The sequence below is a fragment of the Pseudomonas sp. TWP3-1 genome (assembly GCF_049896625.1).
Classification (GTDB): Bacteria; Pseudomonadota; Gammaproteobacteria; order Pseudomonadales; family Pseudomonadaceae; genus Aquipseudomonas.
Genome location: NZ_JAFCUQ010000007.1, coordinates 56,423 through 110,267, shown reverse-complemented (window position 1 = coordinate 110,267; position 53,845 = coordinate 56,423). Strand labels below are relative to the sequence as shown.

Sequence of the window (53,845 nt, the reverse complement as noted above, 5' to 3'; positions counted from 1 at the left end):
ATCGGCACTCTGCTCGGTTCAGGTTTTTATTTGATTGATTCGGTAACACCGTCGGCCTGGCCGTTATTTCTGCCGTGCGCGCTTTTCGCGCAGGCACTCTTTTCAAGTGTGGGGATGTTTCTTTGGCAGTCAGTAACCTCGATATGCATGCTTTGTTCGTGCTGGGTGATTTGCGTGCAAAGCTGGTCAAGCTGTTCCAGTCGCGTTTTGTTTACATCACCGAGCAAAACGCCGAAGGCATTTACGTTGCCGAGATCGACACTGAGTCGGCGTTGGTGGTCGACGACAAGCCGGGTCTCAAGCTCAAGGTCGGTGATCACTTCAGCGCTGCAGTCCTGCCCAGCCGTGAAGGCGGCAAGCTGGATCTGCGCTTTCGCGAGATCAAACTGACGGTTTATGGTCTGGGCGATTACGCCTTTGTCACGACTGCCGATGGTCAAGCGATCCTGTTCAAGGAAGGCCACAGCGTGGTCACCGTGTTCGCTGCAAACGAGCAGTTGCAGGAAGGTCTGACCAAGACTTTGAAAGCCGTGACCGCCAAGGCGGCCAAGTGGCGCAAGGGTGAACTCGTCACGTTCAAGGCCAGCGAGTGAGCCGCGCCGATTTCCATTTGCAGAATCTCGACAGCGCCCGGGTCGAAGCTCAGCGACTGTTTGCTGCCAAGGCCGACATGCAGGGCGCCTGGCTTGGCTGGGTCGCATCGCAGATCTACAGCTTGCAGCCGGCGGAGTACGCCAGCATGGTCAGACGCGAGCTGCAAAGCTTGAAGGAAAAGTCTGAAACGTAACCTCGTCCGCAGCATGCCCCGGAAAAACCAGGAACCTCGTCTACAGTCAGTTGACTGAGTATTCAGAGGCTTGCGGTCTTCTGTCAGGCCATCCTGCTATTGCTGTGAACAGCACGAGGTGCAAAAGCATGAACGGATTTCGACGGTTCCTGGCTGCCTGTCTGGCCACGCTGGGCGTGTTGGCGGTGGTGCCAGCGGCGAATGCTGCGCCGGCGCCCATCCACTTCGCCGACCTGAACTGGGAAAGCGGCAGTCTGATCACCGATGTACTGCGCATCATTGTCGAGAAAGGCTACGGCCTGCCGACCGATACGCTGCCGGGCACCACCATCACCCTGGAAACCGCGCTGGCCAACAATGACATTCAAGTGATTGGCGAGGAGTGGGCGGGGCGCAGTCCGGTATGGGTCAAGGCTGAAGCCGAGGGCAAAGTCATCAGCCTCGGTGATACGGTCAAGGGCGCGACCGAAGGCTGGTGGGTGCCGGAATACGTGATCAAGGGCGATCCGGCCAAGGGCATCAAGCCGCTGGCGCCGGATCTGCGCAGCGTCAGTGATCTTAAGAAGTACAAAGACGTGTTCAAGGATCCGGAGAATCCGAACAAGGGGCGCTTCCTCAACAGCCCGATTGGCTGGACCTCGGAAGTGGTGAACAAGCAAAAGCTGACCGCCTACGGGTTGCAGGACGACTTCACCAATTTCCGCAGTGGTTCCGGCGCGGCGCTGGATGCCGAGATCAGCTCATCGATCCGCCGTGGTAAGCCGGTGCTGTTCTACTATTGGTCACCGACGCCGTTGCTCGGTAAATTCAAACTGATCCAGCTCGAAGAACCGCCGTTCGATGCCGAGGCGTGGAAGACGCTCACCGATGCGGATAACCCGAATCCGAAGCCGACGCGTTCGCTGGCTTCGAAGTTGTCGATTGGTGTGTCTGCGCCGTTTCAGAAGCAGCATCCCGAGATCGCAGAGTTTTTCAGCAAGGTCGATTTTCCGATTGAGCCGTTGAACAAGGCGCTGGCCGAGATGAGCGAGAAGCACACGGCGCCTCGCGAGGCCGCGGTGGCATTCATGAAGGCGCATCCGGATGTGTGGCAGGCGTGGGTGCCGAAGGATGTGGCGGACAAGGTTTCGGCTGATCTGAAATAGCAGGTGAGGCCGCTGGCCTCATCGCCAGCAGGCTGGCTCCCACAATGGAATGTATTTCCCTGTGGGAGCCAGCCTGTTGGCGATGCTTTTTAGAAGCTGGTTTGTACCGCTAGCTCGAAGGTGCGCGGTGTCCCGAGGTAATACGCCGGCGATACGTGCGCAAACTCGGCATACACCTCATTCGTCAGGTTGCGCACCCGGCCAGTCACGGTGGTGTGCGAATCCACCTTGTAGCTCAGGAAGCTGCCAAACAACGTGTAAGACGGCACGGTCATGGTGTTGGCATTGTCAGCAAACACCGACGCCACGTACCGCGCATCAACCCCTCCTTGCCACTTCGGCGAAAAGTCGTAGGTCAGCCACAGATTGCCAACCCGATCCGGCACGTTGGTCGGTGTATTGCCCTTGCGCGAAACCACCACGCCAGCCGCGTTCTTCTCGTTGAATTCGTCGTACTGTGCATTGACCCAGGCGAAATTGCCCTCTGCCAGCAATTTGTCGGTGAGGCGCAGCGAACTGGCGATCTCGATCCCCTTCGAAGTCTGTTGGCCGACCGGAATGCTGCTGGTCGGATCCAGCGGATCAGTCACGGCGAAGTCCTTGCGCTCGATGGCGTAAGCAGCAACCGTCGCCGAACCACGTCCATTCAGGTAGTCGAACTTGCTGCCTATTTCCCATTGTTTGCCGGTCGAAACATCGAAGTCCTGCGTGCCGCTCGGCTGTTCGGCGGCGGTGCTGTATTGCACATACACATTGGCTGAAGGAATGAATTGATACGTCAGACCGACGCGCCCGGTTACCGGCTCCCAGCTGCGTTTCATATGGCGCGGGTTGGCAGCGGTCACCGTGCGGTGGTTAGTCACGTCGAGGTCGATGTCGTCGTAGCGCAGGCCGGTGAGCAGCGCCAGCTTGTCGGTCAATGCCAGGCGGTTTTCGGCGAACAACGCTTTGGTCGTGACCTCGTTGGTCTTGTCGCTGACGAAGCCTGGTTTGGTGCCGGGAATGTCATAGAAATGCCCCGGTCGATAGTTGTTCGGGTCGACACTGTTCGCACCTTTGATGTTGAGTGGCGAGTTGGTGGTCTGGCTGACCTTGTACTCGAAGCCGCCGGACCAAGTGGTATCGAGGCCGAACAGCGTGTTGTCATGGCGCAGTTCGAACTGGTTGCCGTTCTGTTCACCCTGATGCCGAACCTGGTAGGCAGTGGAGCGATTTACCGCGCTGTTGTCGGCGTTGTATTGGTAGGTTTCGAGGTTGCGGTAATCGCGCTGGCTGTCGAGGTGGTACAGGGTGTTGCGCAGGGTGGTGCTGTCGTTGATGCGGTAGTCGATGATCGAGCGCAGCCAGATAGTGCGTTGCTCGTAGCGCCCGTCCTCGACGTTGTAATTGTTGAAGCGGTTGTGCTTGTCGATCTTCAGTTCGCCAGCCTTGGGATTGAGCACTGGCGTGCCCCAGTACGGACTGTCTTCCTGTTCGTCCTGATATTCCACGGCGAGGGTGTGCGACAGGCTCGGCGTCAGGTCGCTGAGCAGTGAGAACGCGACACTCCATGCATCACGCTCCTGCCGATCGATGTAGCCGTTGCTGGTGTTGTGGCTGACGTCGAGGCGCGCGTAGTGCTGTACGTCGGCGCCGGGTTCGGTGAGAGCATGATTCAGGCCGAACGCGGTTTCCGTGGTGTCATAGGTGCCGTAGCTGATTCGGCCTTCGATGGCCTGCTCGTCCCGGGTCGCGAGTTTGGTCACGTAGTTGAGCGAACCACCCACCGAGCCTGCGCCGTTGATCAGCGAGGACGGGCCGCCGACCAGTTCCACCCGGTCATAAATCCACGAATCCACGGGCCGTGCCAGTCCGCCGGAGACGTTGATGCCGTTGAACATCTGCGTGATCTGACTGCTGGTGAAGCCGCGATAGGAAACGAACCCGCCAAACCCCGGCGGGGCGCTGGCGTTGACCCCGGGCAGGGTGTTGGCGGCGTCCTGAAAGTTCTGCGCGCCATGGCGTTCGATGTCGTTGCGGTTGGCGATAGCGACTGAGGCGGGGGTCTCACGAACGCTAAGACCGAGGCGTGAGGCCATGCCGCTGGATTGCTCGAGGCTCAAACCCGGTTCAGCAGCGGATTCGCCATCAATGGTGATTGGCGCCAGATCCACGGTGGATTGCGCCCAGGCGTTGACGGACAGGCAGCCGCACAGGCTCGCCAGCAAGGTAAGTTGTTTCATCGTTTGAATCCTGAATGCTTGTCTAGGAGTCAGGGCACAGGCGAACGCCGCGCGTTGGCGCAGTGGGCTGACAAATCAAAAAGGCAAAGACACTCAGGCGAGCGGCGGGGCGCGCGGGTTGGCCGAAGGCCAGATGAAGCGGGCAGGCAGATCGGGGCTGACAATCAGCGGCAGCGGCGGGCTGTGTTGTTCCGGCAGGATCGCCAAGGTCAGGCTGGAGTTGAATGCCGGGCCCATGCCGCCGGTGGAACACAGCGGACAACCAAAGGCCTTGGCCAGCGTCGGCAATTGTTCTTCAGAAGGATTGCTGGCGAGCGGCGCCTGGGTGCTCGGGTCGACAGCGCAGAACTGGCCGCCGATACCGTTGAGCTGCATGCCGACCATTTGCCCGTGACCGATGCTGCAGGCGAACACGTTGAACAGGACGCAGCAATAAAGCATCCAGGCCAGTAGTGAACGATCGGAACGGGAGAATTTCATGGGGCGGCACTTTACCCCACTGCCGGCCGGTCGTGCACATCAAAAAAAGCCGACTAGGATAGTTTGTTCAAATCCCTTTCAAGGATTCTCGACCATGACCTTTGTGTTGGCTCAATGGCTGGTGACGACTTTCGCGGTAATCAGTCTGGTGCATGTGTACTGGGCGCTGGGTGGGCAGTGGGCGGCGGTGGCCGCGGTGCCGCAAATTCCGGTGGAGGGCGGTGGGCCGAAGTTGCGGCCTGCGTTCAAGCCGCGTGGCTGGATGACGTTTCTGGTGGCGGCAGCGTTATTGGTGATTGCGCTGCTGGTGTGTTTGCGTGTCGGGTGGTGGTTGCCGGCGGTGCATCATTCGGCGCTGCAATGGGTGATCAGCGCGATTGCGCTGTTGATGTTTGCTCGGGCGATTGGTGATTCGAATCTGGTAGGTTTTTTCAAGGAAGTGAAAGGCTCGCGGTTTGCCCGGCTCGACACTTGGGTTTACTCGCCATTGTGTCTGGTGTTGGGAGCCGGGTTGTTGGCGGTGGCTTGGGTTTGACCGGTTAGCTACCGGTTTCAGTGCGCCGGCTACTGACTTCCGCCGGCACGTCGTCGCCGGCCATGCGCTTGCGGAACAACGCCGCCCGCGCCAGCAGCAGCGTGGTCACTGGTACGGTGATCGACAGCAGAATCGGAATCAGCCAGGCGTGAAACACCGGGCCGGACTTCAGCGCGGAAAAACAGATGATCGAGGCCAGCGCCACGCACCAGGCGCCAATCGTTGAAGCCAGCGCCGGCGGATGCATACGCTGGAAATAATCCTTCATGCGCAATAAACCGACCGCACCGAGCAACGCAAAAATACCGCTGAGTACCAGCAGGATCGCCACTGGAATTTCCACCCACAGAGACAGTTCCGCGTTCATTCGATCACCTCGCCACGCAGGAGGAATTTCGCCAGGGCAAACGAGCCGACGAAGCCGAACAGCGCGATCAGCAGCGCCGCTTCGAAGTAGGTGTCACTGGAATACCGAATCCCCAGCGTCAGCATCATCAGCATGGCGACGATGTACAGATAATCCAGCGCCAGTACCCGATCCTGCGCCGACGGGCCTTTGAACAGGCGGATCAGCGTCAGTACCATGGCCAGAGAAAACAGGAACAGCGTCAGCAGGATCGCGTTCGACAGCAGCGGGCTCATTCGAAAATCTCCATCAACGGTCGCTCGTAAGTGACCTTGAAGTGCTGGATGAATAGCGCCTCGTCATCCAGATCGAAAACGTGCAACAGCAAGATGCTGCGATCCAGTGCCAGCTCCGACCACACGGTGCCGGGAATCACTGTGGTGATCATCGACAGCGCCGCCAGACCGTTGGCGTCACGTAAATCCAGCGGTACCTTGATGAAGCGCGAGCGCGGCGGGCGGCGACCAGCATTGAGTACGCCCCAGGCCACGGCAAGGTTGGAAGCGATCACGTCGCGCCCGACCAACAGGAACAGACGCAGGATCACGCCCGGGCGGCGGATGCGCACCCGTTGCGGGCGCAACTTGCGCATCATCAACGGCGCGCAGAAGCCCAGCACGGCACCCAGAAGGATGTTGCCGGGGCTGATCGACACGTTGAGTACCAGCCACAGCAGCCACAGAGCCAGCGACAGCCATGGTGCAGGAAACAGACGCTTCATGGCTGCACCTCGAGCATCGCGGCTTTGGCTTCCGGACTTGGCACCACGCGGGTGCCGAGCACCGCCATCACGTACTGCTGCGGATTATTCAGCGCATCGGCGGCTGCCTGGGTGTAGCGCAACAGCGGCTCGGCCTTGAAGGTAAGAAGGATGCTCAGACCAAGTAGCAGGAAGATCGGCGCGCATTCGAGTTTGCGCAGCAGCGGCGATGGGCGCTCTTCAGGCGTCCAGAAACGCTGGATGCCCAGGCGGGAGAACGCCATCAGCGAACCCAGCCCCGTGAGAATCAACAGCGCCAGCAACGCCCACGCTGCATTCGAGATCGGCTCGTCTGCACCGAGACCCAAAGGATTGAGCAGGGCGCCGATCAAGCTGAGCTTGCCGATAAACCCGGACAGCGGCGGCATGCCGATGATCAGCAGCGCGCAGGCAATGAAGCTCAGGCCGAGGAACGCCATGGTCCACGGGATCACCTGGCCAACCACGGCTTTCTGCTCGTCGTCGAGGTTGATGCCTTTGGGCGGTTGCAACGACTCCTGTGGACGCGGCAGGTAACCGCCTTCATCTTCCAGCGGGATTTCGTTGGCCGAACGCGAACGCTCGATCAACTCGGCCAGCAGGAACAATGCACTCAGTGCCAGAGTCGAGCTGACCAGATAGAACAGCGCCGCGCCGATCAGCTTCGGTTGGGCGAAACCCACTGCCGACAGCAGAATCCCCGCCGACACCAGAATGCTCAGGCTGGCCATGCGTTCCAGTCGCTGCGCGGCAATGATCGCCACGCCCGCGCAAACCATGGTCGCCATACCGCCGTAGATCAGCCATTCACCACCGAAGTACGCCGACGCCCCGGCCTGGCTGGAGAACAGCAGCGTCCACAAACGCAGCAAGGTGTAGACGCCGACTTTGGTCATGATCGCGAACATCGCCGCCACCGGTGCACTCGCCGAAGAATAGGCTGGCACCAGCCAGAAATTCAGCGGCCACATGCCGGCCTTGGCCAGGAACGCTACTGCCAGAATCCCTGCGCCGGCGTGCAACAAGCCACGATCAGCTTCCGGTACCAGCGGAATCTTCAGCGCCAGATCGGCCATGTTCAATGTGCCGGTCACGCCGTAAATCAGCGCCGCGCCGATCAGAAACAGCGACGACGCCAGCAGGTTGATCGAGATGTAATGCAGCCCGGACGACACCCGCGAGCGCCCCGAGCCATGCAGCAACAAGCCGTAAGATGCGGCGAGCAACACTTCAAAGAACACGAACAGGTTGAACAGATCCGCCGTCAGGAACGCGCCGTACAAACCCATCATCTGAATCTGGAACAGCGCGTGGAAACTCGACCCCGCGCCATCCCAGCGTGCCATGGCGAACAGCAGCGCGCTGACGCCGATGATCCCGGTCAGCACCAGCATCAACGCCGACAATCTATCGACTACCAGCACAATGCCGAACGGCACCTGCCAGTTGCCCGGCAGGTACACGCCGATGGAGCCGGGAACGCCTGTGGTCTGGGTCCATTGCAGCAGCAGCACCGAAATGAACAGGCCGAGCAGACTGGAGAACAGATTGATCTTGGCCTTCAGCGGTCGGTGCTTTTCACCAAGCATCAGCATGATCGCGGCAGTCAGCAACGGCAGCAGAATCGGTGCGGCGATCAAGTGGGTCATCGCCATCATTCTTTAGGCTCCCGGCCGTCTACATGGTCGGTGCCGGTCAAGCCACGCGACGCCAGCAGCACCACGAGGAACAGCGCGGTCATGGCGAAGCTGATGACGATCGCGGTGAGTACCAGGGCCTGCGGCAGCGGATCGGTGTAATTGAGCAAATCCTGCGGCACGCCGTCCTTGATGATCGGCTCTTTGCCGATAAACAGGCTGCCCATGCTGAAGATGAACAGGTTGACGCCGTAAGACAGCAGGCACAAGCCCATCACCACCTGGAACGTCCGTGGCCGCAGGATCAGCCACACGCCAGACGCGGCGAGTACGCCGATGGCGATTGCGATGACTTCTTCCATCAGACGGCTCCTTTGGTGGCGACGGATTTGGGCAGGGATGCAGTCTTGTGACCACGCACCGATTGGTGGGCGAGGGCGGTGAGGATCAATAATGTCGAACCGACCACCACGCCATACACGCCGATGTCGAAGAACAGCGCACTGGCGACGTGGATGTCACCCAGAATCGGCAAGCTGAAATGCCAGGTGTGCGTGGTCAGGAATGGATACCCGGCGACCATCGCGCCGAGGCCGGTGGCCGTGGCGAACAGCAGACCGGTGCCCATCCAGCGCAGCGGACGCAGGCTCATTTGCGCCTCGACCCACTGCGTGCCGGCGACCATGTATTGCAGGATGAACGCCACCGACATCACCAGACCGGCAACGAAACCGCCGCCCGGCTGATTGTGCCCGCGCATGAACAGGTAGAACGACACCACCAGTGCAATCGGCAGCAGCAGGCGCACCAGCACTCCCGGCACCATCATGAAACCGAGCGCGGTGTCGCTGGCCGAACGCGGGTTGACCAGGTCGGTGACCACGTCCGGTGCGAGCAGGCGTTGCTGGGCTGGCAGTTGCAGGCTTTCTTTCGGTGGGCGGAAACGCCGGAGCAGGGCGAACACGGTCAGCGCCACCGCCACCAGTACGGTGATTTCGCCGAGGGTGTCGAAACCACGGAAGTCCACCAGCATCACGTTGACCACGTTGCTGCCGCCACCCTCGGGCAGCGCACGGCTGAGGTAGAACGAGGAAATGTCGTTCGGCGTTTGCCGGGTGAGCATCGCGTAAGACAGCAGCGCCATGCCGGCACCGACCGCAATCGACAACAGCAAGTCACGCAGACGTCGGACCTTGGCCCTGCGCACGCTGCTCGGCAATGGCGAGACTTCTTCGATACGTCGCGGCAACCAGCGCAGGCCGAGCAGGATCAACACCGTGGTCACCACCTCGACCACCAGTTGCGTCAAGGCCAGATCCGGCGCGGAGAACCAGACGAAAGTCACGCAAGTCATCAGCCCGCAAACACTGACCATGGTCAGGGCGGCGAGACGGTGGTACTTGGCTTGCCACGCGGCACCGAGGGCGCAGGCAATCGCCAGCAGCCACAAGGTCACGAACACAATGGAGCCGGGAATCTTCGGCCGGTCGCCCCAGCTCAGGCTGCTGTGCAGCATCGGGATCAGCCCGGCGAGCACCGCCGCCAGCACCATCAGGAACAGCTGCGATTGCAGGCGTTTGGTGCCGATCCGCCGTTCCAGACGACGGGCCAGACGCATCATCACTACCAGACTGCGCTCGAACATGCGCTTGCCATTGAGGCGCCCCGCCAGCGGCGGGTACTTGAAGCGCCCGAGTTTGAGCTGTTTGCGCAGCAACAGGTACAGGACGATGCCGCCGGACATGGCGATCAGGCTCATGATCATCGGCGCATTCAAGCCGTGCCAGATCGCCAGACTGTATTCAGGCAGCACGCCGCCAACCACTGGCAGCGCGGCCGCGGCGAGTAGCGGGCCGACGATCTGCGCCGGGAAAATCCCCACCAGCAGGCAGGTGAACACCAGCAGTTCCACCGGCGCACGCATCCAGCGTGGTGGTTCGTGGGGTGTGTGCGGCAGGTCGGTGGCAGTCGGGCCGAAGAACACATCAACAGTGAAGCGCAGCGAGTAGGCAACGCTGAACATGCCGGCGATGGTCGCAACGATAGGCAGGGTCATTTCCACCCACGCCGTGGCGTTGATGAACACGGTCTCGGCGAAGAACATCTCTTTCGACAGGAAACCGTTGAGCAGCGGTACTCCGGCCATCGAGGCGCTGGCGACCATCGCCAGTGTCGCGGTGAACGGAATCAGTTTGAACAGACCGTTAAGCTTGCGGATGTCGCGGGTGCCACTTTCGTGGTCGATGATCCCGGCAGCCATGAACAGCGAGGCCTTGAACGTCGCGTGGTTCAGGATGTGGAACACCGCAGCCACAGCGGCCAACGGGCTGTTCAGACCCAGCAATAAAGTAATCAGGCCGAGATGGCTGATGGTCGAGTAGGCCAGCAAGCCTTTGAGGTCGTTCTGGAACATCGCGCAATACGCGCCGAGCAACAGCGTACAGGCCCCCGCACCACTGACGATGTAGAACCATTCTTCACTGCCCGACAGCGAAGGCCACAAACGCGCAAGCAGGAACACCCCGGCCTTGACCATGGTCGCCGAGTGCAGATAAGCCGAAACCGGAGTTGGCGCCGCCATGGCGTGGGGCAGCCAGAAGTGGAAGGGGAACTGCGCACTTTTGCTCAATGCGCCAATAAGAATCAGAGGTAGGAGAACAGGGTAGAGGGCATGTGCGCGAATCAGATCGCCGGCGGCCAGGACCTTGTCGAGGTCATAGCTGCCAACCACATGGCCGAGAATCATGACCCCCGCCAGCAGGCATAATCCTCCCGCGCCGGTGACCATCAGCGCCATGTACGCGCCACGGCGGGCATCGTGGCGATGGTGCCAGTAACCGATCAACAGGAACGAGAAGAGGCTGGTCAGCTCCCAGAAAAATACGATCTGGATCAGGTTGCCGGAGATCACCAGCCCGAGCATCGCGCCCATGAACGCCAGAAAAAACGCGAAAAAACGCGGCACCGGGTCATCCGGCGACATGTAATAACGCGCATACAAAGAGACGAGAGTGCCGATGCCGAGCACCAGCATCGAGAACAGCCAGGCGAAGCCGTCCATGCGGAGAACGAAGTTCAGGCCGAGGCTGGGAAGCCAGACAAATTCTTCGCGGATCACGCCGCCATCGGCGATTTGCGGGTACATCATTGCAACCGAAACGGTGCCGATCAGGGCGACCAATCCGGCCAACAGGGATTCAGCGTTACGCGCGTTGTGCGGCAGCACGGCTGCCAGACAGCTGCCCACAAAAGGCAGAAGCAGTAGAACTATCAGGGACATAGGCTTCTAATCTGCGGAAGTTTGTGAAGCATCATACGTGCCAGCTCCCGGATCGCCAAACGCGAGGATGTCTCAGAATCCTACAAAGTAGTCTCGAAATGCTTGATTCACACTGTTTCAACGGCGTGTTTATTGCTCGGTTTCACGACTCAGATCTTCTTCGCTGTCCGCGACAACCTTACCCTTGGTCTTCAGCTCACTGACAATCACCGCCGCCACAATCAGCCCCGCACCTACCAGCGCAATTGCCGGCAGCCGTTCCCCGGCAAGCCGTCCGACGATGCCGGCCCACACCGGTTCGCCGGCATAGATCAACGTGGCTCGGGTCGGCGAGACACTTTTCTGCGCCCAGTTCATCGCCACTTGAATCGCCGCACTCGCTGCGCCCAGCCCCAGCGCGCTGCACAACAGCAGCCAGGAGAAATCCGGAAGCACTTCACCAGTCGGCACCACCATCAGAAACGCCAGCACTGCGGTTACGCCCAGTTGCACCACGGTCACCCGGCGCACGTCGACTTGCCCGGCATAGTTGCTGATCAGGATGATTTCGGCGGCAATCGCGATGGCGCTGATCAGCGTGGCGATTTCACCGGGGCTGAAATTCAGCGCAGCACCCGACGGCCCCGACAACAACATCAACCCGGTAAACGCCAGCATGATGCCGATGCTCGGCATCAACCCTGGACGCCGCCCCAGCACCAGCCATTGCAGCAGTGGCACGAACGGCACGTACAGCGCGGTGATGAACGCCGAATGACTGCTCGGGATGGTTTGCAAGCCAACCGTCTGCAAGCCATAACCGAGCATGATTGCCACCCCGATAAAGGCGCCGGCCTTGAATTCGAACAGCGTCAGTTCGCGCAGGTGTTTCCACGAAAACAGCGCGACGATGCTCGCTGCTGCAGCAAAGCGCAGCCCGACAAAAAACATCGGGCCGCTGACGGTCATCGCGTGCTGCACCAGCAAAAAGGTGCCGCCCCAGACCATGGTGATCAACACCAGCACGCACTCGGCTTTGCTGAAACGAGAGAAATGAGAGGAACTGGCTGTCGTCATGAACTTGCGCACTTTTGCAGAGGAGACGCACAATGCGCCAAATGTTGCGCAGTATACTGCCCAACCCCAGCCAGTGAGCAATATAGTGCACAAAGATTCTGTTCAACGCGCCTCGGTCCTGCAACACGTCAGCCACAATGTGCGGCGCCTGCGGCATGCCGCCGACATGAGCCAGACCACTCTCGCGGAAAAATCCGGGGTCAGCCGCCGGATGCTGGTGGCGATTGAGGCCGGTGAGAAAAATGTCAGCCTGACCACCCTCGACCGCGTCGCCGAAGCTCTCGAAGTGGCCTTCAGCGATCTGATTCAGGCTCCGGACAATCGCGATCCCGGGCGTATCAACGAAGTGGCCTGGGCTGGCAGCATCCCCGGCAGCAAAGCCGTTTTGCTGTCCAAAGCCGTCGCCACTCGCGCGGTCGAACAGTGGGAATGGTGCCTGCAACCGGGCGAAATCTATCCCTCACAACCGGACGCCGAAGGCTGGAGCGAGCAGATTTTTGTCTTCGAGGGTTGCTTGACCCTGATGCTCGGCGATCAACCGCAGCACATCGCCGCGGGCGAGTTCTACATGTTCGCCAGCAATCAGCCGCATTCCTATCGCAACGACGGCGAGGTCGCGGCGCGGTTTGTGCGTAATGTAGTGGTCTGATTGATTGAGCCAACACTGAACAGCGAGAAAGGCATGAGCCAAACCGCAGACGCAGTATTTCGCCACGCCGACATCCTGATCATCGGCGGTGGCCTCAGCGGCACCCTGCTTGCGGCGCAGTTGCTGCGTCTGCCCGGTCGGCGGCAAATCCTGATCATCGAACCGCGCGCCGAGCTGGGACGCGGTGAAGCCTACAGCGCCGTGGAGTTGGGCCACACACTGAATGGCAACGCGGCGCGTATGAGCGTCGATCCGGACAACGCCGATGACCTGACCCACTGGCTGACCGCGCACATTGCCGCTGGCGGCTGGCCAGAGTCGGATCAGCAACACGTGCCGATCAGCGAACTGTTCCCGCCGCGTGGCCTGTTCGGCGTTTATGTGCAGCAACGTCTGACCGAGGCGCGGCAGGTTGGCGCTGCAAACGGTTCGACAGTCGAGCACGTACGAGCCGAAGTTGTGGATGTGCAACTCACCGTTGATTCAGTGCTGCTCACTTTGAGTGACGGCCAGCATCTGCAAGGCTCCCAAGCGGTACTCGCCACGGGCATGTTCCCCGCCGCGCGCACGCCGCAGAAACAATCCAGCGGCCTCAACGCCGCCGCCCTCGATCCGTGGGATGTGGCCGCCATGCGCAAGCTCGATCCGCAATCGACGGTGCTGATCATCGGCTCCGGCCTGACCATGGTCGATGCCGTGGTCTCGTTGGAGCAAGCCGGTCATCGCGGGCCAATTGAAGTGTTTTCGCGTCACGGGCTATTGCCGCATGTGCGTCGGCAACCGCCGGCATGGGCGGATTTCCTCGCCGAAGATCACAGCATTCGTTCGCCACGCGAGTTGTTGCGCGAGTTACGCAGGCAGTGCCGGGACGCCAGCGCCCAAGGCGTCGACTGGCAAGCGCCGCTGGACACGGTGCGCGCGCACATCGGCCGCTTGTGGAACCAGGCGACTGACGTGCAGCGTCGCCAATTCGTACGGCATGTGCGGCCGTGGTGGGAAAGTCATCACCATCGGTCGCCGCCGCTGAGTGCCAAGCTGGTCGAGCGTCTGCACGCGCAGGGTCGATTGCGAATTCAGGCTGCGTCCTACAAAGGCCTGGAGCCGCCTTCGATGGACGGTGTGAGTATCCGCATCCGCCGTCGCGGCGAGACTGAAACCTGCGTGGTACAGGGCGCCGCGCTGATCAACTCCAGTGGTATCGAATACGACTGGCGCCGCGTCGCACGACCATTACCGCAGCAATTGCTGGCTCGCGGACTGGTGCAACCGGGGCCATTGGCGCTGGGAATTGCGGCGGCGGTTGATGGCGCGGTTCTCGATACTAACGGACAAGCCGCTAGCCGTTTGTTCGCCATGGGCCCGCCGTTGCGCGGAATGTGGTGGGAAAGCACCGCCGTGACGGATGTGGCAGCACAGGCCAAAGCATTGGCCGCACGCCTGGTTCGCTGAACCGCAAATACAACAAACCCCGCATCGGCGGGGTTGGTTTTTTCTGGCGGTTCAAGCCATTGACTCAGTAGCGCTGATATTTGGAACCGAACTCAGGGCGGTTTTCCGCGACGTACAGTTTGGTTTGCTCGGCGTTCTGTTGCAGATTGACGCTGCCTTTCCGTTCGGTGTCGATGCCGACGGTGTCGACGTTCAAGGTACCGGACTGGCCAATAGTAGCAGCTGCAATCACGGGGGCGCTGGCGTGTGGGGCGGCGATGGCGGAGGTGGCGCCGATCAGCGAAACGATGAAGCCCAGGGCAATGATGTCTTTCATGATGTTGCTCCAAAGAGTGGGGAGAAGATGGAGCCCACTCTATGGCTGGAGCGTCGAGATGAAAAAACACCCTTGCGCATAGTCGTTATCGAAGGCGTTGATGTGCGGTCAACGCCTTGGCCGATCCTGGTCGGAAAAGTTACGCCACCACTTGATAGCACGGCACATACGCCGCGCCGCCCGGCAGTTTCATCCGGTGCTGCGCGACGAAGGCTTTGAGCAGCGCATCCAGCGGCTGCATGATCGCCGCTTCGCCACGGATCTGGTACGGCCCGTGTTGCTCGATCAGGCGGATGCCCATGTCCTTGACGTTGCCGGCCACAATCCCGGAGAAAGCCCGGCGCAGGTTGGCTGCCAGTTCATGCGGTGGCTGGTCGCGGTGCAGTTTGAGGTTGGCCATGTTTTCGTGGGTCGGATCGAACGGGCGCTGGAATCCTTCGTCGATCTTCAACAGCCAGTTGAAGTGGAACGCGTCGTTGCGCTCGCGGCGGAACTGTTTCACTTCTTTCAGGCCTTGCGTCATCTGCCGCGCCACCTGGGCCGGGTCGTCGATGATGATTTCGTAGTGCTTCTTGGCTGACTCGCCCAGTGTCGCGACGACGAATGCGTCGAGCTGCTCCAGATAAGGCGCGGCATGTTTCGGCCCGGTCAGGATCACCGGGAACGGCAGACCGGCGTTGTCCGGGTGCATCAGGATGCCCAGCAGGTACAGGAACTCTTCGGCAGTACCGGCACCGCCCGGGAAGATGATGATGCCGTGACCGACGCGCACGAACGCTTCCAGACGTTTTTCGATGTCCGGCAGGATCACCAGTTCATTGACGATCGGGTTCGGCGCTTCGGCGGCGATGATGCCCGGCTCGGTCAAACCAAGGTAGCGCCCGCCGTGAATGCGCTGTTTGGCGTGGGCGATGGTCGCGCCTTTCATCGGGCCCTTCATCACGCCCGGGCCGCAACCGGTGCAGATGTCGAGGCTGCGCAGGCCCAGCTCGTGGCCGACTTTCTTGGTGTACTTGTATTCTTCAGTGTTGATCGAGTGGCCACCCCAGCACACGACGATTTTCGGCTCGACGCTTGGGCGCAAAGTGCGCGCGTTGCGCAGCAGCTGGAAAACGTAGTCGCTGATGCCCTGTGAGTTGCTCAGGTCGATGCGTTGGCTACCGAGTTCGTTTTCGGTGTAGACGATGTCGCGCAGAGCGCTGAACAGCATCTCGCGGGTGCTGGCAATCATTTCGCCGTCGACGAATGCGTCGGCCGGGGCGTTCAGCAGTTCCAGGCGTACGCCGCGATCCTGCTGGTGAATACGGATTTCGAAGTCCTTGTAGGCTTCCAGAATGGTTTTCGCGTTGTCGACATGCGCGCCAGTGTTGAGGATGGCCAGGGCGCACTGGCGGAAGAGGGTGTAGCTGCTGCCGGATCCGGTTTCGCTCAGTTGCTGAACTTCACGTTGAGACAGGGTTTCGAGGCTGCCCTTCGGGCTGACCGAGGCATTGATTACGTGTCGTTGGGTCATGCAATGATCCTTAAAACGATGTCATTGCCGGCGTGGCCAATGGCATCCGAATAGTGTGTATCCATGAATGAAGATGGCACGATCTGCGCAGTACCGCCATGTCCCCGTTGGACATTGAAAAGATGAAAAGGAGCTCCAGCATAGCTAAATCCGCCTCAGAGGCGATAATGCGCCAGCCTCTTTTTATTTCAAGCCATGGAAGCCTGTCACGATGTTCGAGATTCAGCCGATCGATGCCATCACTTATCGCCAGCAAACCCGGCGCAGCACGCTGATCATTGCAGTGCTGTTCATGGTGCTGGCGATGGCGTTTTCCACGGCGGCGGTTGCGCTGTTCGGCGAGCCGGGCGGGGATAACCTGCGCTTCAATGTCGGCGGGGTGTTTGCGGCGTTTCTGCTAACCGCGGGTCTGTTGCGCGGACGCTTCTGGAACCAGACCTGGATGGCCCCGGCGGTTTATGGCTGGAGGCTCAAACGTAATTTGATGAGCGTGACCAATGTCATGCATCAAGTGACGGCAGCGGTAGAGAAGGGTGATCCGACCGCGATGAAAGTCCTGCGGTTCTACCATCTGGGGCTGACGCAGATGCATGAACTGGACGCCAACTCCAGCGATCACGCGCAGTTGCACCGCGAAGTGGGCGATCACAAGGTGCGGATGGAAGCGATGGGCCTTGATCCAGCACAGACCCGACTGGATCCGGCCTGGCTGGAAGCCTTGAAGGCGAAGTCGGTCTAGAACGGAATCCGCGCGGCGCGCCGCAGTTTCCAGCGGCGGATCAGGCGCCCGTAGACCAGAAGGTTGATCACCAGTACCACGCTCCCCAATGCCAGTTGAATCTGCGGGGTCAGCCCGGCGGGATAGATGATCGGCCACACGTAGTGCTCGATGAACCCGCCGGCGTATTCGGTTTGCCCGGCGGCGTGGCGCATCAGGTTTTCCCAGTAGGTCAGCGGGCAGGTCAGGTGCAACACCTCGACCGCTACACCCCAGGCAGCCGCTGGCAAATGCAGCCAGATCAGCTTCGGCCACTTCAGCACCAGCAGCCCGCCGAACAGTACAAACAGAATGAACAGCAAGTGGAACAGCACCAGCCCGTCGGCGGCAATTCGATAAAGCATGTCGTCTCCCTGACGCGAGTTTGAATGGTTGCAATGTTACTCGCCCGGTCGCCGCATGACTGGGGATTTTTTCTGTGGCTGACCCCGAGTCAGCAAACCGCTCGGCACAAAAAAGCCCTGCTTGTGCAGGGCTTCATTGTTGTATCAGAGACCGTCCAACTGCGTGAAATCGGGGTGCTCAGCCCGATAACCCAAGGTCTTGTCGATCCACGCATTCAGCTCGTTGACCATTACCGGCGGATGGCACGGATAGCTTTCGAGGGTAGTGCGCAGGATGCGGTCGATATCGGGCACGGCACTCAGGTTTCGGGTCTTGATGTAGTGGCGGATAAAACAGTCGAGTTGAAAGCGTTCTGTCGTCGACAGATGGACACACTCCAGGCCGCTGACCTGTTTGATTGCAAAATCGTCGCGCAACTTAGTTCTCTGCAAGGCTTGTACAAGTTGTAGGGAAATTTCCTTGTTTGTTGACTCTTTGGTCAACTGGTATGCCAAATGGAAATGCGGCGCGCATGCTATCCGTAGTGTTTGTAAATGTATGTATGACGATCGAAATGTCAGACGGGCGGTGCATTCAGTCAAACGGCTGTTTTGTTGATCCTGTTTCTTTACTGGAACAGCAGCTGTAACGCGCCTGAATCACCTGTCTGGAGAACGTCTGACGGCGGGTTTTATTTAGGCCACTTGCTCAATCAGATGTGGCCCTTGATTGCGCGTATTGCCAACCGCTTTGCTGACTTTGTACCACTCGAACGTCTCGCTCGGCTCGCTTTCGAACAGCAGCATTTGTTCGGCTCGTGGTGCGGGTGTCGCCGGATCGAGCCACTCGCGCGCGAGGTCGGCAGACAGCACAATTGGCCGCCGATCATGAATGTCGAGCATGCCGCCAGCGCTGTCAGCGGTGATGATCACGCAGCCGTCGTCTTCTCTTGGAGGCTCTCCCGGAGCAGGAAACTGGCCGATACCGGCGCAGAAAACCGGCTGCTGATCCGCCCGACGAATCAGCCACGGTTGCCGGCCATCGTCGGAATCGACCCATTCGAACCAATTGTCGACTGGCACAATCAGTCGCCGTTGCCAGATCGCCCGGAAGAACACGCCATGCGCGACTTTCTCCACCCGCGCGTTGATCGGCGCGGCGCGATCCCTGGCCCAGTGCGGACGCCAGCCCCAGCGCAAATTGTCGGCGTGCAATTGCTGTGCGTGTTGATGCAGCACTGCCAATTGCGTGGTGGGCGCAGCGTTATAGCGCGCCAGCGGCGCATCGCCGACATGGTTGATCAGCGCATCGGGAATGCTCAACACCGCCACAAAATCGTGAATGCCCCGGTACTGCGTGAGTCGTCCGCACATGGCCGAGCCTCTGGCAAAACTGCCTGAAGGTTTGAGCTTAGTTGGCGCTTTCAGTCCTTGCCGACGACGGTGTTGAGTGCCAATGAACGAGCGCCGCATTCAATCCCTGTGTAATCTTGTCCAACCTCAGCGCGCATCAACGGGCCGAGAGAGGCAGCAACGGCGAGGGAGTTTTGCCATTCGACAACATGACTGGAACGGTCGGACTCGAGGCAAACCATGACTCGCGGACTCAAACTTCTCTGTGCAGCCGCCATCGCATCCGGACTGGCCGGCTGCATCGCGGCACCGATCGAACTGACGGCGCCAACCGCAACCCGGCTCAAGACCCAGGCGCCGGTGCGCTTTGTGCTGACATTCGATGACGGCCCCAGTGCTTCGAGCCTGTTCAACCCGACGCTGACGGTGCTCGACAGTCTGAAAACCAATCCGGTGCAAGCGGACATCAAAGCAGTATTTTTCGTCCAGACACGTGCACCGCGCGCCGGCAACAGCGACATCGGTCGCGAAGTCATGCAGCGCGAACATGCTGAAGGGCACATTCTCGGTTTCCACACTGCGACCCACTGGCACACCAATCACCGTTCGCTGAATCCGCAGGCGCTGGAAGAGTCGCTGAGCAATGGCACTGCCGATATCGCGGCGATTACGGGTGCGCCACCGACGCTGCTGCGCCCGCCATTCTGGAATTACGACAAGCGCACCTTCGCCGCTTATCAGCGGCATGGGCTGCGTGTGTTGCTGACCGATGTCAGCGCGAATGACGGCAAAATCTGGGGTTTCAATGCCAGCCCACGGCGTCGGGCGAACATGCTTTTACAGCTGTCGCAAGTGCGCGAGCAGATTGCCAACGGCGAATTGCCGACGGTGGACGGGGCAATTCCGGTGGTGGTGACTTTCCATGATCTGAATCGCTACACCGCACGCCACACCCGCGAGTACCTGCAAATTCTGCTCGACAGCGCGGCGGCTACTGGTGTGCGTCTGGCCGTCAAGCCGTTCTACGATGATCACGCCGCGCTGGAAAAAGCCGCGCTGGCGCGTACGGTGCAGCAGAGTTCCGAGCCGATGCAACTGCCGGGCCTGTGGAACTGGATCTGGGACAGCGACAGTCGCTGAGAGATGTGAAGCGGTTGGCATTTTCCGTCGGGTACGGCAGCAGCGGGGCGACAAAAGCTCATCTATGCTCAATCGGTCAACCGCCCCCATCGCCTGCGAGGCGTCCACCCATGCTTGCCATCGCCGACATCTGCCGCATCGTCCAGTCCGGCTTTTCGCCGCTGAATTGCGACTGCACGGAAACCGCGCAGGGGCTGCTGCAAATCAAGGTTTATGAACCGGACAGCGGGCGGGTCGATTTGCTGCTCAATGGAGTGTCGCCGGAACACTTGGTCACCATTCGTGACATTTCCAACTTCATTGGTGAGTTGCGCACTGAAATGAGTGCCGGGCGCCGGGCGTTCGCCGGTTAGGACTTCAAAGCCTGCGCTGGAAGGCGCGCACGATGCGCAACGTGACTTCGCTGGTTTTCATGTTCTGTACTGCGTCCAGCGGATGCCAGACACAGTCGACAATTTCGTTCTGCGGGCGCATCTCGTCGATGTTCAGCACCGACGCCTCGTAGACGTGATGGCGTGTGTCGCTGCTGTGCACATCCATCAAGTACAGCACTTGCTCGGCGTTGAGTCCGGTTTCTTCCTGCAATTCACGGATGGCGGCTTGTGCGCAGGTTTCTCCAGGCTCGACTTTGCCTCCCGGCAAGGCCCAGCGACATCGGGGTTTGCGCACCAGGAGGATGTGCCGATCCTGTTCGCATATGACCGTGGCTCTCTGTTTCATTGGTTACCCGATTGCTTGTGCCATAAAACGGTCATGAAACTGCAACGTTCGAGCCGTGCGTGGACGCAGAGGTTCCTCAAGATTTCAGAGCGCTGATCAGGCTGAAAAGTGCCAGTCAGCTAACGTTGAGCATAGGGGCCTTTCGATTAAAAGTGCCTGCCATAAAAAAGCCCCGGCAGTCCGGGGCTCTGGCTGTGCGGTCGAGACTCAATGCACCTTGGTGCGGCTGATGGCGCGGGTCTTCACTTCCATGGCATACAGTTGCAAACGTTCCTCATCGCTCTGCAGTATTTCGCAGGATCTGAGCACCGCCTGAGCGTCCGCCTCGTTGCCGGACTTGCGCAACTGGTCAGCGATACGCTTGAGTTCCACCGCTGACCAGCGCAGATCCGATGCAACGCTTTGCAGGTCGCGTTGAAGTTCGTGTTCGTCTTGGTTGAGCCGCATGATCATCTCCAGAACATTCCCGGTAGAAAATACTAGTCGCATTTCCCGGGTTCGGCGCAAGACTCGTCCGTCAGCGCTGCTGAACAGGGATGATTTGCATGCCGCCGGTCGGGGCGAGTGGGCTGCAAGCGCGAATGGGTGTCGTATTGGAGTGACCGACTTGACGAGGCAGCGCCCATGACCACGACGGATGATTTCAGATTCCATGCCCACGAGTTGGTGATTGACATGGATGCAGCGACTACCGAGATGATGAAGCTGATCAGCGCGCATCAATTGAACGGCCCGGAATGGGAGCGCGTGACGCAGTGGCAGCACGACGCGCATGAGCGCTGGGTGACTTTTCTCAACGCAAGGGATGATGCAGGCCAAGTTTCCGAGGGTTAAAGACACTGTGTTCTGATGGATGTCCGATCCGTTACAAGGTACATTCGCGTTTTTTTCAGATGAAGGATTCACCATGCGGATGTTGATCGGGGGAATGCTGCTTGCAGCGTTGGCCGGTTGTTCGTTGCCAGCCTCCCTGGTTCCAGGCGAGCCGAACATTAGCAAAACCAGCGGCAAGGCTCCCAAGGAATACGCCGCATGCCTGTTGCCGTTGTGGCAAAAGGATGTCCCGAAGACCACGCAGATCGGCATTTCCAACGGCTATCGCATCAAGGCGCCGAGCATTATCACGGCTGACGAAATCCTGGATATCGTGAAGTACAAGGATGGCAGCCGGGTCTCGCTGTATCAGGGGCCGCCATGGGCCAAGTCGGCCTCGCTGCGCAAGGCGGTTCGTGATTGCCTGTAACCGCCATGCCGTAGACATTGAAAAAGCAGAAACCGGGTGAGCGGTTTCTGCTTTTTTTGTGCCTGTCAGTCGGAAACATCGGTCAACGGGATACTGCCACCGCCGATTTTCTTCTCGCGTCGATCCTGAATCCAGTCTTCTACCTGACCGTTGAATTCCGGCGGCGCTTTGCGCCCGACCTTGCGCGCGATGTCGAGAATGGTTTGCTGAGCCAGCGCTTCTTCCATGCGTTTTTGCGCGGTCATCATTGCCGCGTGAATCGAGCAAGTGCCGTCCAGCGCCCATTCCGGCGGCGAGCCATCGAACAACGCGCAGCGCCCGCGTATGTCGCGGCACTCGAAAATATTCTTGCGCCCATCGATAGCATTGACGATATCGAGCAGGGTGATTTCATCTGCCGGCCGCGCCAGTGAAAACCCGCCCTTGATGCCGCCAGTGGCCAGCACCAGTTTGGCTTTCGCCAGTTTGGTGAAAATCTTCGCCAGATAATCCAGCGGCACGCCTTGCAGCTCGGCCAAGTCGCGCACGCTGGCTTCACGACTGTCACCGCCATTGCCCACCAGAAAGGTCAGGCAATGAATGCCGTATTCGACGCCTGCACTGTAAAGCGACATGGATATCTCCGACTGTAGTTGTCGCAGATGTTAGCAGGCTTGGCACGCGCGGACAATTGTCCCGCTGAGCGTCCTTGGTGGTTTTTTCGCTGTATCTATGAGGTTTTTCCGATTGGAGCAGGTTTTATAAGTCAGATGGTAAAGCCCGCTAGATATCGAGATATACGATCAAACCTATCGGATTATCTGACTTGTTGAAATTAACGGCGACCAATAGAATCGCCGTTAATTAACTCGGCGACTGGCTTGGAGATAACAATGAAGCAGCACATTCTGGTAATCGGTGCAGGTTTTGGTGGCATGTGGACTGCGCTCAGCGCGACACGTCTGGTCGACATTCACAATCGCGACAACATCCAGGTCAGCGTTCTGGCACCGCAGGCCGAGCTGCGCGTACGTCCACGTTTCTACGAGCCAAATGCGCATCACTTGGCTGCGCCGCTGGGCGAGCTGTTTGATGTGGTCGGCGTCAACTTCATCAAAGGCGCAGCCAACACCATCGACGTGCAGGCGAAAACCGTTGGCTACACCGATGCGGCGGGCGCTGAGCAAGTGGTGCATTTCGACAAACTGGTGCTGGCGTCCGGCAGTGGGCTGGCGCAATCGGACACTCCAGGTGTGACGCAGCATGCTTTCGACGTCGATCAGATCGAAGCGGCAATCCGTCTCGAAACTCATTTGAAAGCTCTGGCCACCCAGCCCGAGAGCCAGGCGCGCAACACCGTGGTGGTCGCTGGCGGTGGCTTCACCGGGATCGAAACGGCAACCGAAATGCCGGCGCGCCTGCGGGCCATCCTCGGTGAGCAAGCCGACATAAAAGTGATCATCGTTGATCGCGGGCAGAAAGTCGGCGCAGCGATGGGCGAAGCCATCAGCGTGTCGATTGCCCAGGCTTGCACCGAGCTGGGTGTTGAATGGCGACTGGGTGTGTCGGTGCAATCAATCGATGCCAACGGCGTGACGCTCTCGGACGGTCAGCACATTGACGCGAAAACCGTGATCTGGACCACCGGCGTGCGCGCCAGCTCGCTGACCGAGCAGATCCCGGCCGAGCGCGATCGCCAGGGTCGTCTGCACGTTGACGCCAACCTCAAAGTCATTGGCCAGGACGACATCTTCGCCACCGGCGACGTGGCTTACGCCGCCAGCGACGAGATCGGCAACTTCGCGCTGATGACCTGCCAGCACGCGATCTCTCTTGGTCGTCACGCCGGCAACAACGTCGCGGCGCAGATTCTCGGCGTTGACCCGACGCCTTACAGCCAGCCGAAGTACGTGACCTGTCTCGATCTGGGTGCGTGGGGCGCGGTGTACACCGAGGGTTGGGATCGTCAGGTGAAACTGGTCAAGGAGGAGGGCAAAGCGCTCAAGACCCAGATCAACACCCAGTGGATTTACCCGCCGGCAGCTGACCGTGTGAGTGCGCTGGCGGCTGCGGATCCGATGATTCCAGTGGTTGCATGAATCCATAGCCTCGAATGAAATCCCGACCGGTGTACGCCGGACGGGATTTTTTTGTTCAGACGCGGCAGACCGCTTCGGTGAAAGCAATCCGCGCGAACTGCGCATGCGCATTCTGCGGGGTGATCGCGAGTAACTGGTCGAGGCGAATGTCCTGCTGCACTCCGGCATGCTCGACCCGCATGAATTCCTCTTTTTCACGCGACGTGCGGGTAGTCAATGCCCGCGCCACCAGCCGCTGGCCGTCGATCAGCTCGATGCCCAGCTGATAGCCGCGCAGGCAGGCGATTTCCAGGTAGTCGTGCAGATCGCAGTTCAACGGCTGATAGCGGGTCATGGCGTTACTCCTCGAAACCTTGCAGGGTGATGATGAAATAGCCGTCCTCGCTGATCGCCTTGGCGACTTGTGGATTGGCCGGCTCGCTGTGGCAAAACAGGCACTGACTCTGGGAAATGTCTTCGTCCTGATAGCCCTTGCCGATCAGGAACTGCCGGGCGAAAGCCTTGGCCGCATCGGCTTCGCGATCGGTCAACACGTCGAAATGCAGGTAGCGGCCATCCTTGGTGCGCACGTGGGTATCGAACACTTTGACGAACATTATTGAGCCTCCTGCATTTTCCAGGTGCCCGGCAACGACAGGTCGCCCGAGGCTATGTCATACACGCTGCTTACACACAACAGCGGATTGTGCAGATCGGCATTGACCTTGAGTGCAGCGGTCACGCCGTCGTAGTTGAAACTCTTCGGAAACCCGACCGCCGCCAGTGGCACGCGGATTTGCGCGGCATCGTTTTTCACGCTCAGGTTGTATCCCGGCGAATCGATGTACAGCGGCGCACCGGGCCAAGTGGCGGGGAGCTTGGGTTTCGCATCCTTGGGAATGTCGCGCACTTTCAAGCCGCCGGGGCCGCAGCTTTCATCTTTGCTCAAGACCACCCAGTGCGAGTGCCAGAGGCCGCCGTCGTTGTCCTTTTTGCCGTCCTTGTTCTCGTCCAACTGCGGGGTGTCGTCAAAGTCCGGGTGCGACGTCAGCGCGAGGGCGAGGATGCCGGAACCTGCTTCAAAGCCGACTGCGCCACTGTCGAGGCTGGTCGGCCAGACGTAGCTGTAAACCTCGGCGCCGGCGAACGAACCCTTGGCGCTCGGCACGCGGCTGCCGGCCTTGCCATCGACCAGTTGCTCGAACACCAGCGTGCTGCCGTCGGTGAAAACACGGGTGTGCACCAGGTCGAACGCCGCGTCGGTCTTGCCGGTTGCACTGTGGATGCCTTGCGGCCCATGGGCCCAGGCCTGGGTGCTCAAGATTGTGCTGATGGTCAGCGCCAGTAGGGTTTTCATTGCGGCTCCTCGGTTGATTAGTTTGTTTCGAATCGACACCGCAATCCTAATCTTCAGCCGTTTTTTGTCAATAATGTTTTTATTCGATACTATTCATCGACCCCATTGAGCCAGGCAATAACCGTGTTATTTGATTTGCTGGAAAGATTATCGAGCCTGACCCGCGTGTGGTTCCGCGAACATCCGCTGCTGGCCGAGTTGCAACCGATTCAACTGAGTGCGCTGCTGTACCTGGCGCGCTGCAATCGCTATTCGAATACGCCGCTGGCAGTTACCGATTACCTCGGGTTGACCAAAGGCACGGTTTCGCAGTCGTTGAAGGCACTGGAACTCAAGGGCTTTGTGAACAAGGTTCCGGACTTGCGCGACAAACGCAGCGTGCACTTGGAATTGACCGCCACGGCACGCACGTTGATCGAAGCGGTCATGCCGCCGGATTTCCTGAGTAGCGCCGCCGAACGCATGGGCGCCAGCGCCGGTGATCTGGAGGGTCTGCTGCTGGAGTTGTTGCGCAATATTCAGCGAGGAGAAAATGTCCCGAGTTTCGGACTTTGCCGGACGTGCCGCTTTCACCAGACCTCGGCAACCGGCGCCGTGTGCGGCTTGACCGGTGAACCGCTGGTGGCCAGGGAGATAGACCTGATTTGCCGAGAGCATCGCTTGCCCCTGGAAACCCCCGGCTGAAACGGCTCCCGCATCGACGCCAAACGATCCCGCTCACTGAGCGGGATTTTTTTCGCCCGTGAAAAGGCTATGACTAAAAGTCATTGCCCCATGATTTTTAATGGTTACGGCCGGCGTCGCGCCCCGTGGGTCGTTTAGCGCGATCTGGACGTTCGGTTACGTCACGGGGATCGGGCTGAGCTCGACCCATGGCGATTCTGGCGCTGGGCGCGCTGCAGTCCTGGGCGCGGGCGCCGGAGAGCAAGTCGCTGACGTTGAGTCAGGCATGCAAGGCGCAGAGCCCGGTTGAGGTCAGTTCGATTGCGGTGACCAAGGCCGCCACCCCGGTCTGACTGTCCGCCCACAATCCCGTGTAGGAGCTGCCGCAGGCTGCGATCTTTTGATTTTGTTTTTATGATCAAAAGATCGCAGCCTGCGGCAGCTCCTACAGAGTTTGTGGGATTGTGGGGTTTCAGGGGTTGCTGACCAGGCTCAGCCACTCGGTAAAGAGGTTTACTTTCGATAAACCTTGCTTGTCATTCGCCACATCCAGCCAATATCCATATGGCCCGATTACCTCAATCGGGGTGATCGGCCGCAGGCTGCCGTTGGCCAGTTCCTTTTCGATCATCTGCCGATCAATCACCGCCAGACCACCCCCCGCCAATGCCGTGTGAATCACCTGATCCAACGTGCTGAATTCCAGCCCGCGACCGGCATCGATGTCGTCCCGGCCCATGGCTGCCAACCAGGTCTCCCAAACCTTTAAACGCTTGCCGTCGTGCAGGATATGCAGCAATGGGATCTGCCACAGATCCGGCGCTTGATCGCCGTTGAACAACTCCGGACTGGCGACCGCGATGTGCCGCTCCATCACCAACAAGCGGCTGACGCAATTCTGCGTCGCCGCGAGACCGAAGCGAATGTGGCAGTCGACTTCCGTGAGGCTGTCGTGGCCGATCTGGCTGGTGATACTCAGGTTGATGTCCGGGTAGCGCTGGCAGAATGCGCGCAAGTGCGGCGACAGCCAGCGCGTGGCCCAGGTCGGCGGGGCGAGCACCCGCAGGCGCTGGCGCAGATTGGGCACGCGCACCGCTTGCAGGGCGCGCTCGATATGGTCGAAGGCCTCGGCCAGATGCGGCGATAAGGCACTGCCGGATTCGGTCAGCGACAGGCCTTGCGGCGTGCGCACGAACAGCGCCACGCCGAGGTAGTCTTCGAGATGTTTAATCTGGCGGCTGACCGCGCCCTGGGTGACGTTCAGCCCGAGTGCGGCCTGACTGAAACTGCGATGCCGCGCGACTTCTTCGAACACGCGCAGGGTGTTGAGCGAGGGCAGTTGACGCATGGAGGCAGAACTCCGGGGCGGGTGGTTTATTGTTGTTTTGAGGTGGGCCTATCTGACTATTGATGGAGGTTTCAGGCAAGTGTCGTTTGGGCGGACGCCATCGCGGGCAAGCCCGCTCCCACAGGATTGAGGTCAGCCACAATATTTGTGACGACCTTGATACCTGTGGGAGCGGGCTTGCCCGCGATGACGAACGACATGACGCTAAAGATTCCCGATCAGAAGTAGTAACCAACATTCACATACATCTGATTTTCCCACTGATCCAGCCCACCGGCGCCCAGACTCTGGGTGTAGCTGCTACCACCAATATAAGGGTCGTTCTTGCCGATCAGCCATTCCGCCGCGACCCACAATTTACTCACCGAAAACGAGCTGCCGAGGATCATCCGCTCCGAGGTCTTGAAGCCGCTGGCGGATTTGTCGAAGGCGCTGTAGTTGGCGTAGAGCTTGACCCCGCTGATCTGGTCGAACAGGTATTTGCCGCCGACGTCATAGCTCAGATCCGCCACGTACAGGTTGCCGCGACTGGCCACGTTGTAAGTGCCGTCATAGCCGCCCAGCGTCACCAGTTCATCGCTGCCCGGATTGCGTGGCGACATCTGCTGGCGCGCCGCCTGCAACTGCACGCCCCATGGGCCGTTCTTGCCCAGATAGTGCACGGCCACGGCGTTGCGTCGACCGTCATTGTGGGTGTCTTTATTTTCGAGGCTTGAGGTCAGGCCGGAGATCCCGACTTCGGATTTCCACGGCCCCAGATCCAGAGCTTTGGCCACCCGCAGCACGACGGTGTTGCGTTCCTGATTGGCGCTGCCGTCGGCCACGTAACTGTCGGCTTCGGAGACGACGCTGGAGTAGGTCACGCCGTTGCTGGTGCCTTTGCCTTGCCAGGCCGGGCGCAGGTAATAACCGGCCTGGATATTCCAGTCGCCGTTTTGCTGGATGTACTTGGCGCCGACCTGTTGCACGTCTTCCAGCCCGATGACGTTGCCGAGGGTTTCGTAGAAAGTGCTGCCGAAGTACGGCTGCAAGCCGAACGGCACGGTGTTCAGGCCCACTTGCACCTGCTGGTCGGGATTGAACTTGTAGCCGGCCCACGCGAACTTGGCGAAGCGGATATCGCCGTAGTCCTTGGTGTACTGATAGGGGTAGGAGCGGCCGTAGAAGCGGTATTGCGCTTCACCGATCCAGGTGTCGGAGTTGTACTTGGCACTGAGGAACACCGTGTCCAGACCAAACTTCTGAATATCGCGGTCAGGGTCGACATCCCACCGGGCGCGAATGGCGCCGCCGAGGTCGAGATTGTCGGTGACTTGCACCGCCATGGCCGGGGCGGCAAAGCTGCAGAACAGAGCGATGGAGGTGCTGCGCAGACGCAAAGATGCTGGGAAGGGCATGGAGCGGCTCTCGATTGTTTTTATTAGAGATGCCGCGCAGTTTTGCCATCCGCCGGAGGTTGAACAAACGATAAAAACGCTGAGCAAACCTGCATCCAATGCATGTTACTCGCAAAGTCCTGTAGGACAATTCGCCAAAGTCGTGGGATGCTTTGCGCCTTGTCAGTGGTTTTCGAGTGCCTTGTATGAAACGCAAAATGCCCGGCCTGAATGCGCTCAAAGCGTTCGAAGTGGCCGGCAGCACCGGCAGCTTCACCCGCGCCGCCGAGTTGCTTAACGTGACCCAGAGCGCGGTCAGTCGCCAGGTGCGCCAGCTCGAGGAGCAGCTCGGCGAGAGCCTGCTCGAACGCCGGCATCACCATCTGGAATTGACCGGCGCCGGCAAGATTCTTTTGCGGGCATTGCACCAGTCATTCGACAAGATCGAGCTGACGGTGCGCAGTATCCAGCAGAAAACCCACGCCAATCGCCTGCACATCAACGCGCCGCCGACCTTCACCAGCCGCTGGTTGATGCCGCGTCTGGGGCGCTTGCGCGAGCAGCATCCGGAACTTGAATTGAGCATCACCACGCGTTTGCAGGACAGCCTTGCCGAAACCAGCACGCTGGATTGCGCGATCCGTTTTGGCGATGGCGAGTGGGACGGCCTCGACAGTTCACTGCTGATTCAGGAACGGCACATCGCCGTGTGCGCGCCGACCCTGTATGCGCGCGAGGGCGGCGAGCAGGGCATCGATCTCAATCGCCTGACGCTGCTGCATGTGCTGGCTAAAGAGGATCAGCGCTACCTGACCTGGAAACACTGGCTGCACGCCGCGCGGATCAACGGCATCGATACCGAAGGCGGTTACGAGTTCGATCTGCTCGATCTGGCGATCCAGGCGGCCATCGACGGTCTCGGCATCAGCATTGCCGACTGGCACATGGTCGCGCCGGAACTGGCCAGCGGGCAGTTGACCCAAGTGCTCAATGTGCATGTGGAAGGGCACCAGTCCTACTGGCTGGTAACCCGGCCGGAGCAGACACAAATGCCGCAATTAGTGGCATTCAGTCAGTGGTTACAGGAAGAAATCTGGCTGGCGCAGCGCCAGCTTGAGCCTTCGACGGCGATTTTTTGAGTAACCTGCATTTTTCGCATGTTTCGCCGCCGGATAAATCGTTTGTTCAACGTCGGCGGGATGACAAGACTGGCCCCATCGATAAAAACAACGATGGGCGATGCACATGCGAGTCGAGCGAAATTTTGTAAACGGCCACTTTGTCGAGCCAGCCAGCGCGGCGCAGATTGCGGTCTATAACCCGGCCACCGAAGCGTTGCTTGGCCAGGTTTCAGCCGCTACTGCCGAAGAAGCCACCGCAGCCGTGGATGCCGCAGCAGCAGCGCAAAAAGTCTGGGGCAAACTCACCAGCATCGAACGCGCCGAACACCTGCGTGCTTTCGCTACCGCACTGGAAGACTGCGCCGAAGCCATCGGCACCGCGTTGGCCGCCGAGTCCGGCAAGAGCGTGGCCGATGCCAGCAATGAAGCCCGCTATGCCGCACAGATCACCCGCTACCACGCCGAGTGGGCGCGGCGTATCGAAGGCGAGATCATTCCCAGCGACAGCCCTGATGAAAACCTGTTCCTGCATCGCGAGCCGATTGGCGTGGTCGCGTGCCTGATTCCGTTCAACTATCCGGTTTACACCCTGCTGCGCAAAATCGCCCCGGCGCTGATTGCCGGCAACACGGTGGTGGTACGCCCGAGCAACAACACCCCGACTTCGGCGTTCGAGATCGCCAAAGCCGTGCAGCAATCGGGCATGCCCGCCGGTGTCATCAACATCCTGGCGATGGATCACGCCACCGCCGCTGCGGTGTGCACGCACAAGGCTGTGGGTCTGATCACCTTGACTGGCAGCGTGAATGCCGGGCGCATCGTCCTCGATTACTGTAAGGCCAACATCGCCAAGCCGTCGCTGGAACTGGGCGGCAAGACCCCGGCGATCATCGAAGCCGATGCCGATCTGGAAGCGGCCGCGTCAGCGATTGTCGCCTCCAAGACCACTCACTGCGGCCAATTGTGCACGGCAGTCGAGCGGGTCTACGTGCAGGAAAGCGTCCACGACCAATTCCTCGCGTTGCTCAAAGCGAAGATCGCCGCTGTGAAGTTTGGCGACCGCGCGACTGACGCCAGTCTGATGGGGCCGCTGGTCAACGCCAGTTCGCAACAGAACATCCACGCGATGGTCGAGCGTGCTGTCGCCGACGGCGCCGTACTCGAAACCGGTGGCGTGCTGCCCGCAGGGCCGGGGCATTTCTACCCGCCAACGCTGCTCAGCGGTTGCCGGCAGGACATGGAAATCATTCAGGAAGAAATCTTCGGCCCGGTGTTGCCGGTGCTCAAGTACCGCGACATCGACGAAGCGCTGGCCATGGCCAACGACCACCAGTTTGGTTTGGCGTCGGTGCTGTACACCGAGAATTACCGCACCGCACACAAAGTCGCCAACGCCATTGAAGCCGGCGAGTTGTATGTCAATCGCACGCCGGCTGATCCGTATCAGGGCTACCACGCCGGGTGGAAACGCTCGGGCCTGGGCGGCGATGACGGCAAGCACGGCATGCTCGAATTCACCCAGACCCGTCTGGTGGTGATGAAGTACTGATCCATCGCACCACGCCTCACGCTGCACCTATAAAAACAATTATCAGGGGCGTCCGGAGCACCGGTCGCCCGAGGTCACTTCAATGTCCAAGCATGCATCCTCTGCTGCCGCTGTTCAGGGTTCCACTTCGGCTGTGAACAGCCACAGCGACAAGGGAAGTCGCTATCTGCAATTGACCCTGCTGGTGCTGGCCGCCGGCGCGATCTATCCGATTCTGTATCTGCGCCAGGTCTATCAAACCACCATGCTCGAGGTGTTCCAGATCAGCCACAGCGAACTGGGCTATCTGTACTCGATGCTCGGCACGATCTTCCTGCTCAGCTACTTGCCCAGCGGTTGGCTGGCCGACCGGATCGCCCCGCGTTTTCTGATTTTCTTTTCGCTGGTCGCCACCGGTGCGCTGGGCCTTTGGTACTCCACCGCGCCGTCGATGACCGGGCTGATGATCATCTTCGGTTGCTGGGGCCTGACCACCGGCCTGACCTTTTGGGCCTCGGTGCTCAAGCGCGTGAAGATGATTGCGCATCACACCGAACAGGGGCGGTTCTTCGGCATTCTCGATGGCGGTCGTGGCCTGGTCGAGGCGCTGCTGGCGACGGTTGCGCTGGGGCTGTTCGCCTACGCCACCGAAACCAACGGTGAGTCCACCGCGCAAGGTTTCAAACATGTGATCTACCTCTACGCCTTCACCTGTATCGCGCTCGGTTGTGTGCTGGTGCTGATCAAGGATCCGAAGTCGATGGAAGACACAGCGGCGGTGGAGAAGGGCAAGTTCAATTTGCTAAGTGACCTGGCGACGCTGGTGAAGATTCCTGAACTGTGGCTGGTCACCGCCATTGTGTTCTGCGGTTATCACATCTTCTGGGCGACCTACAGCTTCTCCGATTACCTGCAAGGCAACGGCATGACCGCCGTGATGGCGGGCACCATCACCACCATCAAGTTGTGGATGCGTCCGGTGGGTGGTATCGGCGGCGGCTGGCTGGGCGACAAATTCTCGAACATCTCGGTGCTGATCGTGGCGCTGTTGCTGGCGACGCTGGCGATGTTCGGTCTGATCGTGTTCCCGGCCATCAACAGCATCGGTCTGCTGATCGCCACGGTGATTTTCATCGGCCTGATGACCTACGCCATTCGTGGCCTGTACTGGGCGATCCTCGATACCTGCAACATTCCGCTGCGCATTACCGGGCTGGCGATCGGCATCGTGTCGGTGGTCGGTTATCTGCCGGACACGTTTATTCCGCTGATCAACGGCTACCTCACCGAGCAATATCCCGGTGCCTTCGGCTACCAGCTGTATTTCGGCTACATCGCCTGCGTCGGCCTGATCGGCACACTCGCCGCGCTGACCCTGCGCGCTCGCATCAACAAAAGATCCTCGATCAAAACCTCTTCGAACAAGACAGGTGCCTGAGATGAAAATCGTCGCCCTTGAAACCCACATTGTTGCCGTACCGCCACCGCACATTGGCGGCATGTACTGGCTGTTCGTCAAGCTCAAGACTGACTGCGGCATCGAAGGCGTCGGCGAGATCTACGCAGCGACCTTCGGCCCGAAAGCCATGCTGCCGATCATCGAAGACGTGTTCGAGCGGCACTTGCTCGATCAGGACCCGCACCACATCGAGCGCTTCTTCCGCCAGGCCTATTCGAGCGGCTTCACCCAGCGTCCTGACCTGACCATGATGGGCGTGGTCAGCGGCCTGGAAATGGCTTGCTGGGACATCATCGGCAAAGCGGCGAACAAGCCGGTTTATGAGTTGCTCGGCGGCAAGGTCAACGAACGCCTGCGTTCCTACACCTACCTGTACCCGGTCAACAGCCGTGGCGAATACGACTACGACGATGGCGATCTGGCCGCCGAGTGCGCGGTCGAGAACATGAACAAAGGCTTCACCGCGCTGAAGTTTGACCCGGCCGGGCCGTACACCGCGTATTCCGGTCACCAGCTCTCGCTGGAAGTGCTGGAGCGCTGCGAAACCTTCTGCCGCAAGATTCGCGAAGCGGTCGGCAACAAGTGCGATCTGTTGTTCGGCACCCACGGGCAAATGGTGCCGTCCTCGGCAATTCGTCTGGCCAAGCGGTTGGAAAAGTACGACCCGCTGTGGTTCGAAGAACCGGTGCCGCCAGGCCAGGAAGAGGCGATGGCGCAGGTCGCGGCCAAGACCAGCATCCCGATTGCCACCGGTGAGCGCCTGACCACCAAGTACGAATTCTTCAAGCTGTTGCAGGCCGGCGGCGCGTCGATTTTGCAGATGAACGTCGCACGCTGTGGCGGACTGCTCGAAGCGAAGAAGATCGCCAGCATGGCCGAAGCCTATTACGCGCAAATCGCCCCGCATTTGTACAACGGGCCGATTGGCGCGGCAGCGAGTTTCCAGCTTGCCACCTGCACGCCGAATTTCCTGATTCAGGAAAGCATCGAGACCTGGGGCGGGTTCCATGCCGAGATCCTCAAGAAGCCGTTGCAGTGGGAGGACGGGTACATCATTCCATCGACCGAGCCGGGCCTTGGCGTCGAGCTGAACATGGACGTGGTGCGCAAGCATTCGCCGTACACCGGCACGCGCCTGCACCTGCAAATGGCGCCGACCCCGGTGGACGTCAAAGACACATCGCCAGCCAAGGGCTGACAGCGGTTTTTTTTGTACAACGACTTACGCGGTAACCGTGCATGACATACGACTACATCATCGCTGGCGCAGGCGCCGCTGGCTGCGTGCTCGCCAATCGCCTGTCGGCCTCGGGCAAGCACTCGGTGCTGCTGCTGGAAGCGGGCGGCAAGGACAGTTCCCTGTGGTTCAAGATCCCGGTTGGCTTCGCCAAAATGTATTACAACCCGACCTTCAACTGGATGTACTACAGCCAGCCACAAAAGCAGTTGGGCAACCGCGAAATCTACGCGCCGCGCGGCAAAGTGCAGGGTGGTTCCGGCTCGATCAACGCGATGATCTACGTGCGTGGTCAGGCCCATGACTTCGACGATTGGGCGGCCAATGGCAACGACGGCTGGGGCTTCAAGGACGTGTTGCCGTACTTTCGCAAACTGGAAAACCACCCGCTGGGTGACAGCGAATACCACGGCGGCAGCGGCCCGATCAGCATCACCCCGATGGCCGGCCAGACCCATCCGATCTGCGACGTGTTTCTCAAGGGGTGTGACGAACTCGGCTACCCGCGCAGCAACGACTTCAACGGGCCGAAATTCGAGGGCGCGGGCCTCTACGACGTCAACACCAAAAACGGTCAGCGCTGCTCCAGCAGTTTTGCGCACCTGCATCCGGCGCTGAACCGGGCGAATCTGACCGTCGAGCATTACGCGCTGGTGGATCGAGTGCTGTTCGATGAAGCGCAGCAGCGCGCGACCGGTATTTCCATCACTCAGCATGGCGTAGTTCGCACCTTTACCGCGCGCAAAGAAGTGATCTTGTGCGCGGGAGCGGTCGATACGCCGAAAATCCTGCAATTGTCCGGCGTGGCTGATCGCGATTTGTTGGCCAAGCATCAGATTCCGCTGGTCAAGCATCTGCCGGCGGTGGGCCAGAACCTGCAGGATCACCTGTGCGCCAGCTATTACTACAAGGCGAATATTCCGACCCTGAACGATGAGCTCAGCTCACTGTTCGGCCAGTTCAAACTCGGCGTCAAATACCTGCTGACGCGTAAGGGCGCGCTGGCGATGAGCGTCAATCAGGCTGGTGGTTTCTTCCGTGGCGATGCGCAGCAGAGCCATCCGAACCTGCAACTTTATTTCAACCCGCTGTCGTATCAGATTCCGAAAAACAACAAGGCCAGCCTCAAGCCCGAGCCGTATTCAGGCTTCCTGCTGTGCTTCAACCCGTGCCGTCCGACCAGTCGCGGGCACATCGAGATTGCTTCGAAAAATCCACGCGACGCGGCGCTGATCGATCCGAACTACCTGAGCACGCAAAAGGACATTGACGAGGTGATTCAGGGCAGCCGGTTGATGCGCAAAATCATGGGGGCGCCGGCCCTCAAAAGCATTACCGTTGACGAGGTGTTGCCTGGCCCGGCAGTCGAGACCGATGAGCAAATGCTCCAGTATTTTCGCGACAACTGCGGCTCGATCTATCACCTGTGTGGTTCGTGCGTGATGGGCGCGGATGAACAGACTTCGGTGGTCGACAAACGCCTCAAGGTGCATGGGCTGGACGGGCTGCGGATTGTCGACGCCTCGATCTTCCCCAACGTGACCTCCGGCAATACCCATGCGGCGGTGCTGATGGTGGCGGAGAAGGGCGCTGATCTGATTTTGCAGGATGCATAAGCTGTTTCTGAGTTAAGGCTTCTGGCCCCATCGCTGGCAAGCCAGCTCCCACAGGGTTCTGTGTGTATGCAGAGCCTGTTGCATGCCAGCACCCAAGTTTCTGGATGTATGCAGGACCTGTTGCAGGCCAGTACCCAGATTTCTGGATGTATGCAGAACCTGTTGCAGGCCAGTACCCAGATTTCTGGTTGTAAGCAGAACCTGTTGCAGGCCAGTACCCAGATTTCTGGATGTATGCAGCACCTGTTGCAGGCCAGCACCCAGATTTCTGGATGTATGCAGAACCTGTTGCAGGCCAGTACCCAGATTTCTGGGTGTAAGCAGAACCTGTGGGAGCTGGCTTGCCAGCGATGGCGGCCAGACTGGCGATAGAGGAATTCAGAGCGTACGCATCAACCAATCCCGAAACGCCTTCAGCGACGGCAACGACTCATTGCGCGCCGGGTACACCAGGTAATAGCTGCGCCGACTGACAATCGCCTCACCCAGTTGCAGCAGTTCACCATTCGCCAACTCGTCCTCCACCAAAATCCGCGGCACCAGCCCGATCCCGATATTCGCCCGCACCGCTTGAATCAAGTGCGACGTCATCTCAAAACTCGGGCCGATGCGCATGCTGCGATGCGGCAGTTGGTGCTGGCTGAACCACTCGGCCCAGGCCTGCGCGTTGCTGCTGACATTCAGCAGCAGTTGCCCGGCGATTTGCTTTTCGGCCACGCATCGTTCGTCCGCAGACAACTGCGCACTGGCGATCACCACCAGTTCTTCAGTGTGCAGTCGATGCGCCGTCAACCCCGGCCAGTCACCGCCACCCACGCAAATCGCCGCATCGATTTCGCTGGTATCAAAGTCGATCGCCTCAATGCGCGAGTGCAGATGCACGGTCATGCCGGGGTGTGCGGTGTAGAAATCCTTGAGTCGCGGCAGCAGCCATTTCGAACCAAACGTCGGCAACGTCGCCAGCCGCAAGCTGTGGATCCCGGAACCAAACGCCATCGCCTGCAACGTCGCGCTGCGAATCTGCCCGAGCGCTTCGGCGAGTTCGCGCTGATACATGCGCCCGACGTCGGTGAGAATCACCCGCCGGCCCTCGCGGCTGAACAGGCGCATGCCGAGCATCTTCTCCAGGATTTGCACCTGACGGCTGACTGCGCTCTGGGTCAGCGACAGCTCGTGGGCGGCGCGGGTGTAGCTTTCGTGGCGTGCAGCCGCTTCAAAAGCCAGCAGCAGCGACATCGAGGGCGTGAGCGTTCGCGGATTCATTCGTTTTAGTCATCAATAGCGGGTCGAATTTACGTTTGTCCCGAGCGGTATATGCAATGAACATGGGCGCCATGAGATGGCGGAGCCTGACGCAATCATTCGTTGCCGACAAGTGTTTACCGCCACAACGCCTTTTTGACCGGGATTGACCGACCGATGATTGCCCTGCTTTCGCCTGCCTCCACGCTGAACAGCGATTACCAACAGTTCCTCAAGGCACTTGCGGCCGGTGGATTCAGAGGCGAAATCAGTGCCGACTACGCCAGCCGCGTGGTATTGGCCACAGACAACTCGATCTATCAGCGCTTGCCGCAAGCGGCGGTGTTTCCGAAGGATGCCGACGACGTAGCGCTGCTCGCGAGGTTGATCGCCGAACCGGCTTATCAAAAAGTGGTGGTTACGCCTCGCGGCGGCGGCACCGGCACCAACGGCCAGTCGCTGACTGACGGCCTGGTCGTCGACCTGTCGCGGCACATGAATCGCATCCTCGAAATCAACGTCGAACAGCGCTGGGTGCGCGTGCAGGCCGGCGTCGTCAAAGATCAGCTCAACGCCGCACTGAAATCCGCCGGGCTGTTTTTCGCCCCGGAACTCTCGACTTCGAACCGCGCCACGGTCGGCGGCATGATCAACACCGACGCCAGTGGCCAAGGCAGTTGCACCTACGGCAAGACCCGCGATCACGTGCTCGAATTGCACATGATCCTGCGCGGTGGCGAACGTCTGCACGGCCAGCCGCTGGAGGAAAACCAACTCGGCGAACAATGCGCGCGCGAGGATCGGGTCGGCGAAGTTTATCGTTGTGCGCGGCAAATCATCGACGAGCAGGGCGAGCTGATCAAACAGACCTTCCCCGATCTCAACCGCTGCCTGACTGGCTACGATCTGGCCCACCTGCGTGAGGACGATCAGCGCTTCAACATCAACAGCGTGCTGTGCGGCGCCGAAGGTTCGCTGGGCTTCGTGGTCGAGGCGAAACTCAACGTGCTGCCGATCCCCAAGCACACGATGCTGGTGAACATCCGCTACGCCGGGTTCATGGATGCGCTGCGCGATGCCCGCGCGCTGATGGCGCTCAAACCGCTGTCGATTGAAACCGTCGATTCGAAAGTGCTGCTGCTGGCGATGCAGGATATCGTCTGGCACGGCGTCGCCGAGTACTTCCCCGAGAGCGGCGAACGGCCGACGCTGGGCATCAATCTGGTGGAGTTCTGTGGTGACGATCCCGAGGAACTGCAACAGCGGGTCGCAGACTTTATCGAGCATTTGAGCAGCGACAATACTGTCGAACGGCTGGGCCATACGCTGGCGGTCGGTCACACGGCGGTGAACAAGGTCTACGGCATGCGCAAACGCGCGGTGGGTCTGCTCGGCAACGTCGCCGGTGAAGCGCGGCCGCAGCCGTTTGTTGAAGACACTGCGGTGCCGCCGCAGCACCTGGCCGAGTACATCGCCGAGCTGCGCGAGCTGCTCGACAGCCACGGTTTGCAGTACGGCATGTTTGGCCACGTCGATGCCGGCGTGTTGCACGTACGGCCGATTCTCGACATGAAAGATCCGCAGCAAGCGGCGCTGGTGCGGCCGGTGTCCGATGGCGTGGCGGCGCTGACTCAACGTTATGGCGGCCTGCTGTGGGGCGAGCATGGCAAAGGTCTGCGCTCGGAATACGTGCCGGCATTCTTCGGTGAACTGTATCCCGCGTTGCAGGCGCTGAAGGCTGCGTTCGACCCGTTCAACCAGTTCAACCCCGGCAAGATCGCCACACCGAATATCCCCGGCGCCGCGCTGCTGAAGATTGATGAAGTAACCCTGCGTGGCGAACTGGATCGGCAGATCGACGAAAAGGTCTGGCAGGACTACGGCGCCGCCATGCACTGCAACGGCAATGGCGCCTGCTACAACTTCGATCCTGACGACGCGATGTGTCCCTCGTGGAAAGCCACTCGCCAGCGCGCGCAATCGCCCAAGGGCCGCGCGTCGTTGATCCGCGAATGGCTGCGCTTGCAGGGTGCGGCGGGGGTGGATGTGTTGTCCGGAGCCGTGCGCCGACCGGCGTTTTTCTCGTCCTTGGTGCAGCGCTGGCGCAACAGCCGTGGGCCAGGCGCTGACTTTTCCCATGAAGTGTATGACGCGATGGCCGGGTGTCTGGCGTGCAAATCCTGCGCTGGGCAATGCCCGGTAAAGGTCAACGTCCCGGATTTTCGTTCGCGCTTTCTAGAGCTGTATCACACACGCTATCTGCGACCGCTGCGCGATTACTTGATCGCCTCGCTGGAGTTCACCATCCCGCACATGGCACGGGTGCCGCTGCTTTATAACGGGTTGATGGGCGCTGCGCTGGTTCGCCGAATGCTTGAACGCGTCGGGGGCATGGTCGATGTGCCGCTGCTCAGCCGTTTCGATTTTCACGCGTCGATGCGCCGCTGGCAGGTGCAGCCAGCTTCAGTGGCGCGGCTGTCGGCGCTGACTCCCGCGCAACGCGAACGCAGCGTGGTGCTGGTGCAGGATGCGTTCACTCGCTACTTCGAAGCGCCGCTACTGGCGGACTTGATCGAGCTGATTTCGCGTCTCGGTTATCAGGTTTATCTGGCGCCGTTCAGCGCCAATGGCAAGCCGCTGCATGTGCAGGGTTTCCTCTCGGCATTCAATCGCGCGGCGTTGCGCAATGCCGGGCAACTGCGGGAACTGGCTGAGATTGGGGTGCCGCTGGTGGGGCTGGATCCGGCGATGACGCTGGTCTATCGCCAGGAATATCTGAAGGTTCCGGGCATGCAGGATTGCCCGGAAGTGGCGCTGGTGCAGGAATGGTTGCTGAAGGTCATGCCTGAGCGCGCGGGCAATCAACAAGCCTTCCGTCTGTTGGCGCACTGCACCGAGAAAACCAACGCCCCGGCCGCAACCCGGCAGTGGGAGCAGGTGTTTGAACGGGTTGGCCTGAAGCTGGCGACTCAGGCGACTGGTTGCTGCGGGATGTCCGGCACTTACGGACATGAAGCACGCAACCGCGAAACCTCGGCGCTGATCTTCGAGCAATCCTGGGCCAAGCATGTCGCGGTGCCGGTGGAGCAGGGTGAGGCATTGGCCACCGGCTATTCGTGCCGCAGTCAGGTCAAGCGCGAGGCGCAGCAAACGCTGCGCCATCCGTTGCAAGTGTTGCTGCAAGTCCTGCGCAGCGCTTGATCAGCGGCGATCCAGCCACACCGTCTGCGCGTTGCAGAATTCGCGCACGCCGAAGTGCGACAGTTCTCGGCCGAAACCGCTTTTCTTCACGCCACCAAAGGTCACGCGCGGATCGCTGGCCGAGTAGCCGTTGATGAACACGCCGCCGGTTTCCAGTTCGCCGGTCAATGACTGCGCCAGTTCGACGTTGGCGGTGTAGATCGTTGCGGTCAGGCCGAAATCGTTGTCGTTGGCCAGGGCCACGGCATGCGCGCAATCGCGGGCGGTGATGATCGAGGCGACCGGGCCGAACAGTTCCTGTTTGAACGAGGTCATCTGATCGGTGACATCGGCCAGCACGGTTGGCTCGTAGTAGTTGCCCGGGCCTTGCGCCTTGCCGCCGCCGAGCAGCAGGGTCGCTCCTTCTTCGAGGGTCGCGCGCACTTGCTGATCGAGTTCATCACGCAGATCGAAACGTGCCATCGGGCCGATGTAGGTGTCAGCGGCGAGTGGATCGCCGACCACCAGTTGGCGCGTGGCTTCGACAAACTTGCGGGTGAATTCTTCGACCACGCTTTGTTCGATGATCAGCCGCTTGGCAGCGGCGCAGACCTGACCGGAGTTCTGATAGCGACCGATCACGGCGGCTTGCACCGCTTCGTCAATGTTGGCGTCATTGAGCACGATAAATGGATCGGAACCACCCAGCTCCAGCACACATTTTTTCAGCGCGGCACCGGCCTGCGAACCGATGGCCATGCCGGCGCGCACGCTGCCGGTCAGGGTCACGGCGGCGATGCGTGGGTCAGCGATGGCGCTGGATACGCCGTCCGGGGTGACGTTGATCACTTCAAATACGCCATCGGCGAAACCGGCGCGCACGAAGGCGTCGCGCAGCAGATAAGCGCTGCCCATCACGTTCGGCGCATGCTTGAGCACATAAGTGTTGCCGGCCAGCAGCGTCGGGACGGCACCGCGCAGCACTTGCCAGATCGGGAAATTCCACGGCATCACCGCCAGGATCGGGCCAAGCGGGCGATACTCGATGCGCGCTTTGCCGCCTTCAACCTGAGTCGGTTCGGCGTCGAGCATGGCCGGGCCGTGTTCGGCGTACCACTCGCAGAGCTTGGCGCATTTCTCGACTTCGCCACGGGCCTGAGCGATCGGCTTGCCCATTTCCTGGGTGATCATGGTTGCCATGGCTTCGGCGCCATCGCGCAACGCGCCGGCGAGGGCGGTCAGCAGGCGCGAGCGGTCTTGCAGCGGTTTGCGTTTCCACTTGTTGAAGCCGTACGCGGCGCGGGTCAGCGCGGCATCCAGCGCTTCGGCAGATTCGAATGCGTAGTGGCCGATCTGCTCGCCGGTTGTTGGATTGATCGAGATAGCGTGGGTCTGGCTGGAGATCGGGCTCATGGCATGGTCCTGCAATGTGAGTTGATGGGCACAGAGTAGGGTGGCGTTTGTTTTCTGGAAACTGAATAATAAAGATCGTTTCTTTCACGTTTGGAGAATGACTGTGGATCTGGTGCAGCTGGAAATCTTCAAAGCCGTTGCCGAACACGGCAGCATCAGCGCGGCGGCGCAGCAGATTCATCGCGTGCCGTCGAACCTGACCACGCGGATCAAACAGCTCGAAGAAGACTTGGGCGTCGATCTGTTCATTCGCGAGAAAAGCCGACTGCGCTTGTCGCCGGCCGGTTGGAGTTTTCTCGAATACACCCGGCGCATTCTCGATCTGGTGCAGGAAGCGCGAGCGACGGTTGCGGGGGAGGAACCGCAGGGCGCTTTCCCACTGGGTTCGCTGGAAAGCACGGCGGCAGTGCGTATCCCTGGCCTGCTCGCGGCGTACAACCAGCAGCATCCGAAAGTCGATCTGGATCTGTCGACCGGACCTTCCGGAACGATGATCGACGGCGTGCTTTCCGGCCGCTTGGCGGCGGCATTCGTCGACGGCCCGGTGCTGCATCCGGCGCTGGAAGGTGTGCCGGCTTTCGAAGAGGAAATGGTCATCATCGCGCCGCTGCATCACGCGTCGGTGCAGCGCGCCAGTGACGTCAACGGCGAGAATATCTACGCCTTCCGCTCCAATTGTTCTTATCGCCATCACTTCGAAAAATGGTTCAGCACCGACGCCGCGGTGCCCGGCAAGATCTTTGAGATGGAGTCCTACCACGGCATGCTCGCCTGCGTCAGCGCCGGTGCCGGTCTGGCACTGATGCCACGCAGCATGCTGCAAAGCATGCCCGGTTGCGCGACGGTCAGCGTCTGGCCGCTGGCGGCAGATTTCCGTTTTCTGACGACCTGGCTGGTGTGGCGCCGGGGCACGGTGTCGCGCAGTCTGAGCAGTTTTGTACGTTTGCTTGAAGAGCGCGGGGTGGTGCGCGAAAAAGCTGATTGACACCTTGTGTCATGGCTCGGTTAGTATCGCCATATACAAACGTATACAGCGTATGAATCGCGCCATTTGATTTCGGGAATCACTCATGACCAACCACACCGTGCTGCTGTTCTCCTACGGCACGCTTCAAGACACCGCTGTGCAACTATCGAACTTCGGACGTGAGTTACACGGCCGCGCCGACAGCCTGCCGGGCTATAAGCAGACCATGGTGGAGATCACCGACCCTGCGGTGCTCGCCACCAGCGGCAAAACCCATCACCCGATTGTGCAGGCCAGTGGCGACATCAAGGACGAGATTGCCGGCACGGTGTTCGAGATCAGCGAACAGGAACTGGCCGCCGCCGATGACTACGAAGTGTCCGACTACAAACGCGTGAGTGTTGTACTGAAGTCCGGCAGCAACGCCTGGGTTTACGTGCAGGCGTGAGGCGCTGTAGTTGTTGCTTCCAGCACCGGTGTACCCACGTATTCAACCGACGAAGAAAAGGGGCGCCGACATCGCAGTCGGCGCCCCTTTTCTTCGTAGCGATCAAGCTCAGATCGAACTCAGCGATTGAGGAACGCCAGCAGGTCTTCGTTCAGTTCCTGAGCATGAGTCACGGCAAAACCGTGCGGTGCGCCGGCATAGACTTTCAGCTCGGCGCCCTGGATCTGTTCAGCGGCCAGTTTGCCGGTGGTGGCGAACGGCACGATCTGGTCGCCGTCACCGTGGATCACCAGCGTCGGCACGTCGATCTTGGCCATGTCCGGACGGAAGTCGGTTTCCGAGAACGCGGTGACGCAATCTACGGTACCTTTCAGGGAGGCTAGCAGGGCGATGTTCAGAGTCTGGGTCAGCACGCCGTCGGAGACTTTCTGGCCCTGGTTAGTGCCATAGAACGGCGCGTTGAAATCGGCGATGAACTGCGCGCGATCCTTGAGCAGGCCAGCCTTGATCCCGTCGAAAACCGCTTTTGGCACACCTTCGGCAAAATCGGCTTTCTGACCGAACAGCGGCGTTACCGCGCCCAGCAACACCAGCCCGGCAACGCGCTCGCTGCCGTGACGTGCGATATAACGGCTGACATCGCCACCGCCCATGGAGAAACCGACCAGCGTCACATCACGCAGATCCAGATGCTCGATCAACTGCGCGATGTCATCGGCAAAGGTGTCGTAATCGTAACCGGTCCACGGCTGCTCGGAACGCCCGAAGCCGCGACGGTCGAAGGCGATCGTGCGAAAGCCGCGGCTACTCAAGTATTCCATCTGGTATTCCCACATGTCGGCATCCAGCGGCCAGCCATGGCTGAACAGGACGGGCTTACCGCTGCCCCAGTCCTTGAAGTAGATTTCGGTGCCGTCTTGGGTCTGGAAGGTGCTCATGGAAACTCCTTGAGTTTGCGGTCAGTCGTGTAGACGCGAGTGGATGCCGCGATGGCAGCGTTCACTATCGACGTAATCTGCATCGGCAACTTGTACGCAAGTGCTAATTTTTCATTGTCTGAAGCGAGCGTTGTCGGCTACACGCCATTTCGCGATACGACGTAATTCTTTTCGACAGGCAGGAGAGGAGCTTGGGCGCTTTTATCCAAGTCATCCTGTCCATCTACAAAGGTGATGACACAAAAGTGCCCAGATGCAGAGCAACACGTCAGGGGCTCTGGTCTCCGGCTTTGAGAGGGTATCGGCTACAGAAAATGCTACAGCGGCCGATGCATGGCGCGAGAGCTACGACATAAGCCTCTCAACTGGATCAAAACCACTATGGGGATAATTAATTGAGGTTCCTGCATGCGTTTCGCCGGTTAGTCATATGTTTGAGTCTTGTCCTTGGCGCCCTGTCGGTGTTTGTCATGATTTCGCTCGTGTTAGTGTCGTTAGTGATGTTTGTTCTGTTTTTGTTTTGTGAACCGGATTTTGTAGTTATTTTCAAGTGGGCGGGCATGCCGTTAGCATGTTTGTTGACGATTCGATGGGTTTGTAAAAGCACAACGATGCTGAAGGCGGTTTTGAGAGGTGATTTTTAGAGCATAGGTGTGTGGGCGTAACATCTAGCCTTATGTTCTTTTTTCAATGAATGAACTGACTTGGTGAGGCGGATGTGAATGTAATGTGTGAGAATAATTTGAGCTCTCGGTAAGTGGGCAAATACTTTATTAGCATGTTAACTCCGTGGAGCAGAATAGAACATGTCGATAGTGTGCAAAGGCACCGTCATGGCCGGAGAGCACCGTGGCTGGACAGTGATTGTCGAAGATGATCGAGATGGGGGTACGGGTGGCTATTACCTTTATTTTGAAAGCAGCGATGGCCGAGGGTTTGATTTTTGGTTCGAATCCGAGGCTGGATTGCGGGCGCAACTAGAGGATTTCGAAATTGACTTCAGGGAGCTTGACTAAAGAGAGCTTTAAATGATGAAGGCTATTTCCTGTTATTGCTCTCTTCCAGACTCAATGTCTGAGAAAGATGTGGCATGCGAATTTCATGATCTACTGCAAGTAGTGCTTGGTTCTGGAAGGTTGAAGTATGAGTTTTTAGAGGCTGCTCTTGAACTCAGTGATCGTCAGTGGCATACCTATAAACCGTTGGACCAGCTACTAAAGGTAAAGGTCGAGCAGGCCCTGATTAGTCGTTGGGATGGCTTTGATTTCGCTTTTGCTGAGGGTTCGATTATTGTTGCTGCAAAGCTTGGGTTAGTGGGTTTTTTCGAATTTATATCAAGCCGAAGTGCTGGTGAGCTTTCACCTGATGTCGCTATGGAGATAAAGGAAGCACTTGCGGAACTGGGTGCCGACATTTCTGATCCTTACAGCGGTATGTGACTTTTGCCGGCAAGCAACCTGGAAAAAAAGGGACGAGACAAAGGGATAGATTTATTTTTCGGGACGAGAGGGGTAAGTTCATTGTTCGTAAATTTTAAAAAAAACTGTCCCCTTCTTTCGTCCCTTTGTTCTTTGTTCTTTGTTCTTTGTTCTTTGTTCTTTGTTTGATTTTTGAAAGGGCAGGATGGCAACTGAATACATCGTGAAAAATAGTGAGTCGTGGTCAGCTTCACGTCGATCGGAACAATTAAAAATTGAGGCTTTGAAATGGATCAGGTTTTGTTAGTAAGAAGCGCGAATAAGCTGGAGGAGCTTCTCTCTCGCCATTCAGTAGCTGATGAAGAGGTGAAGGGGCTATTTGATGCGCTGTCAACATTGATTGCTGATGCGCGCGCAGGGAAAATTTTTTCCCCTGTTGAATGGGGGAGCGTCCCAGGTGCGTATAGTTTTAATGAGGGCGGTCTGCGAAGATATAGCGATCTTGAGACCGCTTATGCGGAATTCAAGATAGAAGTTACCGGTGGTGAGGGTCCGCTGTTGAGACGCCTTCGCTCAGAGTACTGAAGGGGGGCAGATATATTTCTGCGGAAATGGCAAGATTTTTTTGGCGGAGTTAAAAGTGGCGTCCGTGCAGCTTGAAAAAATAATTGAATGTTTTTTTACATACGCAAATGAACAGGGAAAGCCCTATAAGGAATTTCCCTTGGATACCGAAATAGAGGAATTCGGTGCGCCCTATATTGAGATTTCTGCGTCAGGTAAGCTAGCCCTCGTTGCGAGAGATCGCGGTACGGAGCAGCTTAGGAAAGAAACGATGTCGCCAGAGGTTATGGCCAAGTGGGTATTTGAGCTTTTTAGCTACTAGGCTTCGCCGGCGATGGGCGAAAGACGGAGTGCGCGGTAATGAAATTAAATATCGACTTTCCCGATAATATGATTACGGATGACTTGCTAAAACAGCAACGAATCCCGTGCTTTTGTAAAGTTGCTACTCAGTTTGAGATCTTCTTTTCGGATACCGTTCCGGAATCATCTGGCGTTGTATCTGATTGGGATCGCAGAGAATTGGAGTTGCGAGCCATTGCGGGCGCAGGTGGTCATTATACCCATTTCGCTAATGGGTTGATTACATTGAAGAAAATAGGTGATGGCGTTTTCGAAATCGTTGATCTCGAAATATTTTATAGAACTTTCGGTTGGTGCGCGGTATTGCGTAACGGAAACTACGCCCCTCCTGGGAATTTCTGGGATGAAGAATAGGCTTCTCACGGATACTGAAATCCGTAATCAATATTGCGAGAGAAGATGGGGACGTGAAAAGAGTCTAGCCGCGCGGCAGATCCGGACCAGCGCATGGAGGTGGTGGGTGCCGTTGTCGATTCAGGCCGGATCGACGTATTGCGGTAGTAAACGTGCCGCACTGATATTGATTGCCGGGAAACAACAAGCATGAGCATGAACAAAGCAGCCTATCCACGTTTGAAAGTGTTTTTGATCTTCCTTTTCTGCCCTGCGGTTCCGGGCTTTATCGCTGGCATCGTCAAGACATTTGCGACGATCGCTCATATCGCCATGAACCCAAGGCTTATAGGTGAGGTCGCGGGCGCCCAATTGATGTTGATGCCGTTTCTTGCGCCGGTACTCGCCGTTCTGATATTTCTGATCCCGTTTCTGTTTTTCTCGGCGGTGATCGCGTTGACTAAGGTCATGAAGACTCCACGAGCGTGCATGTTGATCGCACTTTCAGGTGCTTCGTTAGCCACATTGTGGGTGATGCCTTTTATCCTGGCAGTGGTACGCGAACACGACGGCGCAGCAGTCTCGGATTATGCCTGGGAAATTGTTGTACTGTTTCTGACATCAATGGCGACCTGTTGGCTTACTGCACGTCTGTCTCTGCCGGAAACGCAAACGCCCCGAACAGATCAGGGCGCTTTGGTTTAACAGGTTCGGTAGCCCTTATCTGAACGCCGGCACCACATGCTTGATAAACAGCTCCAGCGACTTCTTCTTCTCCGCATGCGGCAAGCTGTTGTCACACCAGAAACTGAACTCATCCACCCCCAGTTCCTGGTAGTACTTGATGCGCGGAATGATCTCTTCCGGCGTACCAATCATCGCAGTCTTGTGCAGGCTCTCCAGCTCAAACTCTGGCCTTGCAGCAAACTTTTCTTCCGGGCTCGGCGCGAGGAAGCCGTTGACCGGCACTTCCTTGTTGCCAAACCACGCATCGAACGTGCGGTAAAACCGTGAGATCGCTTTCGCGCCAACCTTCCAGCCTTCCGGATCATCAACCCCGTGCACATGCGTGTGACGCAGCACCATCAATTGCGGGCGCGGCACATCAGGATTGTTGTCCAGCGCGGTCTGGAATTTGTTCTTCAGGTCGAGGACTTCTTCGTCGCCCTTCATCAATGGCGTAACCATCACGTTGCAGCCGTTGGCCACCGCAAAATTGTGCGAGTCCGGGTCGCGGGCGGCGATCCACATGGGTGGATTGGGCTTCTGAATCGGTTTCGGCACGCTGGTGGAAGTGGGGAATTTCCAGATGTCGCCGTCGTGTGCGTAGTCGCCTTGCCACAGGGCGCGTACCACCGGAACCATTTCGCGCAGTGCCTGGCCGCCGCTTGACGCAGGCATGCCGCCGGCCATGCGGTCGAATTCAACCTGATAAGCGCCGCGCGCGAGGCCGACTTCCATCCGGCCGTTGCTGATCACGTCGAGCAACGCACATTCACCGGCGACCCGCAGCGGATGCCAGAACGGCGCGATGATGGTGCCGGCGCCGAGGTGGATGGTGGTGGTCTTGGCGGCGAGGTACGCCAGCAGCGGCATCGGGCTCGGCGAGATGGTGTACTCCATGGCGTGGTGTTCGCCGATCCACACGGTGCTGAAACCGCCGGCCTCGGCCATCAGCGTCAGTTCGGTCAGGTCTTCGAACAGTTGGCGGTGGCTGACGCTTTCGTCCCAGCGTTCCATGTGTACGAACAGGGAAAATTTCATGACGCTACCTCAAATCTTTTGTTATCGGCCGGTCGTGTGCGGGCCTGGTTGTCTGGCAATCGCTTGGATCAGGCAACGAGGGGCAGGGCGCCCATCTTGCCGTGGCAATACACCAGCGGGCCGTGGCTCTGCTGAGGCACGATCAGGTTCTTCACGGCGCCGACCATGATGGCGTGGTCGCCGCCTTCATATTCACGCCACAACTCACACTCGATGATAGCCGTCGCATTGGCGAGGATCGGATTGCCCAGATCGCTCAGCGTCCACTCGATGCCCTGCGCCTTGTCTTTTCCTTTACGCGCGAAGGCATAGGCTTCGCCTTGCTGACTGCCGGACAGCACGTGAATGGCAAAGCGTTTGTTCTTGATCAGGACCGGGTAGGAGTCGGAGCTGTAGTTGGGGCAGAACAGCACCAGCGCCGGGTCCATCGACAGCGAACTGAACGCGCTGGCGGTGAGGCCGACGATCTGACCGTCGTCATCCAGGGTGGTGATGACGGTTACGCCGGACGGGAACGAACCCATGACTTGTTTGTAGACGGCAGCATCGATCATTGAGCAATCCTCGAGTGCGTTGAAACGGGTTTTTATGAGATTTGTAGGTCTGATGGTATACCGTAATACATCGATTGCAAGGGCTTTTTCGAGGAAGCGATCAGCGTTGTTTGCGTATCCCGACGGTCACGCAGATTGGCCATTTCGATCCCCTTTTGGCCAACCAACCACTGTGATCGAACCCCGACGTCGGCAAGAATCGAAACCACCGCAACACACTAAAAATATTTGACGCTTGCGCGCTTTGCCCTTGGCTACCGTTACAGCCACTGCCGTGTACAGAACATAAAAACCATCGAACTCACGTCGCATTCGGGGAAACACCATGGTCACGATGAAACGCATTCTGGGCGCCACTGTCTGTGGGCTGACGCTGCTGGCCAGCGCCGTACAGGCCGAACAGCGCGAGCTGCGGGTGTACAACTGGGCCGATTACATTCTGCCGGCGGTGCCCAAGGACTTCGCGGCGAAAAGCGACATCAAAGTGACTTGGGACACCTTCGACACCAACGAATCGCTGGAAGCGAAGCTGCTGACCGGTAACTCCGGCTACGACTTGGTGGTGCCGTCGAACCAGTTCCTCGACACGCAGATCAAGGCCGGCGTGTTCCAGAAACTCGACAAATCCAAACTGCCGAACTGGAGTCACCAGGATCCGGCGCTGCTCAAACTGCTCGACACCAACGACCCCGGCAACCAGTACGGCGTGCCATACATGTACGGTACTGTGCTGATTGGCTTCAACCCGGCCAAGGTCAAGGCTGTGCTGGGCGAGAATGCGCCGGTGGACAGTTGGGATCTGGTGTTCAAACCGGAAAACATGGAGAAGCTCAAATCCTGCGGTGTGGCGATGCTTGATTCGCCGTCGGAAATCCTGCCGCTGGCCCTGCATTATCTGGGGCTCGACCCGAACAGCCAGAACCCCGCTGACTACGAGAAGGCCAAAGCGCTGATGCTCAAAGTCCGCCCGTACGTGACGTACTTCAACTCGGCCAAGTACATGACCGACATCGCCAACGGCGATATCTGCGTGGCCATCGGTTACTCCGGCAGCTTCTACCAATTCGCCAACCGCGCCAAAGAGGCGGGCAATGGCGTGGTGGTCGACTGGCGTTTGCCGAAAGAAGGCGCGCCGATCTGGTTCGATACGTTCGCCATTCCCAAGAGCGCGAAGAACGTGACCGAGGCGCATGAATTCCTCAACAACCTGCTCGATCCGAAAGTCATCGCTTCGATCAGTGACTTCCTTGGCTACCCGAACGCGAACAAGGATTCGATGGGTCTGATCAACAAGGAAATCACCGGCAACCCGAACCTGACGCCGACCAGTGAGGCGCTGAAAACCTTGTACGTGGTGCAGCCGCTGCCGCAGAAAATGGAGCGCGTCAGGACGCGGGTCTGGACCAGTATCAAGTCCGGGAATTGATCAGTACACCTGGCGGTTTAATGGGGCTGTGTCTGGTCTTTGCGGGTGAGGATCAGGCTCAGCACCACCGACAACAGAATCACCCCGCCGACCACTGCCAGCGACCACTCCACCGGCATGTGAAACCACGGCATCAGCGTCATCTTCCCGCCAATAAATACCAGCACCAGCGCCAGGCCGTATTTGAGCAGATGAAACCTGTCCGCCATGTCCGCGAGCAAAAAGTACAGCGCGCGCAGGCCCATGATCGCGAAGATGTTCGAGGTGAAAATGATGAACGGGTCGGTGGTGACGGCGAAGATCGCCGGGATGCTGTCAACCGCGAACATCAAGTCACTGGCCTCGATCAGCACCAGCACCAGAAACATCGGCGTGGCCCAGCGCGCGCCGTTCTGACGCACAAAAAACCGTTCACCATGAAAGCCCTTGGTGATGCGCAGATGCCCGCGCACCCAGCGCAATAACGGGTTGTTATCCAGATCCGGTTGCTGGTCGGCGAACACCAGCATCTTGATCCCTGTGATGATCAAAAACGCACCGAACACATACAACAGCCACGCAAACTGCGAGACCAGCCAGACCCCGGCGAAGATCATTGCCGCGCGCATCACGATCGCCCCGAGCACGCCGTACAGCAGCACCCGGCGTTGCAGCTCCGGTGGCACGGCAAAGTAGCCGAAGATCATCACGAAGACGAACATGTTGTCGATTGATAGCGATTGCTCGATCAAATATCCGGTGAGGAATTCCAGGGTTTTCTGTTGTGCAATTTCAGGACCGAATTCGCTATTCAGATACCACCAGAGCAACCCGGCGAAGGCCAGCGCAAGCATGCACCATGCGATGACCCAGCTCGACGCTTCGCGCACCGACACGCGGTGGGCTTTGCGCCCGCCGAAGACGAACAAGTCCACGGCGAGCATGGCGAGGATGAAAATGATGAAGGCACACCACATCCATGGTTCGCCGATGTTGATGGGCTGCATGGCGTTCTCCCGGTTTTTGTTTTGGGGTAGACGGGGCCATGCTAGCCGCGAGTTTGCTGCAAGGAAAAATCGTTTATTTTTGCCCGACTCTTCGTAAAAAACGAAGTATCGCCGTCGGGACTTTCTGTAGGTGCTTTACGCTCCCAGCGGTGGTGTACGCGGGGGCACCAAGCGTTTCGAGCCGGTAGATTCGAACGCCGAAGCCAAACGCAGCAACTCCGAATCATCATAAGCGCGCCCGGCAAACGTCAGCCCGACCGGCATGCCGATATCGGCCATCACGCCCATTGGCACGGTCACGGTTGGCACGCCGAGATGGCGAATCGCGAGGTTGCCGTTGGCCACCCACACGCCATTACTCCAGGCGATGTCTGCCGAGGCCGGATTCACATCGGCGTCCGCCGGCCCGACGTCGGCGTTGGTCGGGAACAGCACGGCGTCGAGGCCGAGGCGATCCATCCAGTCTTCGAGGTCGATCTTGCGCGTGTGTTCGAGGCCGCGCAGGCCGTCGGGCAGGGTCGGGATCTGATCCCACGGCGTGATACCGCGCTCGGCCATGCGTACGTACTCGTCCATGCCGGCGGCCAGATCGCCTTCACGGTTGGGCAGGGTGCCCGGGTCGTGCGGGAAGATTTTCGGCCCGTCGACATCCACCAGACGATTGAGCTTCGGATCACCGTTGGCCTGCAGGAACTCATCGAACGCCCACGCCGACAGATCCCAAAGTTCATGGTGCATGAACTCTTTGGAGACGATGCCGCGATTGAACACGGTCGGCGCGCCAGGACGATCACCTTCGCAGTTGGAGACCAGCGGGAAATCCACCTCGATGACTTCGGCGCCGGCAGCTTCCAGTGCTGCGCGGGCCTGTTTCCACAGATCGATCACCGAGGCGCGGGTGTTGATGCGCTGCCCGGTCGGGCCACCAATGCCCGGTTCCTCACTAGTGCCAGCCTCGGGGTCAGCGTTGATGTACATGCGCGGCACGCCCAGGCGCTTGCCGGCCAGAGATTCGCTGCTGACTGCCAGCGCGGCGTATGAAGCCGGGCGCACTGACGCAACGCTCGGGATCGGCACCCATGGTTGCAGGCGCCACAGATCGCCACGGGTGTCGGGGTCTTCCGCGACGACCACGTCGAGCACTTCGAGCAGATCGGCCATGGTGCGCGCGTAAGGCACGACCACGTCCATGGTCGGCGTCAGCGGCCAGTTGCCGCGCACCGAGATCACCCCACGCGACGGGGTGTAGGCGCACAAGCCGTTGTTCGAAGCAGGCCCACGTCCGCTTGACCAGGTTTCTTCCGCCAGACCGAATGCCGAGAAACTAGCTGCCGTGGCTGTACCTGCGCCATTCGACGAGCCGGAGGCAAACGGTGCAGTCAGGTAGTCAGCGTTGTACGGGCTCTCGGCCCGGCCATAGACGCCGCGCTGCATGCCGCCATTGGCCATCGGTGGCATGTTGGTCTTGCCCAGACAGATCGCCCCGGCCGCGCGCAGGCGCTCGATGGTGAAGGCGTCGCGCTGAGCCACAAGATCGACAAATGCCGGGCTTCCGGACGCAGCGGTCAGGCCTTTGACCAGGTAGCTGTCCTTGGCGGTGTAGGGAATGCCGTCCAGCGGACCGAGGGTTTCACCTTTGGCGCGACGCGCATCCGAGGCCTGCGCTTCTTGCAGCGCCTGGGGATTGCGCACGACTACCGCATTCAACGCAGTGGCGGTGTCTGCGCCGTCGTAGGCGTCGATTCTGGCGAGGTAAGCCTGCACCAGCTCGACCGCCGTGGTCTGGCCGGATTCGAGCGCTGAGCGCAGTTGGGCAATGGAAACTTCAGTGACTTCAATCATGTGATTACCGCCGAAGGGTTCTCAAAGGGTTGATCAATGGCAAACGATGTAAAAAATTATTGATGGTAAGACTCTACCCGGAACTTTGCCGAATGGCATGTGCAAAGTCGATAAATATCGGTAATTTCATCGGAAAAATTCTCCGGGCGTCTCACCGAACTGCTGGCGGAACGCGGCGATGAATGCCGAAGTTGAATCGTAACCGCAGGCCAGAGCCACGTCGGTGACGCGTTCGCCTTTTTCCAGTGGCGTCAGTGCGCCGAGCAAACGCAAGCGCTGGCGCCATGCGCGGAAGGTCAGACCGGTGTCACGCAGGAACAACCGGCTGAGGGTTTTCTCTGTCACGTCAAACTTTTGCGCCCAATGGCTGAGCGTGGTCGGTTGTTCCGGATGCTGCTCCAGGCTCTGATAGATCTGCCGCAAACGCGCATCTTGCGGCAGCGGCAACATCAGATCGATCTGCGGAGCGTCGGCCAGTTGATCGAGAATCACCTGCGCCAGACGCCCGTGCGGGCCGTTTTGCTCGTACTCCACCGGCACCTGACTGAAGGCTCGGATCAACTCGCGCAACAGGTCACTGACCCCCAGTACATGGCAACGCTCGAGCGCCCATCCCGACACGCTGCAATCGATGTACAGGCTGCGCATTTCAGTGTGCGGCGAGCTGAATACCCGGTGCGGCATGCCCGCCGGAATCCACACCGCACGCTCCGGCGGCGCGACGAAGCGGCCGGCTGCGGTCTGCACTTCGAGCACACCTTGAATCGCATACGACAACTGTACCCACGGATGACTGTGGCGGCGGGTGAGGGCGCGATTGGGCAATGATTCGGTGCGCCCATACAGCGGACGCGGCAGGCTGGGCAGCCCGGGA

Annotated in this window: 58 protein-coding genes and 2 pseudogenes (1 of these 60 only partly in view); 29 read left to right on the top strand and 31 right to left on the bottom strand. The window is 59.2% G+C overall.

The window, feature by feature from the left end:
- Positions 1 to 122 precede the first annotated feature (122 nt).
- The 3 genes from ACP7BN_RS12050 (at position 123) to ACP7BN_RS12040 (ending at position 1,932) form a co-directional block, all read left to right on the top strand.
- Complete coding sequence (locus ACP7BN_RS12050; protein ID WP_426204300.1) at positions 123 to 593, top strand: hypothetical protein; 471 nt, start codon at positions 123 to 125, stop codon at positions 591 to 593.
- Positions 590 to 787 carry a hypothetical protein gene (locus ACP7BN_RS12045; RefSeq protein ID WP_420649647.1) on the top strand — a complete coding sequence of 66 codons (198 nt, stop codon included), beginning with the start codon at positions 590 to 592 and terminating at the stop codon, positions 785 to 787. Before ACP7BN_RS12050 ends, ACP7BN_RS12045 begins: the two co-directional genes overlap by 4 nt.
- 128 nt (positions 788 to 915) lie before the next feature.
- Entirely contained in the window at positions 916 to 1,932 is a 1,017-nt protein-coding gene (locus ACP7BN_RS12040) for an ABC transporter substrate-binding protein (RefSeq protein WP_426204298.1), read from the top strand.
- 89 nt (positions 1,933 to 2,021) lie between these two features.
- Here ACP7BN_RS12040 and ACP7BN_RS12035 read toward each other — a convergent pair whose 3' ends face one another.
- Positions 2,022 to 4,154: a TonB-dependent receptor gene (locus tag ACP7BN_RS12035; RefSeq protein ID WP_426204296.1), complete on the bottom strand. Its 2,133-nt coding sequence runs from the start codon at positions 4,152 to 4,154 to the stop codon at positions 2,022 to 2,024.
- A 93-nt stretch (positions 4,155 to 4,247) separates the two neighbouring features.
- Positions 4,248 to 4,634, bottom strand: a complete 387-nt coding sequence (locus ACP7BN_RS12030; protein WP_420649650.1) for a DUF2946 domain-containing protein — start codon at positions 4,632 to 4,634, stop codon at positions 4,248 to 4,250.
- A gap of 94 nt (positions 4,635 to 4,728) precedes the next feature.
- Between ACP7BN_RS12030 and ACP7BN_RS12025 the strand changes: the two genes are divergently transcribed.
- Positions 4,729 to 5,169 carry a DUF3995 domain-containing protein gene (locus ACP7BN_RS12025; protein WP_426204294.1) on the top strand — a complete coding sequence of 147 codons (441 nt, stop codon included), beginning with the start codon at positions 4,729 to 4,731 and terminating at the stop codon, positions 5,167 to 5,169.
- Positions 5,170 to 5,173: 4 nt separating this feature from the next.
- Here the strand turns inward: ACP7BN_RS12025 and ACP7BN_RS12020 are convergent, their stop codons facing one another.
- The 7 genes and pseudogenes from ACP7BN_RS12020 to ACP7BN_RS11990 all read right to left on the bottom strand — a co-directional run bounded on the left by ACP7BN_RS12020 (position 5,174) and on the right by ACP7BN_RS11990 (position 12,378).
- On the bottom strand, positions 5,174 to 5,536 hold the full coding sequence (locus tag ACP7BN_RS12020) for a Na+/H+ antiporter subunit G (protein WP_420649652.1): 363 nt from the start codon (positions 5,534 to 5,536) through the stop codon (positions 5,174 to 5,176).
- Complete coding sequence (locus ACP7BN_RS12015; protein WP_003225959.1) at positions 5,533 to 5,811, bottom strand: K+/H+ antiporter subunit F; 279 nt, start codon at positions 5,809 to 5,811, stop codon at positions 5,533 to 5,535. Before ACP7BN_RS12015 ends, ACP7BN_RS12020 begins: the two co-directional genes overlap by 4 nt.
- A complete protein-coding gene (locus tag ACP7BN_RS12010) occupies positions 5,808 to 6,296 on the bottom strand; it encodes a Na+/H+ antiporter subunit E (protein ID WP_426204292.1) in 489 nt (162 codons plus the stop codon). Before ACP7BN_RS12010 ends, ACP7BN_RS12015 begins: the two co-directional genes overlap by 4 nt.
- The gene (locus ACP7BN_RS12005; RefSeq protein ID WP_426204291.1) at positions 6,293 to 7,972 is read right to left on the bottom strand and encodes a monovalent cation/H+ antiporter subunit D; all 1,680 of its coding nucleotides are present in this window, start codon (positions 7,970 to 7,972) and stop codon (positions 6,293 to 6,295) included. The genes ACP7BN_RS12010 and ACP7BN_RS12005 overlap by 4 nt, the downstream gene beginning before the upstream one ends.
- Positions 7,969 to 8,313 (bottom strand): Na+/H+ antiporter subunit C, encoded by a 345-nt coding sequence (locus ACP7BN_RS12000; RefSeq protein WP_003192163.1) that lies wholly within the window; start codon positions 8,311 to 8,313, stop codon positions 7,969 to 7,971. The genes ACP7BN_RS12005 and ACP7BN_RS12000 overlap by 4 nt, the downstream gene beginning before the upstream one ends.
- Positions 8,313 to 11,231: a monovalent cation/H+ antiporter subunit A gene (locus tag ACP7BN_RS11995; RefSeq protein ID WP_426204289.1), complete on the bottom strand. Its 2,919-nt coding sequence runs from the start codon at positions 11,229 to 11,231 to the stop codon at positions 8,313 to 8,315. Before ACP7BN_RS11995 ends, ACP7BN_RS12000 begins: the two co-directional genes overlap by 1 nt.
- 129 nt (positions 11,232 to 11,360) lie before the next feature.
- Positions 11,361 to 12,378: pseudogene (locus ACP7BN_RS11990) on the bottom strand (DMT family transporter).
- Here ACP7BN_RS11990 and ACP7BN_RS11985 point away from each other — a divergent pair.
- Both ACP7BN_RS11985 and ACP7BN_RS11980 read left to right on the top strand, forming a co-directional pair.
- Positions 12,373 to 12,936, top strand: coding sequence for a helix-turn-helix domain-containing protein (locus ACP7BN_RS11985; RefSeq protein ID WP_420649656.1), 564 nt, complete (start codon positions 12,373 to 12,375; stop codon positions 12,934 to 12,936). The pseudogene ACP7BN_RS11990 and the gene ACP7BN_RS11985 overlap by 6 nt on opposite strands.
- A gap of 33 nt (positions 12,937 to 12,969) precedes the next feature.
- A complete protein-coding gene (locus tag ACP7BN_RS11980) occupies positions 12,970 to 14,385 on the top strand; it encodes an FAD/NAD(P)-binding protein (protein WP_426204287.1) in 1,416 nt (471 codons plus the stop codon).
- Between the two features lie 64 nt (positions 14,386 to 14,449).
- Here ACP7BN_RS11980 and ACP7BN_RS11975 read toward each other — a convergent pair whose 3' ends face one another.
- Complete coding sequence (locus ACP7BN_RS11975; protein ID WP_426204286.1) at positions 14,450 to 14,701, bottom strand: hypothetical protein; 252 nt, start codon at positions 14,699 to 14,701, stop codon at positions 14,450 to 14,452.
- 139 nt (positions 14,702 to 14,840) lie between these two features.
- Positions 14,841 to 16,214, bottom strand: a complete 1,374-nt coding sequence (ppnN, locus tag ACP7BN_RS11970; protein ID WP_420649659.1) for a nucleotide 5'-monophosphate nucleosidase PpnN — start codon at positions 16,212 to 16,214, stop codon at positions 14,841 to 14,843.
- A 211-nt stretch (positions 16,215 to 16,425) separates the two neighbouring features.
- On the opposite strand from ppnN, the gene ACP7BN_RS11965 reads away from it, so the two are divergent.
- A complete protein-coding gene (locus ACP7BN_RS11965) occupies positions 16,426 to 16,953 on the top strand; it encodes a DUF3087 domain-containing protein (protein ID WP_426204284.1) in 528 nt (175 codons plus the stop codon).
- On the opposite strand, the gene ACP7BN_RS11960 is transcribed toward ACP7BN_RS11965, so the two are convergent.
- From ACP7BN_RS11960 to ACP7BN_RS11950, 3 genes are all read right to left on the bottom strand, one after another.
- Complete coding sequence (locus tag ACP7BN_RS11960; protein ID WP_420649661.1) at positions 16,950 to 17,336, bottom strand: DUF2784 domain-containing protein; 387 nt, start codon at positions 17,334 to 17,336, stop codon at positions 16,950 to 16,952. The genes ACP7BN_RS11965 and ACP7BN_RS11960 overlap by 4 nt on opposite strands.
- A gap of 144 nt (positions 17,337 to 17,480) precedes the next feature.
- On the bottom strand, positions 17,481 to 17,753 hold the full coding sequence (locus ACP7BN_RS11955; RefSeq protein WP_420649662.1) for a hypothetical protein: 273 nt from the start codon (positions 17,751 to 17,753) through the stop codon (positions 17,481 to 17,483).
- Between the two features lie 258 nt (positions 17,754 to 18,011).
- A complete protein-coding gene (locus ACP7BN_RS11950; RefSeq protein ID WP_426204281.1) occupies positions 18,012 to 18,689 on the bottom strand; it encodes an SOS response-associated peptidase in 678 nt (225 codons plus the stop codon).
- Positions 18,690 to 18,908: 219 nt separating this feature from the next.
- Here ACP7BN_RS11950 and ACP7BN_RS11945 point away from each other — a divergent pair, with 219 nt between their 5' ends.
- A complete protein-coding gene (locus ACP7BN_RS11945) occupies positions 18,909 to 19,808 on the top strand; it encodes a polysaccharide deacetylase family protein (RefSeq protein ID WP_426204280.1) in 900 nt (299 codons plus the stop codon).
- A 110-nt stretch (positions 19,809 to 19,918) separates the two neighbouring features.
- Positions 19,919 to 20,161 (top strand): DUF1652 domain-containing protein, encoded by a 243-nt coding sequence (locus tag ACP7BN_RS11940; protein ID WP_420649665.1) that lies wholly within the window; start codon positions 19,919 to 19,921, stop codon positions 20,159 to 20,161.
- Between the two features lie 4 nt (positions 20,162 to 20,165).
- On the opposite strand, the gene ACP7BN_RS11935 is transcribed toward ACP7BN_RS11940, so the two are convergent.
- Positions 20,166 to 20,528 (bottom strand): NUDIX hydrolase, encoded by a 363-nt coding sequence (locus ACP7BN_RS11935; RefSeq protein ID WP_420649666.1) that lies wholly within the window; start codon positions 20,526 to 20,528, stop codon positions 20,166 to 20,168.
- 207 nt (positions 20,529 to 20,735) lie between these two features.
- The gene (locus ACP7BN_RS11930) at positions 20,736 to 20,975 is read right to left on the bottom strand and encodes a hypothetical protein (protein WP_420649667.1); all 240 of its coding nucleotides are present in this window, start codon (positions 20,973 to 20,975) and stop codon (positions 20,736 to 20,738) included.
- Positions 20,976 to 21,152: 177 nt separating this feature from the next.
- Here ACP7BN_RS11930 and ACP7BN_RS11925 point away from each other — a divergent pair, with 177 nt between their 5' ends.
- Together ACP7BN_RS11925 and ACP7BN_RS11920 are read left to right on the top strand one after the other, a co-directional pair.
- Positions 21,153 to 21,362, top strand: a complete 210-nt coding sequence (locus tag ACP7BN_RS11925) for a hypothetical protein (RefSeq protein ID WP_420649668.1) — start codon at positions 21,153 to 21,155, stop codon at positions 21,360 to 21,362.
- Between the two features lie 73 nt (positions 21,363 to 21,435).
- On the top strand, positions 21,436 to 21,771 hold the full coding sequence (locus ACP7BN_RS11920) for a hypothetical protein (RefSeq protein ID WP_426204278.1): 336 nt from the start codon (positions 21,436 to 21,438) through the stop codon (positions 21,769 to 21,771).
- 65 nt (positions 21,772 to 21,836) lie between these two features.
- Here the strand turns inward: ACP7BN_RS11920 and ACP7BN_RS11915 are convergent, their stop codons facing one another.
- A complete protein-coding gene (locus ACP7BN_RS11915) occupies positions 21,837 to 22,385 on the bottom strand; it encodes an RrF2 family transcriptional regulator (RefSeq protein WP_420649670.1) in 549 nt (182 codons plus the stop codon).
- Positions 22,386 to 22,643: 258 nt separating this feature from the next.
- On the opposite strand from ACP7BN_RS11915, the gene ACP7BN_RS11910 reads away from it, so the two are divergent.
- Positions 22,644 to 23,849 carry an NAD(P)/FAD-dependent oxidoreductase gene (locus tag ACP7BN_RS11910; RefSeq protein WP_426204276.1) on the top strand — a complete coding sequence of 402 codons (1,206 nt, stop codon included), beginning with the start codon at positions 22,644 to 22,646 and terminating at the stop codon, positions 23,847 to 23,849.
- 55 nt (positions 23,850 to 23,904) lie between these two features.
- Here ACP7BN_RS11910 and ACP7BN_RS11905 read toward each other — a convergent pair whose 3' ends face one another.
- The 3 genes from ACP7BN_RS11905 to ACP7BN_RS11895 are packed head-to-tail and all read right to left on the bottom strand — an operon-like array spanning position 23,905 to position 25,185.
- Positions 23,905 to 24,183 carry a Rho-binding antiterminator gene (locus tag ACP7BN_RS11905; protein ID WP_426204274.1) on the bottom strand — a complete coding sequence of 93 codons (279 nt, stop codon included), beginning with the start codon at positions 24,181 to 24,183 and terminating at the stop codon, positions 23,905 to 23,907.
- Positions 24,184 to 24,187: 4 nt separating this feature from the next.
- Positions 24,188 to 24,445 carry a DUF2024 family protein gene (locus tag ACP7BN_RS11900; protein ID WP_426204273.1) on the bottom strand — a complete coding sequence of 86 codons (258 nt, stop codon included), beginning with the start codon at positions 24,443 to 24,445 and terminating at the stop codon, positions 24,188 to 24,190.
- Positions 24,445 to 25,185, bottom strand: a complete 741-nt coding sequence (locus ACP7BN_RS11895) for a hypothetical protein (protein WP_426204272.1) — start codon at positions 25,183 to 25,185, stop codon at positions 24,445 to 24,447. Before ACP7BN_RS11895 ends, ACP7BN_RS11900 begins: the two co-directional genes overlap by 1 nt.
- A 117-nt stretch (positions 25,186 to 25,302) precedes the next feature.
- On the opposite strand from ACP7BN_RS11895, the gene ACP7BN_RS11890 reads away from it, so the two are divergent.
- Together ACP7BN_RS11890 and ACP7BN_RS11885 are read left to right on the top strand one after the other, a co-directional pair.
- Positions 25,303 to 25,869, top strand: a complete 567-nt coding sequence (locus ACP7BN_RS11890) for a MarR family winged helix-turn-helix transcriptional regulator (protein WP_426204517.1) — start codon at positions 25,303 to 25,305, stop codon at positions 25,867 to 25,869.
- A 191-nt stretch (positions 25,870 to 26,060) separates the two neighbouring features.
- Positions 26,061 to 26,201, top strand: a pseudogene (locus tag ACP7BN_RS11885) (MFS transporter); the annotation flags it as partial.
- 119 nt (positions 26,202 to 26,320) lie between these two features.
- Here the strand turns inward: ACP7BN_RS11885 and ACP7BN_RS11880 are convergent.
- The 3 genes from ACP7BN_RS11880 to ACP7BN_RS11870 form a co-directional block, all read right to left on the bottom strand.
- Entirely contained in the window at positions 26,321 to 27,196 is an 876-nt protein-coding gene (locus ACP7BN_RS11880) for a LysR substrate-binding domain-containing protein (RefSeq protein WP_426204271.1), read from the bottom strand.
- 71 nt (positions 27,197 to 27,267) lie between these two features.
- Complete coding sequence (locus tag ACP7BN_RS11875; RefSeq protein WP_426204269.1) at positions 27,268 to 27,396, bottom strand: hypothetical protein; 129 nt, start codon at positions 27,394 to 27,396, stop codon at positions 27,268 to 27,270.
- 18 nt (positions 27,397 to 27,414) lie between these two features.
- Positions 27,415 to 28,593: a hypothetical protein gene (locus ACP7BN_RS11870; protein ID WP_426204267.1), complete on the bottom strand. Its 1,179-nt coding sequence runs from the start codon at positions 28,591 to 28,593 to the stop codon at positions 27,415 to 27,417.
- 185 nt (positions 28,594 to 28,778) lie between these two features.
- Between ACP7BN_RS11870 and ACP7BN_RS11865 the strand changes: the two genes are divergently transcribed.
- The 5 genes from ACP7BN_RS11865 (at position 28,779) to ACP7BN_RS11845 (ending at position 35,533) form a co-directional block, all read left to right on the top strand.
- Positions 28,779 to 29,711 (top strand): LysR substrate-binding domain-containing protein, encoded by a 933-nt coding sequence (locus ACP7BN_RS11865; RefSeq protein WP_426204266.1) that lies wholly within the window; start codon positions 28,779 to 28,781, stop codon positions 29,709 to 29,711.
- Positions 29,712 to 29,817: 106 nt separating this feature from the next.
- The gene (gene aldA / locus ACP7BN_RS11860) at positions 29,818 to 31,242 is read left to right on the top strand and encodes an aldehyde dehydrogenase (protein WP_426204516.1); all 1,425 of its coding nucleotides are present in this window, start codon (positions 29,818 to 29,820) and stop codon (positions 31,240 to 31,242) included.
- A gap of 82 nt (positions 31,243 to 31,324) precedes the next feature.
- On the top strand, positions 31,325 to 32,659 hold the full coding sequence (locus ACP7BN_RS11855) for an MFS transporter (protein WP_426204262.1): 1,335 nt from the start codon (positions 31,325 to 31,327) through the stop codon (positions 32,657 to 32,659).
- Position 32,660: 1 nt separating this feature from the next.
- A complete protein-coding gene (locus ACP7BN_RS11850; RefSeq protein ID WP_426204260.1) occupies positions 32,661 to 33,878 on the top strand; it encodes a mandelate racemase/muconate lactonizing enzyme family protein in 1,218 nt (405 codons plus the stop codon).
- A 41-nt stretch (positions 33,879 to 33,919) separates the two neighbouring features.
- Positions 33,920 to 35,533 carry a GMC family oxidoreductase gene (locus ACP7BN_RS11845; protein WP_426204258.1) on the top strand — a complete coding sequence of 538 codons (1,614 nt, stop codon included), beginning with the start codon at positions 33,920 to 33,922 and terminating at the stop codon, positions 35,531 to 35,533.
- Positions 35,534 to 35,911: 378 nt separating this feature from the next.
- Here ACP7BN_RS11845 and ACP7BN_RS11840 read toward each other — a convergent pair whose 3' ends face one another.
- On the bottom strand, positions 35,912 to 36,796 hold the full coding sequence (locus ACP7BN_RS11840) for a LysR substrate-binding domain-containing protein (protein WP_426204256.1): 885 nt from the start codon (positions 36,794 to 36,796) through the stop codon (positions 35,912 to 35,914).
- Between the two features lie 156 nt (positions 36,797 to 36,952).
- On the opposite strand from ACP7BN_RS11840, the gene ydiJ reads away from it, so the two are divergent.
- Complete coding sequence (ydiJ, locus tag ACP7BN_RS11835; RefSeq protein WP_426204254.1) at positions 36,953 to 39,976, top strand: D-2-hydroxyglutarate dehydrogenase YdiJ; 3,024 nt, start codon at positions 36,953 to 36,955, stop codon at positions 39,974 to 39,976.
- Here ydiJ and ACP7BN_RS11830 read toward each other — a convergent pair whose 3' ends face one another.
- Positions 39,977 to 41,368: an aldehyde dehydrogenase family protein gene (locus ACP7BN_RS11830; RefSeq protein WP_426204252.1), complete on the bottom strand. Its 1,392-nt coding sequence runs from the start codon at positions 41,366 to 41,368 to the stop codon at positions 39,977 to 39,979. It lies immediately after the preceding gene.
- A gap of 103 nt (positions 41,369 to 41,471) precedes the next feature.
- On the opposite strand from ACP7BN_RS11830, the gene ptrR reads away from it, so the two are divergent.
- Together ptrR and ACP7BN_RS11820 are read left to right on the top strand one after the other, a co-directional pair.
- Positions 41,472 to 42,353: a putrescine utilization regulator PtrR gene (gene ptrR / locus ACP7BN_RS11825; RefSeq protein ID WP_426204514.1), complete on the top strand. Its 882-nt coding sequence runs from the start codon at positions 41,472 to 41,474 to the stop codon at positions 42,351 to 42,353.
- 85 nt (positions 42,354 to 42,438) lie between these two features.
- On the top strand, positions 42,439 to 42,783 hold the full coding sequence (locus ACP7BN_RS11820; protein ID WP_426204251.1) for a gamma-glutamylcyclotransferase family protein: 345 nt from the start codon (positions 42,439 to 42,441) through the stop codon (positions 42,781 to 42,783).
- Between the two features lie 119 nt (positions 42,784 to 42,902).
- Here ACP7BN_RS11820 and ACP7BN_RS11815 read toward each other — a convergent pair whose 3' ends face one another.
- Positions 42,903 to 43,721 (bottom strand): alpha/beta fold hydrolase, encoded by an 819-nt coding sequence (locus tag ACP7BN_RS11815; protein ID WP_426204249.1) that lies wholly within the window; start codon positions 43,719 to 43,721, stop codon positions 42,903 to 42,905.
- A gap of 806 nt (positions 43,722 to 44,527) precedes the next feature.
- On the opposite strand from ACP7BN_RS11815, the gene ACP7BN_RS11810 reads away from it, so the two are divergent.
- The 6 genes from ACP7BN_RS11810 (at position 44,528) to ACP7BN_RS11785 (ending at position 47,104) form a co-directional block, all read left to right on the top strand.
- Positions 44,528 to 44,737, top strand: a complete 210-nt coding sequence (locus ACP7BN_RS11810; RefSeq protein ID WP_426204247.1) for a hypothetical protein — start codon at positions 44,528 to 44,530, stop codon at positions 44,735 to 44,737.
- A gap of 12 nt (positions 44,738 to 44,749) precedes the next feature.
- Positions 44,750 to 45,160: a hypothetical protein gene (locus tag ACP7BN_RS11805; protein WP_426204246.1), complete on the top strand. Its 411-nt coding sequence runs from the start codon at positions 44,750 to 44,752 to the stop codon at positions 45,158 to 45,160.
- A gap of 267 nt (positions 45,161 to 45,427) precedes the next feature.
- The gene (locus ACP7BN_RS11800; RefSeq protein ID WP_426204244.1) at positions 45,428 to 45,724 is read left to right on the top strand and encodes a hypothetical protein; all 297 of its coding nucleotides are present in this window, start codon (positions 45,428 to 45,430) and stop codon (positions 45,722 to 45,724) included.
- A 64-nt stretch (positions 45,725 to 45,788) separates the two neighbouring features.
- Positions 45,789 to 46,025 carry a hypothetical protein gene (locus ACP7BN_RS11795; protein WP_426204242.1) on the top strand — a complete coding sequence of 79 codons (237 nt, stop codon included), beginning with the start codon at positions 45,789 to 45,791 and terminating at the stop codon, positions 46,023 to 46,025.
- Positions 46,026 to 46,063: 38 nt separating this feature from the next.
- On the top strand, positions 46,064 to 46,420 hold the full coding sequence (locus ACP7BN_RS11790; RefSeq protein ID WP_426204240.1) for a hypothetical protein: 357 nt from the start codon (positions 46,064 to 46,066) through the stop codon (positions 46,418 to 46,420).
- Positions 46,421 to 46,609: 189 nt separating this feature from the next.
- The gene (locus ACP7BN_RS11785) at positions 46,610 to 47,104 is read left to right on the top strand and encodes a hypothetical protein (protein WP_426204238.1); all 495 of its coding nucleotides are present in this window, start codon (positions 46,610 to 46,612) and stop codon (positions 47,102 to 47,104) included.
- A 15-nt stretch (positions 47,105 to 47,119) separates the two neighbouring features.
- Here the strand turns inward: ACP7BN_RS11785 and ACP7BN_RS11780 are convergent, their stop codons facing one another.
- Both ACP7BN_RS11780 and ACP7BN_RS11775 read right to left on the bottom strand, forming a co-directional pair.
- Positions 47,120 to 48,163 carry an LLM class flavin-dependent oxidoreductase gene (locus ACP7BN_RS11780; RefSeq protein WP_426204236.1) on the bottom strand — a complete coding sequence of 348 codons (1,044 nt, stop codon included), beginning with the start codon at positions 48,161 to 48,163 and terminating at the stop codon, positions 47,120 to 47,122.
- A gap of 68 nt (positions 48,164 to 48,231) precedes the next feature.
- Positions 48,232 to 48,717: a flavin reductase family protein gene (locus ACP7BN_RS11775; RefSeq protein WP_420649690.1), complete on the bottom strand. Its 486-nt coding sequence runs from the start codon at positions 48,715 to 48,717 to the stop codon at positions 48,232 to 48,234.
- 325 nt (positions 48,718 to 49,042) lie between these two features.
- Here ACP7BN_RS11775 and ACP7BN_RS11770 point away from each other — a divergent pair, with 325 nt between their 5' ends.
- On the top strand, positions 49,043 to 50,143 hold the full coding sequence (locus ACP7BN_RS11770; RefSeq protein WP_426204234.1) for a polyamine ABC transporter substrate-binding protein: 1,101 nt from the start codon (positions 49,043 to 49,045) through the stop codon (positions 50,141 to 50,143).
- Between the two features lie 17 nt (positions 50,144 to 50,160).
- On the opposite strand, the gene ACP7BN_RS11765 is transcribed toward ACP7BN_RS11770, so the two are convergent.
- From ACP7BN_RS11765 to ACP7BN_RS11755, 3 genes are all read right to left on the bottom strand, one after another.
- A complete protein-coding gene (locus tag ACP7BN_RS11765) occupies positions 50,161 to 51,129 on the bottom strand; it encodes a TerC family protein (RefSeq protein ID WP_426204232.1) in 969 nt (322 codons plus the stop codon).
- A gap of 135 nt (positions 51,130 to 51,264) precedes the next feature.
- Complete coding sequence (locus ACP7BN_RS11760) at positions 51,265 to 52,971, bottom strand: amidase (protein WP_426204230.1); 1,707 nt, start codon at positions 52,969 to 52,971, stop codon at positions 51,265 to 51,267.
- Positions 52,972 to 53,097: 126 nt separating this feature from the next.
- Positions 53,098 to 53,845, bottom strand: the 3' portion of a protein-coding gene (locus ACP7BN_RS11755) for an AraC family transcriptional regulator (protein WP_426204228.1). Its footprint extends 41 nt past the window's final position; the window shows 748 of its 789 coding nt (coding positions 42–789); the start codon falls outside the window, past its right edge; the stop codon is at positions 53,098 to 53,100.

What these genes read in the sequence shown, in the direction of transcription:
- ACP7BN_RS12040 (WP_426204298.1), top strand. Translation starts at nt 916, where the DNA reads ATGAACGGATTTCGACGGTTCCTGGCTGCCTGTCTGGCCACGCTGGGC.
- ACP7BN_RS12035 (WP_426204296.1), bottom strand. Translation starts at nt 4,154, where the DNA reads ATGAAACAACTTACCTTGCTGGCGAGCCTGTGCGGCTGCCTGTCCGTC.
- ACP7BN_RS12030 (WP_420649650.1), bottom strand. Translation starts at nt 4,634, where the DNA reads ATGAAATTCTCCCGTTCCGATCGTTCACTACTGGCCTGGATGCTTTAT.
- ACP7BN_RS12025 (WP_426204294.1), top strand. Translation starts at nt 4,729, where the DNA reads ATGACCTTTGTGTTGGCTCAATGGCTGGTGACGACTTTCGCGGTAATC.
- ACP7BN_RS12020 (WP_420649652.1), bottom strand. Translation starts at nt 5,536, where the DNA reads ATGAACGCGGAACTGTCTCTGTGGGTGGAAATTCCAGTGGCGATCCTG.
- ACP7BN_RS12015 (WP_003225959.1), bottom strand. Translation starts at nt 5,811, where the DNA reads ATGAGCCCGCTGCTGTCGAACGCGATCCTGCTGACGCTGTTCCTGTTT.
- ACP7BN_RS12010 (WP_426204292.1), bottom strand. Translation starts at nt 6,296, where the DNA reads ATGAAGCGTCTGTTTCCTGCACCATGGCTGTCGCTGGCTCTGTGGCTG.
- ACP7BN_RS12005 (WP_426204291.1), bottom strand. Translation starts at nt 7,972, where the DNA reads ATGATGGCGATGACCCACTTGATCGCCGCACCGATTCTGCTGCCGTTG.
- ACP7BN_RS12000 (WP_003192163.1), bottom strand. Translation starts at nt 8,313, where the DNA reads ATGGAAGAAGTCATCGCAATCGCCATCGGCGTACTCGCCGCGTCTGGC.
- ACP7BN_RS11995 (WP_426204289.1), bottom strand. Translation starts at nt 11,231, where the DNA reads ATGTCCCTGATAGTTCTACTGCTTCTGCCTTTTGTGGGCAGCTGTCTG.
- ACP7BN_RS11980 (WP_426204287.1), top strand. Translation starts at nt 12,970, where the DNA reads ATGAGCCAAACCGCAGACGCAGTATTTCGCCACGCCGACATCCTGATC.
- ACP7BN_RS11975 (WP_426204286.1), bottom strand. Translation starts at nt 14,701, where the DNA reads ATGAAAGACATCATTGCCCTGGGCTTCATCGTTTCGCTGATCGGCGCC.
- ppnN (WP_420649659.1), bottom strand. Translation starts at nt 16,214, where the DNA reads ATGACCCAACGACACGTAATCAATGCCTCGGTCAGCCCGAAGGGCAGC.
- ACP7BN_RS11965 (WP_426204284.1), top strand. Translation starts at nt 16,426, where the DNA reads ATGTTCGAGATTCAGCCGATCGATGCCATCACTTATCGCCAGCAAACC.
- ACP7BN_RS11960 (WP_420649661.1), bottom strand. Translation starts at nt 17,336, where the DNA reads ATGCTTTATCGAATTGCCGCCGACGGGCTGGTGCTGTTCCACTTGCTG.
- ACP7BN_RS11950 (WP_426204281.1), bottom strand. Translation starts at nt 18,689, where the DNA reads ATGTGCGGACGACTCACGCAGTACCGGGGCATTCACGATTTTGTGGCG.
- ACP7BN_RS11945 (WP_426204280.1), top strand. Translation starts at nt 18,909, where the DNA reads ATGACTCGCGGACTCAAACTTCTCTGTGCAGCCGCCATCGCATCCGGA.
- ACP7BN_RS11940 (WP_420649665.1), top strand. Translation starts at nt 19,919, where the DNA reads ATGCTTGCCATCGCCGACATCTGCCGCATCGTCCAGTCCGGCTTTTCG.
- ACP7BN_RS11935 (WP_420649666.1), bottom strand. Translation starts at nt 20,528, where the DNA reads ATGAAACAGAGAGCCACGGTCATATGCGAACAGGATCGGCACATCCTC.
- ACP7BN_RS11930 (WP_420649667.1), bottom strand. Translation starts at nt 20,975, where the DNA reads ATGCGGCTCAACCAAGACGAACACGAACTTCAACGCGACCTGCAAAGC.
- ACP7BN_RS11925 (WP_420649668.1), top strand. Translation starts at nt 21,153, where the DNA reads ATGACCACGACGGATGATTTCAGATTCCATGCCCACGAGTTGGTGATT.
- ACP7BN_RS11920 (WP_426204278.1), top strand. Translation starts at nt 21,436, where the DNA reads ATGCGGATGTTGATCGGGGGAATGCTGCTTGCAGCGTTGGCCGGTTGT.
- ACP7BN_RS11915 (WP_420649670.1), bottom strand. Translation starts at nt 22,385, where the DNA reads ATGTCGCTTTACAGTGCAGGCGTCGAATACGGCATTCATTGCCTGACC.
- ACP7BN_RS11910 (WP_426204276.1), top strand. Translation starts at nt 22,644, where the DNA reads ATGAAGCAGCACATTCTGGTAATCGGTGCAGGTTTTGGTGGCATGTGG.
- ACP7BN_RS11905 (WP_426204274.1), bottom strand. Translation starts at nt 24,183, where the DNA reads ATGACCCGCTATCAGCCGTTGAACTGCGATCTGCACGACTACCTGGAA.
- ACP7BN_RS11900 (WP_426204273.1), bottom strand. Translation starts at nt 24,445, where the DNA reads ATGTTCGTCAAAGTGTTCGATACCCACGTGCGCACCAAGGATGGCCGC.
- ACP7BN_RS11895 (WP_426204272.1), bottom strand. Translation starts at nt 25,185, where the DNA reads ATGAAAACCCTACTGGCGCTGACCATCAGCACAATCTTGAGCACCCAG.
- ACP7BN_RS11880 (WP_426204271.1), bottom strand. Translation starts at nt 27,196, where the DNA reads ATGCGTCAACTGCCCTCGCTCAACACCCTGCGCGTGTTCGAAGAAGTC.
- ACP7BN_RS11875 (WP_426204269.1), bottom strand. Translation starts at nt 27,396, where the DNA reads ATGTCGTTCGTCATCGCGGGCAAGCCCGCTCCCACAGGTATCAAGGTC.
- ACP7BN_RS11870 (WP_426204267.1), bottom strand. Translation starts at nt 28,593, where the DNA reads ATGCCCTTCCCAGCATCTTTGCGTCTGCGCAGCACCTCCATCGCTCTG.
- ACP7BN_RS11865 (WP_426204266.1), top strand. Translation starts at nt 28,779, where the DNA reads ATGAAACGCAAAATGCCCGGCCTGAATGCGCTCAAAGCGTTCGAAGTG.
- aldA (WP_426204516.1), top strand. Translation starts at nt 29,818, where the DNA reads ATGCGAGTCGAGCGAAATTTTGTAAACGGCCACTTTGTCGAGCCAGCC.
- ACP7BN_RS11855 (WP_426204262.1), top strand. Translation starts at nt 31,325, where the DNA reads ATGTCCAAGCATGCATCCTCTGCTGCCGCTGTTCAGGGTTCCACTTCG.
- ACP7BN_RS11850 (WP_426204260.1), top strand. Translation starts at nt 32,661, where the DNA reads ATGAAAATCGTCGCCCTTGAAACCCACATTGTTGCCGTACCGCCACCG.
- ACP7BN_RS11845 (WP_426204258.1), top strand. Translation starts at nt 33,920, where the DNA reads ATGACATACGACTACATCATCGCTGGCGCAGGCGCCGCTGGCTGCGTG.
- ACP7BN_RS11840 (WP_426204256.1), bottom strand. Translation starts at nt 36,796, where the DNA reads ATGAATCCGCGAACGCTCACGCCCTCGATGTCGCTGCTGCTGGCTTTT.
- ydiJ (WP_426204254.1), top strand. Translation starts at nt 36,953, where the DNA reads ATGATTGCCCTGCTTTCGCCTGCCTCCACGCTGAACAGCGATTACCAA.
- ACP7BN_RS11830 (WP_426204252.1), bottom strand. Translation starts at nt 41,368, where the DNA reads ATGAGCCCGATCTCCAGCCAGACCCACGCTATCTCGATCAATCCAACA.
- ACP7BN_RS11820 (WP_426204251.1), top strand. Translation starts at nt 42,439, where the DNA reads ATGACCAACCACACCGTGCTGCTGTTCTCCTACGGCACGCTTCAAGAC.
- ACP7BN_RS11815 (WP_426204249.1), bottom strand. Translation starts at nt 43,721, where the DNA reads ATGAGCACCTTCCAGACCCAAGACGGCACCGAAATCTACTTCAAGGAC.
- ACP7BN_RS11810 (WP_426204247.1), top strand. Translation starts at nt 44,528, where the DNA reads ATGTCGATAGTGTGCAAAGGCACCGTCATGGCCGGAGAGCACCGTGGC.
- ACP7BN_RS11805 (WP_426204246.1), top strand. Translation starts at nt 44,750, where the DNA reads ATGATGAAGGCTATTTCCTGTTATTGCTCTCTTCCAGACTCAATGTCT.
- ACP7BN_RS11800 (WP_426204244.1), top strand. Translation starts at nt 45,428, where the DNA reads ATGGATCAGGTTTTGTTAGTAAGAAGCGCGAATAAGCTGGAGGAGCTT.
- ACP7BN_RS11790 (WP_426204240.1), top strand. Translation starts at nt 46,064, where the DNA reads ATGAAATTAAATATCGACTTTCCCGATAATATGATTACGGATGACTTG.
- ACP7BN_RS11785 (WP_426204238.1), top strand. Translation starts at nt 46,610, where the DNA reads ATGAGCATGAACAAAGCAGCCTATCCACGTTTGAAAGTGTTTTTGATC.
- ACP7BN_RS11780 (WP_426204236.1), bottom strand. Translation starts at nt 48,163, where the DNA reads ATGAAATTTTCCCTGTTCGTACACATGGAACGCTGGGACGAAAGCGTC.
- ACP7BN_RS11775 (WP_420649690.1), bottom strand. Translation starts at nt 48,717, where the DNA reads ATGATCGATGCTGCCGTCTACAAACAAGTCATGGGTTCGTTCCCGTCC.
- ACP7BN_RS11770 (WP_426204234.1), top strand. Translation starts at nt 49,043, where the DNA reads ATGGTCACGATGAAACGCATTCTGGGCGCCACTGTCTGTGGGCTGACG.
- ACP7BN_RS11765 (WP_426204232.1), bottom strand. Translation starts at nt 51,129, where the DNA reads ATGCAGCCCATCAACATCGGCGAACCATGGATGTGGTGTGCCTTCATC.
- ACP7BN_RS11760 (WP_426204230.1), bottom strand. Translation starts at nt 52,971, where the DNA reads ATGATTGAAGTCACTGAAGTTTCCATTGCCCAACTGCGCTCAGCGCTC.